Origin of the sequence: Streptomyces sp. NPDC006733 (assembly GCF_040636125.1) — a bacterium.
Lineage (GTDB): Bacteria > Actinomycetota > Actinomycetes > Streptomycetales > Streptomycetaceae > Actinacidiphila.
This window is the reverse complement of the sequence record NZ_JBEYJD010000017.1, coordinates 55,240-110,094: the sequence shown is the minus strand read 5'-3', so window position 1 is coordinate 110,094 and position 54,855 is coordinate 55,240. Positions and strand designations below refer to the sequence as shown.

Here is a 54,855-nt window from a genome sequence, read left to right as displayed (position 1 = left end):
CGAAGGCCGCGGCCACGGCCTGCCGGCGATGCGCGCCCGGCTGCGCCAGTTCGGCGGCACCCTGACCGTAGAGAGCGGCGCGGGCGAAGGCACCGTCGTCACCGCCACCGTCCCCCTGGAGAGCCCGTGACCGTCCCCACCGACACCTCCCCCGCCCCCGCCTCCGGCCCCGCCCCGGTGCGGCTGCTGGTCTGCGACGACCACGCCGTCGTCCGCGCCGGGCTGCTGGCGCTGCTCGCCAGCGCGGGCGACATCGAGGTGATCGCGGAGGCCGGAACGGGCGAGGAGGCGGTCGTCCTGGCGGCCCGGCTGCGCCCGCAGGTCGTCCTGATGGATCTGCAGCTGGGGGACGGGATCGACGGCGTCGAGGCCACCCGGCGGATCACCACGGCGGTCGAGGCCCCCGACGCGGCCCCGCACGTCCTGGTGCTGACCACCTACGACACCGACGCCGACATCACCCGCGCCATCGAGGCGGGCGCGACCGGCTACCTGCTCAAGGCCGAGCGGCCCGAGGAACTGTTCGCGGCCATCCACGCGGCGGCGCAGGGCCGCACCACGCTCTCGCCGCCGGTCGCCAGCCGCGTCATGGCCCGGATGCGCGCCCCGCGCCCCCACCTCACCGAACGGGAGCTGGACATCCTGGCCCAGCTCGCGCAGGGCCTGGGCAATCGCGACATCGCCCGCGCGCTCTTCATCAGCGAGGCGACCGTCAAGACGCACCTGGGCCGGATCTACGACAAGCTCGGCGTCGACACCCGGGCCGGAGCGGTGTCGGTCGCGAAGGAGCAGCGGCTGCTGCGCTGAGAGCCGCCGGCCGGAGCGCGCGGCCGGGAGCGGGCGGGCGGGAGGCGGGCGGCCGGGAGGCGGGCGGGAGCGGGCGGCCGGGAGCCGAGACCGGGAGCCGGGGGTCAGCCGGTAGCCGCACGATGCCGGACGCGATCGAACCGCGTGCGACGATCGGCGGTGTGATCGACCTCGGCTACGCCCTCTCCCGCCGCTTCCCCGACCCCCCGCAGACGGACTACCGCACCGCGACCGTCCGATCCCTGCGCCACGACCTGTTCTGCGGCGACGTGTACCTCGCGAAGGGCGAGCGCGAACTGTCCACAGCCTGGGGATGGGTTCCGGTGCTCGACTTCGCGTGGGCGATGTGCGACATCGTCGAGCGGCTGGACCAGGACCCGCGCGGCAGCCGTGCCTCGCAGACGCAGTACGCCGAGTTCGACTTCACCGAGTCCACCGACCGGCTGCGCTTCGCCCGCCGCTTCGGCTACGTGGAGGTCTTCGCCGACTGGGCCGAGGACGAGCCGCCGCTCTCCCTGCACCACGCCACGTTCCGCCGCGAGGCACGCGACTTCCTGCACGACCTGATCGCGGACCTGACCGACATGCACGACGGCCTCGGCGACAACCCGGCCGTCTGGGACCTGCGGGCCCGCTTCCCACGGGTGTGAGCGGGCGGGGCGGGCAGGGCACGCAAGGCACGCAGAGCAGGTAACCCGTTCGGAGCAACCCCGGGTGCGCCGCCTCTGCCCAGGGGTTCTCCTTCAGTCATGGACGACTACTCGATGCTCGACGTGTTCTGGACCATGCTCATGCTGTTCTTCTGGGTGCTCTGGTTCTTCCTGCTGTTCCGGATCATCGGCGACCTGTTCCGCGACCACGAGCTCAGCGGCTGGGCCAAGGCCGGCTGGATGATCCTGGTCATCGTGCTGCCGTTCCTGGGCTCGCTGGCCTACGTCATCGTGCGCGGCAGCGGCATGAGCCGGCGCGAGGCCAAGGTCGCGGAGGCCCAGCAGGACGCCTTCAAGCAGTACGTGCGCGAAGCGGCGGCCCCGGCGGGCGGCGCGAACACCGCGGACAACAGCGTGGACCAGCTCCACAAGCTGTCCGAGCTGAAGAGCCGCGGTGACCTCACCGAAGCGGAGTACCAGCAGGCCAAGGAGCGGATCCTGGCCCGGACCTGACGCGGGCCTCCCGGACGCTCCCGGACGCTCGCTCCCGGACGGCATGAACGCCTTGACTTGAACCTAGGTTCACGTCAAAGGATGAGCGGTGCGTCGCCACCCGGCGGCGCACCGCCGGAGATCCGGGAGAAACGCCATGCGCGCCGTCCGCCTGCACGCCTTCGGCCCCGCCGAGAACCTGACGTACGAGGAGACCGACACCCCGGTGCCGGGCCCCGGCCAGGTGCGGATCGCCGTCGGCGCGGCAGGGGTCCACCTGATCGACACCGTCTTCCGCCAGGGCGACCCGAAGAGCCCGTACCCGCTGCCCGAGCTGCCGACGATCCCGGGCCGCGAGGTCGCCGGCACCGTCGACGCGCTCGGCGAGGGCACCGACGCGCGCTGGCTCGGCCGCCGCGTGGCCGCCCACCTCGGCATGGTGCCCGGCGGCTACGCCGAGACCGCCGTCACCGCCGCGGACAAGCTGCACGAGCTGCCCGAGAACCTGGACTTCGCCCAGGCCATCGCCATGATCGGCACCGGCCGCACCACCCTCGGCATCCTGCGCTTCGCCGAGCTGACCGACCAGGACACGGTGGTCGTCACCGCCGCGGCCGGCGGCATCGGCACGCTGCTCGTCCAGCACGCCAAGAACCTCGGCGCGACCGTCGTCGGGGCGGCCGGCGGCCCGGCGAAGGCCGGGCGGGTCCGCGACCTGGGCGCGGACGTGGCCGTCGACTACAACGCCGACGGCTGGGCCGACGAGGTGCGCACCGCCCTCGGCGGCCGCCCCGCGACCGTCGTCTTCGACGCGGTCAGCGGCCCGCTCGGCCGCGCCGCCGTCGACCTGCTCGGCAAAGGCGGCAAGCACCTCGTCTACGGCTGGTCGGCGGGCGGCCCCCTGGAGCTCGGCGAGGAGGAGCTGACCGCGCGCGGGATCACCTCGCAGACCGTCATCGGCCCGGCGATGATGAAGGCGATCGGCGGCCCCGAGGGCCTGCGCGCACTGGAGGAGGCGGCGCTCGCGGAGGCCGCGGCGGGCCGCCTCGTACCGGCGGTGCAGCCCTTCCCCCTGGCCGAGGCAGCCGCGGCGCACCGGGCGCTGGAGACCCGCGCCACGATGGGGAAGGTCGTCCTCCTGCCGTAGCCGCCGGGGCCCTGCTCGACGCATCGCCGCAGCGTACGGGGACCGTCCGGGGGGTGCCGGGGAACTTGGGAGGGTCCCTGGGGAGTTCCCTGGACGAGATCGAAGAGATACACCGAACGTCAATGCGTCGAGGAGACACCACCATGGCCCTGTGGAACCGCTTCAAGGAATCCGCGCAGACCATGCAGACCCAGCTCAACGCCAAGAAGAACGACCTCAAGAGCGGGGCGTTCCGCGACGCGAGCATGGCGATGTGCGCACTGGTCGCCGCCGCCGACGGTCAGATCGACCCGTCCGAGCGCCAGCGCGTGGCGTCCCTCATCGCGGGCAACGACGTTCTGCAGAACTTCCCGGCCGACGACCTGCAGCGCCGCTTCAACGACTACCTGGGCAAGCTGACCGCCGACTTCGACTTCGGCAAGGTCAGCATCCTGCAGGAGATCGGCAAGGTCCAGAAGAAGCCGACCGAGGCCCGCGCCGTCATCCAGATCGGCATCGTCATCGGCGGCGCCGACGGCGACTTCGACAAGACGGAGCAGGGCGTCGTCCGCGAGGCGTGCTTCGCGGTGGGCATCGACCCCAAGGAGTTCGACCTCTGAGCCGACCTCTGAGCCGATCGCCGAGTCGATCGGCTGGGTCGACCGGCTGAGTCGGCCGATGAGTGCCGACCGATGTGTGTCGACCGATGTGTGTCGACCGTTCAGGCCGGCTTCCAGCCGGTGACGCGGACGGTCAGGCCGCCGCCGGGGTTCGCCTCGGCGGCGGCCTCGGCCCCGTGCGCGCGGGCGATCGAGGCGACGATGGACAGGCCGAGCCCCGCCCCCTCCCCCGGCCCGTGCCGCCTGGCCTGCACCCGGCGGAAGGGCTCGAAGAGCTCGGGCACGGCCTCGGGCGGCACGTCGGGCCCGGTGTTGGACACCTCCAGACCGTCCGCGCCCACCCGGATCCGGACCTGCCCGCCCGGGTGGTTGTAGCGGATCGCGTTGCTCACCAGGTTGTGCACCAGATGCCCGAGCAGCACGGCCTCGCCCTGCACGGTCAGCGGGCGCAGCTCGGCGTGGACGGTGACAGCGTGCGCGTCCGCCTGGTCCGCGAGCGCCTTCGCCACGCTCTCCGCGGTCGCGTCGAGGGCGATCGGGCCGACCCGCTCCAGCCCCTGGTCGCCGGCCGAGAGCAGCAGCAGCCCGTCGATCAGCTGCTCGCTGTCGTCGGCGACGTCGATGAGCTTGCGCCGCAGCCGCGCGAGACGCTCCGCGTCCAGGTCCGGGTCCGCGAGCCCGATCTCGGCCGCGGCCCGCTGCACGGCCAGTGGCGTCCGCAGCTCGTGCGCCGCGTTGGCGACGAACCGCTGCTGGGCGGCGACCAGCCGCTCTATCCGGTCGAGCATGGAGTCGAACGTGTCGGCGAGCTGCTTCAGCTCGCCCGGCGGCGCCTTGAGCTTGATGCGCTCGTGCAGGTTCTCGCCGGACAGCCGCTGGGCGGTGGACGTGATGACGCCCACCGGGCGCAGCACCCGCCCCGCCATCCACCAGGCCAGCGCCACCGACAGCACGGCGAAGGCGGCGAGCGAGATGAGCGAGACGGTCAGCAGCTTGCTGAGCGCGGCGCTCTCCGCCGCCGTCGTGATCACCTTCGTCGCCGCACGCACGTTGGAGGGGTCGAACGTCGCACCCTGCGTCGGCAGCGCGGGCTGGGCTCTGGCGAAGTCCTGGCCGGGCACGGCGTACGGGGGCCGCACCCCTTTGATGGGGACGGCGGTGGTGACGGCGAGGCTGATGGTGGAGTAGAGGCCGCTCCGCACCAGCGAGTACACCAGCGTGACCAGCACGCCGCCGGCCAGCACCAGCAGCCCGCCGTACAGCGTCGTCAACCGGGCCCGTTCGCTGCTCAGCCGCCACAGCCGCAGCCGCAGCCGGGTCATGACCGCTCCTCTTCCTTGGTCCCCCGCGGTTCCGCGATCCGGTAGCCGACGCCCGGCACCGTCTCCACCACCGGCGGTTCGCCGAGCTTGGTGCGCAGCTTGCTGAGCGTCACCCGCACCGCGTTCGTCCGGTAGCTGGTGTCCTCCTCCCACACCTGCTCGATCAGGTCCTCGCCGCTGACGACCGCTCCGTCCGCGCGCATCAGCGTCTCCAGCACCGCGAACTCCTTCCGGGACAGGCTCAGATACCGGCCGTCGCGGCTGGCCTGGCGGCGGGCGCCGTCCAGGACGAGGCCGGCACGTTCGATCACCGGGGGCAGCGCGGGGTGCGCGCGGCGGCCCAGCGCCAGGACGCGCGCGAGCAGCTCGTCGTACGCGAACGGCTTGGTGAGGTAGTCGTCGGCGCCCAGGCCGAGCCCCGCCACCCGGTCGCGGACCGTGCCGGAGGCCGTGAGCATCAGGACCCGGGTGAGCAGCCGCTGTTCGACGACCCGGCGGCAGACCTCGTCGCCGTGGATCCCGGGCAGGTCGCGGTCGAGGACGAGCACGTCATAGGCGCCGACCTGGAGCTTGCGCAGCCCTTCCGCGCCGTCGGAGGCCACGTCGACCGCGATGGCGGCACGGCGCAGCCCGTCGGCCACCATTTCGGCCAGGAATTCCTCGTCCTCCACCACCAGAACACGCATGCGTCCCTGTTTACCCGATGCGGACCTTTCGCCGTTGTAAAGGCCGGCGGAGAGGGAAACGAGACCGCGGCGGCTGCGAATCTCTTTCCGTCACCGTCCGGAAGAGCCGCAAAGTGAGAATCCCATGAGAAACCGTAACCGCGTTTCCGCCGGCGCCGCAGCACTCGCCGCCCTCGCCCTCTTCGCCTCCGCCTGTTCCGGTTCCGACGCGGATTCCGGCGCCAAATCGTCGGGCGGGAAGAGCTCGGCCGACACCGCCTCCGACAAGGCGGTCAAGTTCCGCAAGTGCCTGCGCGACCACGGCTTGGACGTGCCGGAACCGAAGCCCGGCGAGGACTCGCGGGGTATGACGATCGGCAGCAACGGCAGCCAGGAGTCCGTGCAGAAGGCGATGGACGCCTGCAAGCAGTTCAGCTCCAACCCGTCGGGAGAGATATCCCAGGCGGACAAGGACAAGGCTCTCAAGTTCGCCCAGTGCATGCGCAAGAACGGCGTCGACATGCCCGATCCGAACTTCGGCGGGGGTGGCGGTCCGCAGAAGGCGATGCCCATGCCGCAAGGGGATGCGAAGGAGAAGTTCGACAAGGCCAACAAGCTCTGCTCGGTCGACTGACGAATGCCGGAACCCGCGTCGGAACCTACGTCGGAACCCACGTCAGAACCTACACAGAACGAGCGGATGGACGGGAAGAGTCGATGAAACGCAAGAGAATCGTGTCGGCCGCTGTGGCGGTGGTCGTGGTCGCCGTCGGGGGCGCGGTGGCGGTCACCCTGCCGGCGTCCTCCGGCAAGGGGGCGGCCCGGCAGAGCTCCGGCCTCCTGCCGGCGACCGCGCCGATCCAGCGCGGGGACCTGAGCGACAGCACCCAGAAGCAGGGCACGCTCGGGTACGCGAAGGAACGCAAGATCAACGCGGGCACCATGGGCACCCTCACGTGGGTCGCGGGCGCCGGCTCCTCCGTCGCCCGCGACGGCAGGCTCTACGAGGTCGACGGCAGGCCCGTACGTCTGATGTACGGCACGACGCCCATGTACCGGCCGCTCAAGACCGGCGACAAGGGCGACGACGTCCGGCAGTTGAAGGAGAACCTGCGCGCGCTCGGCTTCGGCCCGGAGCCGGCGGCCGACGGCACGTTCACCACCGGCACCGCCGATGCCGTCAAGCGCTGGCAGAAGGCGCACGACCTGCCCCGGACCGGCACGGTCGGCCCCGACCGGATCGCCTTCTCCGCCGGCCCGGTACGGATCAAGTCGGCGGACTCGGCCGTCGGCGACCAGGCCGGGCCGGGCAAGCCGGTGCTGACCACGACCAGCTCCGAACGGATCGTGGAGTTCAAGCTGGCGGTCGCCGACGGGCAGCTGGCGCGGACCGGCAGCAGGGTCACCGTCGACCTGCCGGGCGGCGGGAGCGCGCCGGGCCGGGTCTCCTCCGTCGGCAAGACCGTGGAGGAGGGCGAGGACCCGCAGGACAGGACGCCGAAGATCACCGTCACGGTCACCTTCGACGACCCGTCCAAGGTCGGCGGCCTCGACCGGTCCCCGGTGACGGTCAACCTGACCGGCCGGACCCGCAAGGGCGTGCTGTCCGTCCCCGTCAACGCCCTGCTGGCACTGCCCAGCGGCGGCTTCGGCGTGCAGGTCGTGGAGAACGGCAGGGCGCGCGACGTCGCCGTCGAGCTGGGCATGTTCGGCCAGGGGCGCGTCGAGGTCAGCGGCGGCGGGCTGCGCGAGGGCATGAAGGTCGGGGTGCCGTCGCTGTGACCTCGATCCCTTCCACCATCCCCCCTGCTTCGGCCGCTGCTTCGGCCGCCGTCGTGGAACTCGTCGGCGTGGGAAAGGAGTACCCGGGCGGCGTCGCCGCGCTGCGTGGCGTGGACCTGACGATCAACGCCGGCGAACTGCTCGCCATCGTCGGCCCGTCCGGCTCCGGCAAGTCCACCCTCCTGCACATCGTCGGCACCCTGGACCGGCCGTCCTCCGGCTCGGTCGCCATCGCGGGCCACGACGTCGCCGCGCTGTCCGACCGCCGGCTGTCCGCGCTCCGCGCGCAGCACGTCGGATTCGTCTTCCAGGCGTTCCACCTCGTGCCCGGCATCAGTGCGCGGGACAACGTGGCGGAAGGACTCCTCTACTCCGGGCTGCCGCGCGCGGAACGCCGCCGCCGGGCCGCCGCCGCGCTGGAGCGCGTCGGCCTCGCCGACCGGATGGACCACAAACCGCACCAGCTGTCCGGCGGCCAGAAGCAGCGCGTCGCCATCGCGCGCGCCGTCGTCGGCGAACCGGACCTGCTGCTCGCCGACGAGCCCACGGGCGCCCTGGACTCGGCGTCGGGCGAGGCGGTCATGGAGCTGCTGCACGACCTCAACAAGGAAGGCGCGACCATCGCCGTGATCACCCACGACAGCGAGATCGCCGACCGGCTGCCCCGCCAGGTACGGATCCGCGACGGGCGGGTCGTGGCGGACACCCGGCCGGCCGTTCGTACGGAGGCGGGTCGCGGAGCGGATGCGGGTCCCGGAGTGGATGCCGGTCCCGGAGTGGTCGCCGGTCCCGGAGTGGTCGCCCTATGAGGCGCACCGCCCTGACCCCCTCCCGGCTCAGCGCCCGCGACGTGTTCCACGTCGGATCCGCCGGGCTGCTCGGCCGCCCGCTGCGCGTCGTCCTGTCGGCCCTGGGCATCGCGCTCGGCATCGCGACGATGATCGCGGTGGTCGGCATCTCGTCCTCCAGCAAGGCGCAGCTCATGCGCGAACTGGACCGGCTGGGCACCAACATGCTCGTCGTCACCCCCGGCGACGCGCTCTTCAGCGGCCAGGACGCCCGGCTGCCGAAGGAGGCCCCCGGCATGATCGGCCGGATCGACGGCGTCGAGCAGGTGGGCGCCACCGGCGACGTCAAGCAGTCGGTACGCCGCTCCGAGAAGATCTCCGAGGACGACACCGGCGGCATCACCGTCAAGGCGACCACCGAGGAACTGCTGCGCACCCTGCGCGGTTCGGTGCGCAGCGGGAGCTGGCTCAACGGGGCCACCGGCCGGTACCCGTCCGTCGTGCTCGGCAGCGTCGCCGCCGACCGCCTCGGCATCACCGCCCCCGGGCAGCAGGTGTTCATCGGCGGCCGGTACTTCACGGTCACCGGCATCCTGGACCCGCTGCCGCTCGCCCCCGAGATCGAACGCTCCGCGCTCGTCGGCTGGGACGCGGCGGAACGGCTGCTGGGCTTCGACGGCCATCCGACATCGGTCTACGAACGCTCCACCGACGCGGCGGTCGCCGCCGTACGCGACCTGGTCCCGCGCACGGCCAACCCGCGGAACCCGCAGGTCGTGAAGGTCACCGACCCCTCGGCCGCACTACAGGCGAAGGCCGCCACGGACGGCGCGTTCACCAACCTGCTGCTCGGCCTCGGCGGGGTCGCGCTGCTGGTCGGCGGCGTCGGCGTCGCCAACACCATGATCATCTCGGTACTGGAACGCCGCTACGAGATCGGCCTGCGTCGCTCCCTGGGCGCGACCAGGGGCCAGATCCGCATCCAGTTCGTCACCGAGTCCCTCATGCTCTCCGGACTCGGCGGCCTGGCCGGCATCGCCCTCGGCTCCCTCACCACGTTCCTCTACGCCACCACCGGCGGCCTGCCGTGGGTGGTACCGCCCTGGGCCGTCAGCGGCGGCTTCGCCGCCACCCTGATCATCGGCACCGTCGCCGGCCTCTACCCGGCAGTCCGCGCGGCCCGCCTCTCCCCCACCCTGGCCCTGCACGCCGCCTGACCCGAAAGGAACCCCGCCGTGCCCCCGAACCCGGCGTTCGCCGTCCGCATCCGCACCTGCGGCACGGTGTCGACCGTCGAACTCCACGGCGAGATCGACCTCATGGCGGCGCCGCACATCAACCGGCGGCTGGACGGCCTCCACCGCCGGGGGCACGGCGGGCACCTCCCGGACCTCGTCATCGACCTGGGCGCCGTCACGTTCATGGACTGCCGCGGCCTCTCCGCACTGCTCCACGCGCGCGCCCTCACCACCGCCCACCAGGGCCGCCTGCACCTCACGAACATCCCCCCACAGGTCAGCAAGCTCCTCCGCCTCACCAACCTGACCAAGGCCTTTCCTCTCCAGGACGCCCGCGCCGGCGGCGTGTCAGGCCCCTGCCGCTGACGCGGTTCGCAGCGAGGCCGTCGACCTGGCGGTCCGGGACGAAACGGCCTGCAGGACGGTGGACTCCGAGTACCTGGCGTGGGCCGGCCTCCCATCAGGTCCGGGCGGCCGGCACGCCGATCAGGAGCGCGGTCAGCTATTGAGGTCCAGCACCCGCCCCAAGACCCAGAGAATCAGCCGGATCGTCCCGTGTCCCCAATCGGAGGCCGACCGCTGGCCGGCGTCCAGGACCATGCGGTAGGCGCTGGTGAGCAGGTCCGCATAGCACTTCTGGATCCGATGGTCCTGATGCCACGCGGCGCGCTGGCGCTGGGGCCGGCTCCCCTGGGGGGCGCGGCTGACGGGACGGCCGTTCCGCCGACCGCTGGAACAGCGTGACGGGGGCTTGCGCGGCTTCGGCGGATTCGTGGGCCGCCGCTTACCCTTGGCCATAGAGGCCTCCTTGCATGTCGTGTACGTCTGCGTTGGGGGTCCTTCGGAGGAGTCCCGACCGGTTCGGTTTCGAACGCCTTGGACCGGTCGGGCTCTTTCGCAATCCGTGGAGGACCACGGTTGCAACTCTGGCGGGGCGGTATTCTGCGAATGCGGACGAACAACGGACCCGCTTTCTTCTTGTGCGTCGACAGCAGCACGGAATTCGACAGCGCGGCGCGGCATCAGGCGCGCGTCCTGGCCTGCAGAACAGCGCACCCGTTGATTCGAATCCAAGCGCCCTACTCCCCCAGGGCCCTTCTCGAGAAATGATCCTATGGGGATTCATGTCCCGGAGCGCAAGGCAACCAGGGTAACGTCGACCAGGAGATCGGGTCGTTCCGTCGCCAAACCCTCCAAAAGGGTTCGAGCGGCTCCTTCACGACCCCGGCTCACAAGTCCCACCAAATTCCTACATAAATCCACAATGAAAGAAGGTGTCTCAGGAGAGTTCAGGGGATGACACTCCGCAATCCGAAGTACGGCGGCAGCCGAGTCCGACGAAGCCTCCTCCGGTGTCGGCGGCGGGTTGCCGACCGCCAGCAGAGGAGATTCGTTGCGCCGGTCCCCCCGATTGCGCCGCAGATCGGGCTCGCTGTTGCGCCGGTCCCCCTCCGCGCCCGACGAAACCGCCGTGCCGGTCTCGCGACGAGGGCAGTCCGCGATGTTGCACAGAGCTCGTCGCCGCAGGTCAAGGAGGCATTCAAGCTCCCTTTGAGGGACTCCCCCCACCCTGTTGATCACCGAATCAGCAGTCCCGCCCACTGCGACCTGAGACTGGATGGCAGCGGCATAGAAGCGAATGAGACTCGATTTATCCGGAACACGCCGACCGTGGATCCAATGCGAGACAGCTGCCTCGGATACTCCTATGCGTCCGGCAACCGACGCCATGGGCAGTGGCCAGAACAGGCCGTACAGCGCTTTCAGGACGGTAGCCAGTTCCGCCCTCGCCAGGGCGGAGTCCTGACCGTGAGGCGGATTCGCATCCGCGAATTTGTCGACATTTCCTTCTGGTGGCACAGCCCACCTCAGCCTTCGGTCGGAGACGAACGCGGCCGCAGATACAGCGGTGCGCCAAAGGCTATCGGATCCCGCCCCTCCCAGGAAGGCCTCCGCAACACCAGTTCCCTACACGCCTGTAAAGAAGCCATGGGTCAGCGCTTCCGGCCAGACGGGCAGCGAACACGCGGAAATCAGTACGAAGGGGTGCATTCCGGGCCTTGCGCCGCCGTGTATGCCTCGTGGTATAAATAAGGGCCAGCGGCCTCGCTTCAAGGCGGCGGCCGAATTTGCCCATATTCCTATCCAAGACCGCTGTCCAGAACTGTGGTGATGCGAATGTCAGGCCTCCCCCCGTGGGATGATCCCGCCCTTGGGACGATGAAGCGCGTAGCCCTCTGGCTTGTCACCGTCGTCCGCGAAGGCGAGGTGTTCACCAAGGAAGAGCTGCGGCAGGCCTTTCCGGGCGTCTCGCAGGTCGATCGGCGCATGCGCGACCTCCGGGACTTCGGCTGGGTCATCCATACCAACCGGGAAGCGGACAATCTGGACCCGCATGAGCAGCGGTTCGTCCAGCAGGGCATCGCCGTCTGGGAGCCGGGCAAGGCCACACGCCCTCGGGGGACGATCGCCATCGGAGCCGGCAAGCGGCGCGAAATCATCTCCGGCGACGGCAACATGTGCCGCTCGTGCGGCATCACCCCCGGCGCCTACTACGAGGGCACCCACGAGCCGGCGCAGCTGGACATCGCCCGTCGGCCTGTACACCGCCCCGGCGGCGAAACAGTCGTCGAGCTGGTCACGGAGTGCCAGCGGTGCCGCCTCGGCGCACGGGATCTGGTGGCCGACCTGGACGCGGTGCTCCGCTCCGTGAAGGCGCTGCCGGCCGACGAACGCCGGACGCTCGCCGGGTGGGCCGATGCGGACGAGCGCGATTTCCGGAGCATTGAACGCGTCTGGAGCAGCTACCGGTCGCTGCCCGAGGAATCCCGCGCGGAAGTACGCGCGGCGCTCGGGCTCTGAGAAGTTCACTGACCAGCACAGACGACGAGGGAGAGCAGTGACCGAGGACTACGGGCGTCCCGCCCGCGCCGATGAGAACCGCGCGACGGTGGAGCGTCGGCTCAAAGAGCTGGCGGACGCCGGCGGGGCCCGCGAGACGCTGACGATCGAGTGGCGCGGCCGGCCGGGCCACTTCGATGTCATCGAGATGCAGGCGGGCGATCTCTACTACAACCCGGCCACCCACCGCATCCGGGCCCAGCGCAGCCACGACACCCGGCGCGACGCGCTGCTGGACGCCGACCCTTGGAGCGTCGAGAGCCAGGAATACCTGGACTTCCTCCTCAAAGCCCTGCCGGCGGACCCCTCCAAGCCCGATCCCGAGTTCGCCAAGCTGGCGGAGAGCCTCAAGGACTACGGGCAGAACGACCCCGGCCTCATCACCCGCGACGGCGTCCTCGTCAACGGCAACACCCGGCGCGCGGCGCTCCTGCAGGAGTTCGGGCCGACCCGCGCCATACGCGTCGCAGTCCTCCCCGCGTCCTGCAACTGGTCCGACATCGCCGCCGTCGAGCTCTCACTCCAGCTGCGCAAGGACCACCGCAGGGACTACTCCTACATCAACCGGCTCCTCGCCATCGAGGAAATGGCGGCCCAGGGCACCGGCCTGTCGGCCATCGCGACGGCCTTCCGCAGCACGGGCGAGATGATCAAGCGGGACCAGTGGGTGCTCAGCCTGATCCGGACGATGATCAAGAGGAGTGCGGCAGGAGGCCGTGCCCTGCCGCTCATCGCCTTCGAAGACCAGGCAGAGAAGCTGCGGGAGCTCCACCGCAAGTACGCCAAGGAGACGGCCAGCAATCCCGACAAGGCCGAGCTGATGATGGAGACTCGGCTCGCAGCTATCACGCTGGACTTCGCCAAGACGGACGTGCGGCTTATCGAGTCCGACTTCCAGGACCGCTACCTGGCAAGCGCGCTGCCCGAAGGCCTCCGGCCTCCGGCGGCTGCGACAGGCGCGGTGAAGATCCCCGGACTCGCTCGGACGGTGAAGGGGCCATCCGACAACCTGGCCTCCGCCCGCGCGATGACGGACGCGCTCTTGCAGGCCCGCGCCATCAGTTCGGCCGACCAGTCGCTGAGCAGCCCCGAGGGCGTCCAGGCGCAGCGCACCCTTACGGCCTATAAGGACGCTTTCGAGGACTCTCTCAGCTACGCCGGCAAGGACGCCCGCGTCCGCAAGCGCAAGCAGGCTGCTCCTGCCCGGCTCGCCGACGCCTGCCAGGACATCGACCAGTGCGTGACCGACCTCGTCATGTCCCGGGGGTCGCGCAGCCTCGATGAGGACGCCTTCGATGATGCGGTGGCCAAGCTACGGAAGAGCCTGGGTAAGCTCGCGGTCGAGGTCAAGCGCACCGTCGCCGAGCCAGGAGATGAGACATCCTGGCTGGTCGGCCTGCTCAAAGAAGGGCTGTGAGTGCCGGAAACCGCTACCCCCAGCCTCGTCCTCGGGTTCGACATCGGCCGAACCCGGGCACTGCTGCGCACGGTGCCGGAGTACAGGGCCGAGCTCGCGCAGCTGCTCTCGCGGTTCCCCGGCGGCAGGATGACCGAGCTGCTCGCTGCCGCCGTCCCGGTTGACGAGTTCGTCGCAGGCCTCGAATCGCTGGCCTCCTGGCCGGACCCTGAGGGGGTCGTCTGGGAGGAGGCCTTCCAGGCACTGGTCGAGGAGATGCTCGACACCGCCGAGACCGCGGAGAAGTTCCTCGCCGGAGGTACCGAAGGCGAAACCGTCACGCCGGACGATCTCGACAGCGCACTGGGCGACGGCTGGTACGGCGATCTGACCAGCTTCCAGCGGCGTGACGCCGCCCGCCTCCTGTCGCTCCGGCACGGAGCCAACTTCAGTGTGCCGGGCGCAGGCAAGACCCGGGTGGCACTGGCTGTGTTCTCCGCGCTCCGCGAGCGCGGAGAGGTTTCCCGGCTGCTCGTCGTGAGCCCCAAGTCAGCATATGAGGCGTGGCAGTACGAGAGCGGCATCTGTTTCAGGCGTCCGCTGGACGTCCAGGTTCTCGGCAGCCGGATGCCAGACTCCGCCGACGTCCTCCTGGTGAACTACGAGCGCCTCGGCCGGCTGCAGTTCGGCCTCGCGGAGTGGCTCACCGCAGCTCCCACCATGCTGCTGCTGGACGAAGCCCACCGGATGAAGCTCGGGGGCGCCGGAGTCTACGGTGCGGTCTGCCTGGCACTCGGCCCCCTCAGCCGTCGGCGCCTCATCCTCACCGGTACCCCGGCCCCCAACGGTGCGAAGGACCTGGAGAACCTGCTGTCGTTCGTCTGGCCCGGCCACGGCCGCCGGGTGGTGACCCAGGCGGTCGGCGGCGGCGACCTCGCACAGGCGAGCAAGGTCCTCCGGCCGCTCTACACGCGGACGACCAAGCAGGAGCTCGGCCTCCCCCCGGTCGACCTCCGGCTGCGCAAACTGCCTATGCCGCCGCTGCACCGCGAGATCTACGACGCGATGGTGGGACGGTTCACCGCCCGCGCGGAGGCGGGCCGCTCAGACTTCCATGCCTTGGGCAGAGCCGTACTGCGCCTGCTGATGGCCGCCACCAGCCCGGCGCTCCTCGTCGAAGGCGCTACCCGCTACGAGCCCCTCTCGCTCCAAGTGCCGCCGCTCACCGTTACGGAGGGCGACCCCCTCCTCGCGCTCATGCGGAAGCTGCCGAGCTACGAGGTACCGCCCAAGTACCAGGAAGCCCTGTCGATCGTGGCCGCCAATGCGGCCGAGGGGCGCAAGACCTTGGTATGGGCCAGTTTCATCCGGAGTATCACCACGCTGGAGCGCCTCTTCGAGCCGTTCCATCCGGCTGTCGTCCACGGCGGGACCCCGGACAGGGACGAGCAGTTGCGGCGGTTCCGCGAGGACCCGGACTGCTCCGTCCTCATCTCCAATCCGGCCACCCTCGGTGAGGGCATCAGCCTGCACCAGGTCTGTCACGACGCGGTGTACATCGACCGCGACTTCCAGGCCGGCCGCTTCCTCCAGAGCCTCGACCGCATCCACCGCCTCGGCCTCTCCCCCGACACCGTGACCCGCATCACCGTCCTGGCGTCGGAGGGGACAGCGGACGAGGTCGTCGCCGTGCGCCTGGGAGAGAAACTGGACTTCATGGGCAGGATCCTGGACGACCCCTCAGTCCAGATGCTCAGCGACCTCGAGGAGGAGCCCGCCTTCGCCGCGGGTATGGACGCGGCCGACCTCAAGGCCCTCCTCCTCCACACGCAGGGGGCAGGAGCCGCGGACGGCTGATCCCCGGCGTGCGCCGCCGGCCTCCGGCTCCGGCACCCGCTCGCGCGGCAGCAGGGGGATAGGGTCACGTCCTGTGGATGAAGGCGTTGAAGCGGTTGAGGCAACCCTGGCGGGCCAGCAGGCGGCACACGACGCAGACCTTGAGGCCGTAGCGGCTGCGCTCCTGCGGCAGGACCTGGACGGGGAGCGCTTTGCCGGCGCGATCCGCAGGAGCATCGATATGCTCCTCGACGGACAGCACACGGGCCGTTTCAGCTGGGACCAGCTCTACAAGACGGAGAAGGCCCACGCGGGGACCCTGATCGAGATCAACCTGCAGCGCGAATTCGGCTTCGATGACGGCCTGAGCATGGACTACCGCATCGTCGGCATCGAGGTGGACTGCAAGTTCTCCCAGACCCGGGGCGCCTGGATGATCCCGCCAGAGGCCCGCGGCCACCTGCTCCTGGTCGTCTGGGCCAGCGACGCGGCATCGCTCTGGTGTGCCGGGCTGGTGCGGGCAGATCCCGGGATGCTGAACACCGGCGGTAACCGCGACGCGAAGACAACCCTGTCCAAAGCAGGCCGGGCCGCCATCCGCTGGCTCTTCTACGACGCTCCGCTCAAGGCGAACCTGCTGCTCCGGCTCTCGCAGGGGGACGTGGCCGCGATCGTCGCCCACAAGTCCGGCCAGCGCCGGGTCGACGAGCTGTTCTTGCGCGCTCAGGGCGAGCTCGTCAGCCGAACCGTGGTCGCCACAGTGGCCCGGCAGGAGGACTACATGAAGCGGGTCCGCTACAACGGCGGCTCGCGCTCGCGGCTCCAGCCGCGCGGCATCGTCATCCTCGGCCATTACAAGAGCCATACGGACATAGCGCACCGGCTCGGGCTGCCCGTTCCCCAGACCGGGGACTCGGTGAGCGCTCGGCTTGCCCGACGGCAGCCGCACCATGGCGACGCGCCCTACATCGAACTGGGCGGAGAGCAGTGGACCCTCGCCCTGCCGGAGGATCCCGAAGTGGCCGTCCCGAAGCTGCCCGAGACATGAGCGGGAAAGAGAAGGGCGCCAGCACACCCGGGGAGTGGGCCGCGCCCGCAGGATCGTGGGCCTCCTCCGCCGCCAACCGCCGCAGCATGCTGGGGAACCGGGCGCGCGACACTGCCCCGGAGCTGGCGCTCCGCTCACTGGTCCATGCGGCCGGCCTGCGCTACCGCGTCGCAGCCAAGCCCCTGCCCGGTATGCGGCGGACGGCCGACATGGTCTTCCGGCCGGTACGGGTGGCGGTGTTTGTCGACGGCTGCTTCTGGCACGGATGCGAGCAGCACTTCGTGCCGCCGAAGACGAACCCCGAGTACTGGCGGGAGAAGATCGGCGGCAACATGCGCCGCGACCGGGAGACGGATGCCCGCCTGGCCGACGCGGGGTGGCTGGTCCTGCGCTTCTGGGAGCACCAGCCGACCGGCGAGTGTGCTGAGGCGGTGGTCGCGGCGGTAAGGGAGCGCAGGGCGGCACGGGTGCGGGCACCGGGAAGCCCAGCCGGCACAGTCCCGGACCGGGCCGGCACACCTCCTGGCCCCGACCCGGCGGGCGCTTAGCTGATCTTCGCCTTGTTCACCGCGAACAGCTCGTGCCGCTCGTGGCCTTCCTGCCCGACGAAGGCCTTGAACTCACCGAGGGTGTAGGCGTAAGCACCGCCCGACCTCGTCTCCCGCTCGATCAAGAAGTCCCGCTCCAGGTGTGCCAGGTGGCGCTCGACCTCAGGCTCGGTCAATTCCACTCCGCCCTTCTGAAGCCTGGTGATGATCTGGCTCATGCCGACCGGACGGGTGGCGCTCCGCAGCAGCTTGTACACGGGGTCGTGGATCACCTCGGTGGTCTCCACCAGCTCGACCCGCTTGCCCTGCTTCGTGAGGGCCAGGCGGATGGAGCGGCCGACCTCTTCGGCGACGGGCGGCGGGAAGGCGTTTCCGATCTGCCGGTACTGGGTGGTCTTTCCTCCGGTGAAAGTCCACTCACCCTTCTTCCACCCCTGGATGAGGGAGACCATCTCGCACGTCAGCTTGGGGCCCGGCTTCCCGTCGGGGACAACCCAGCCTGCCTCAGGCGGTGCATTGCCCACACCCATGGCGTCCACGCCCAGCTTCGCCCAGGCGGCCTTGGCCCTGGTGGGCCCGAGGTCCGCGCCGCCGTGCTTCTTGGAACCTCCGACGACCGTGGGGGCGATGGCGCTGGCGCCCTTCGCCCAGTCGTCCGCGCCTTCCCAGCCGTTGGAGCCCATCAGGCCGACAAGGGTCTCGCCCACGGTAGGGGCAGGGGTGTCGAGCGGCTCCGGCCAGGAGAAGTACTCGGCGTACTCGTGCTGTAGTGCGACGAGGACGAACCGCGGCCGCAGCTGCGGGACTCCGAAGCTCGAAGCCTGGAGGAGCCGCCAGGACGCTACATATCCCTGCTTCCGCAGCTCGTCCAGCACGTGCTGGCGATAGGCCGCGAAGCGGTTGGCGCTGAGGCCGCGCACGTTCTCCAGCAGGAGGGCCCTCGGCTGGACGGTCTTCACCAGGCTGACGGCCCAGGCGAAGAGGTCGCGCTCGTCGGTGGCTCCGAGCTGCTTGCCCGCGATGGTGAAGGGCGGGCAGGGCACTCCGCCGGCCAGCAGGTCGACCTTGCCCCTATAGGCCTCTGGGCGCCAGACGTCCGGGCTGGCCACGTCGCCTTGCACGACCTTCCAGTCCGGCCGGTTGCTGCGGAGCGTGGTGCACGCGTTGGGGTCGAGTTCCACCGCCAGGTCGTGCTCGAAGCCCGCCCGCTCCAAGCCCAGCGCCTGCCCCCCTGCCCCAGCGCAGATCTCGACCACATGAAGCTCTGACATTCGCCCTCCATCACGTGCACACCACAGGGTCGACAGGCTGTGACCCGTCCCGCTCACTCTGCAGGTCCGATTCCATTCGAACACGCTAGCGACCAGATTTTCCGCGGACGAACATTCCAGCTTCTCTTCGGACCGTCCATCGCCGCGGCCGGCTGCATCCGGCCACGGCCGCAGGCACCGGGACGCAAGTGTAATTGCAGGCAGGGGTGCGACCGGGGAGGAAGCTCCTACCGGGGCTGCGCCGGAGCGGGAGAACGCGCGCGCCACACGCATCCGCCGCCCTCACCCCGGCGTAAACGCATTAGGCCCCGGACGCGTCGTCCGGGGCCGGTCGTGAGGCTGAGGCGCGGAGCCCCCTGTCGGATTCGAACCGACGACCTTCGCTTTACAAGAGCGGTGCTCTGGCCAGCTGAGCTAAGGGGGCCTGGCTCCGGTGGGCGGGGCCAGGAGAAGTGTACTCAAGGCGGGGGGTGCCGGTGGTAGGGAAAAGTCGGGGACCTGGGGCTACTGACAAAGGGGCAGGCTGCGGGTAGCGTCACGGTCAGTTCGCGATAGGCGGACTAGACCAATCCTTCCTTTACTCGGATCGTCCGGCACGTTCCTGCCGGTGAGGGGCGCATCAGTTATGGCTACTGTCACGTTCGACAAGGCAACCCGCATCTACCCGGGCTCGGAGAAGCCCGCGGTGGACGGCCTCGAGATCGAGGTCGGCGACGGCGAGTTCCTGGTTCTGGTCGGTCCGTCCGGCTGCGGCAAGTCGACCTCCCTGCGCATGCTCGCGGGTCTCGAGGACGTCAACGGCGGAGCGATCCGCATCGGTGAGCGCGACGTCACGCACCTGCCGCCGAAGGACCGGGACATCGCGATGGTGTTCCAGAACTACGCGCTCTACCCGCACATGACCGTCGCGGACAACATGGGCTTCGCGCTCAAGATCGCCGGCGTGAACAAGGCGGAGATCCGCAAGCGCGTCGAGGAAGCCGCCAAGATCCTGGACCTGACCGACTACCTGGCGCGCAAGCCGAAGGCGCTCTCCGGTGGTCAGCGCCAGCGTGTGGCGATGGGCCGCGCGATCGTGCGTGAGCCGCAGGTGTTCCTCATGGACGAGCCGCTGTCGAACCTCGACGCCAAGCTCCGCGTCCAGACCCGTACGCAGATCGCCAGCCTGCAGCGCCGGCTGGGCGTCACGACGGTCTACGTCACCCACGACCAGGTCGAGGCCATGACGATGGGCGACCGCGTGGCCGTCCTCAAGGACGGGCTGCTGCAGCAGGTCGACAGCCCCCGCAACATGTACGACCGCCCGGCGAACCTCTTCGTCGCCGGCTTCATCGGCTCGCCGGCCATGAACCTCGTCGAGGTCCCGATCACGGACGGCGGCGTGAAGTTCGGCAACTCGATCGTCGCCGTCGAGCGCGAGGCCATCGCGGCCGCGTCCGAGAAGGGCGACCGCACGGTCACCGTCGGCGTCCGCCCGGAGCACTTCGACATCGTGAACGGCGAGGCCAAGTCGCTGTCGAAGGACGAGCCGGCCGGTCTGGCCGTCACCGTCAACGTCGTCGAGGAGCTGGGCGCGGACGGCTTCGTCTACGGCAGCGCCGAGGTCGGCGGCGAGCACAAGGACCTGGTCATCCGGGTCGGCGGCCGCGAGATCCCGGAGAAGGGCTCCGTGCTGCACGTCGTGCCGCGCGGTGGCGAGGCCCACGTGTTCTCGACCTCCACGGGCGCGCGCCTCAGCGACTGACGCCGCCAGGCATACAAGCAGTTCGGAACGGCCGTCCGCGCAACCTGCGGGCGGCCGTTCCGCGTTGCCCGGCGCCGTTGTCGATAATTACCTGCACGAAGCGGACCTTTCGACTCTGTTCGTCAACCGGCCGCACCCGTATCAGCGATCTCCCTCACCCGGCAGGGTGACGGAATGTCCCCGATTCATCACCCATCGCTACGATCGCGAGCGTGAACCAGGTAGCTCGCCGCATCGGCAAGACATTCGCGCTCGTACTCCCGGTCGTCCTCGTGCTGTCCGGGACCCTCGCCGTCACCCGCGTCCCGTGGGCGACCTCGGCCTCCGAGGCCCAGGTGCTCACGGCGTCACACGACAAACCGGACGTCGTCCCGTCCTCGAAGGAGCCGCAGGAGGTGCTGCGCACCCGCCTGCTGGACGAACTCCAGCACAAGTCCGCGGGCGTCGTCCTGACCGACCTGCAGGCGGAGATGGCCCACCGGCCGTCGCTGGCCAAGTACTGCACGTCGATCGCCCGGTCGCTCGGCCGCGCAGCCGTCGCCAAATACGGTCCGGTCCGCGCCCAGTCCTTCTCGCGTCCGGTGTGCGACACCTCGTTCGCGACCGGCGTCGCCTCCGTCTTCTGACCATGACGGGCGTCCCCCGCAGCCCGGGGACGCCGTCACCAGGGGGCCAGGCGGGTCCCGTAGGGTGCCCGGCATGACGAACGGCGCTCCCCTCGTAACCCAGGCCGTCCTCCTCGCGGGAGGGCAGGGGTCGCGCCTGCGGCCCTACACCGACGACCGTCCCAAGCCGATGGTCGAGATCCCGGGCACCGGGACACCGATCATCGGCCACCAGCTCGACTGGCTGGCCGCCGAGGGCGTCACCGACGCCGTCGTCTCGTGCGGCCACCTCGCCGAGGTGCTCCAGGAGTGGCTGGACGCGGCCCGGTTGCCGCTGAACGTCACCACCGTCGTGGAGAAGGAACCGCTGGGTCGCGGCGGCGGGCTGAAGTACGCCGCCGCGTCGCTCCCGCGCCCCGACGAGCCCTGGTACGCCACCAACGGCGACATCTGGACGCGCTTCTCGCTGCGCGAGATGGCCGCCTTCCACCACGAGCGCGCCGCGGTCGCCACGCTGGCGCTGGCCCGCCCCCGGATCCCGTGGGGCGCCGTGGAGACCAACGAGTTCGGGCACATCCTGGACTTCATCGAGTCGCCGCCCTCGCCGTTCCTGATCAACGCGGGCGTGTACGTCTTCGACCCCGGGTTCACCGCGCTGCTGCCGGCCCTCGGCGACCACGAACGCACCACGTTCCCCCGGCTCGCGCGCGAACGCCGCCTCGCCGGCTTCCCGATCCCGCAGGGCGCCTACTGGCGGGCCATCGACACCGCGAAGGACCTCACCGAGGCCGCGAAGGAGCTTGCCGCCCTCCAGCGGTGAGTCGTGGGCTGCGCCCAGGCATCCCCGGCCGTCCTGGCCCGGCCTGCCCCGCCCATTCGAGCCCATCCGAGCCCATCCGGGCCCGTCCCGGCTTCCCCGGGCTGCCGTCAGCCGCTCGCACGCCCTCCGCGCGGCCCCTGGACGGCCCCGTGGGCCCCTGAGCCGTCCGGCATGCCCTTCCGAGCCGCTCCCCGGGCGCCCGGGCGCCTCTCGCCCCCGTGCAGGGCCGCCGCACCCGGACACGGCGGTGGCCCGCACCCCCGAAGGGTGCGGGCCACCGCCGTGCTCGTGTCGTCCTGCCGGGCGTCCGTCAGGCCGCGCCGCCCGCGCCTCCGGCGTCGCCGGACGGGCCCGACCGGCCGAGCAGCAGCCCGGCGGGGGATCCGCTGCCCAGCAGGCCGCCGATCGGGTCGCGCGCGGTGCCGCTGCTGGTCGACGGCGACGTCGTGCTCGGGCGGTGGGTCTGGTGCGGGGCGCTGGGCTGCGTCGGCTTCGACGACGACTCGCGCGGCTTGCCGCTGCTGCTGCCGCTGCCCGTACCGGCGGCACCCTTGCGGGTGCTGCTAGGCGACGCCGAGGGCGACTTCGACGGCTTCTTCTTGCCGCTCGCGGACTTGGACGGCTTCGGGGTCGGCTTGGGCTTGCCCGGCGTGGCCGTCCCCGAGACCTCGGGCAGCGGGGTGCCCGGCAGGTTGTTGACGGGGATGCGCTCCGGGGCCGGGGTGTCCGTGTGCGTGCTGGACGACCGCACCGCGGCACCCAGCACCGATCCGCACAGCATCGTCAGGCCGACGAAGATCGTGGCCAGCACCACACCGCGGCGCAGCACCCGCTTGCGCAGGTCCCACAGTTCGGCACGCGGACCGAGCCGCCGCCACGCCTCGCCCGCGAGCCGGCCGTCCACGGAGTAGACGGGGGCGCCCGCGATGATCAGCGGGCTCCAGGCGGCGAGGTAGATGAAGTCCGGCGCGTCGTAGACCGGGACCGTGCGCCAGGTCACCGTCACCAGCAGCGCCACGGAGAGCGCGGCCGCGACGGACGCGGCGACCCGCTGCCACAGCCCGCAGATCGTCAGCACGCCGACGATCACCTGGAGGAAGGCGATGGTCAGCCCGGCGCCCACGGGGTGCGTGAGCGCGAGGTCGCGCAGCGGCGCCGCGGCGGCCCACGGGTGGAGCGACGTCAGCCACTTCACCATCGAGCCGCGCTCGCCGCCGTCGAAGTACACGGGGTCGCAGAGCTTGCTCATGCCGGCGTAGACCGAGATGAGGCCGAGGAAGACGCGCAGCGGGAGCAGCACGACGCCGAGGTTCATCCGGTGCCCGGGGTACCAGGCGTGCCGGATCGGTTCGGCGGTGCGGCCGCGCCGCAGGCCCGCCTTCTCGCCGGCCCCGGCCGCGAGGCCCTGGCCGCGGGCTCCGTCGCGCCCGTCACCGGACTCGTCGTCGTAGCCGTCGTCGTCGAAGGCGCCGCGGGCCGGACGGACGCCGCGCAGCAGGTCCCGTTCCGGCATGCGCGGGCCGACGACGCCGGGCGTCGGCGCCTCGTCGACGTCGATCCGGGGCAGCAGCTGCGTCGAGCCGCCGGGGGTGTCGGGGCCGGAGCGTCCGGAGCCGGACTCCGCGCCCGCGTGGCGGACCGCCTGCAGGAGCCGGCCTGCGGCCGGGTCGCCGGGCTCGGTCCGGCCGGACCACACCACTGGTGCGGCCCGGCGCTTGACGGCACTGGGAATGACGGGGATGCGCGCGGTCTCGTCGAGGCTCAGGGCACGGGCCGAGGTCGCGCCGAGCCGGACGCGGAAACTCGCGTGGTTGACGATGACCTGGGCCGGGTCGCTCGGAACCTTGAGCATGCTCAGGGCAGGCTCGTCGAACCCGGGCGTCCCACCCCCCGTAGGAGTGCGGGGTGTTCTGGTGTCCACACTCCACTAACCGAGTGACGGACGGTTAGGACACTGCCGACGGCACGTTGGATGTCCGAGACCCGTCAAGATCAACGGGATCGGGGCCCTGGCCGGGGAGGATGCGGGTCCGTGGGGAGAAAGATCGGGACCCGGACCGAAGTGATCGGTCCGGGTCCACGAGGTCCTACGCGTCCGCGCCGGACGTCAGCCTTCCGGCGGCGGCCGTCGGGCAGCACGCGTCGGCCGTCGGCGTCACGCGCGGCGGCGGGCCGCCTCGTACAGGACGATGCCGGCGGCGACGCCCGCGTTGAGGGACTCCGCGCCACCCGGCATCGGGATGCGCACCAGGTAGTCGCAGGTCTCGCCGACCAGGCGGGACAGGCCCTTGCCCTCGGAACCGGCGACGATCACGACGGGGCCGGCGAGCGCGTCCAGCTCGTGCAGGTCCACCGTGCCGTCGGCGGCCAGGCCGACCACGACCAGACCGGCCTTCTGGTAGGACTCCAGGGTCCGCGTCAGGTTGGTCGCGCGGGCGACCTGGACGCGGGCGGCGGCGCCCGACGAGGTCTTCCACGCGCCGGCCGTCATGCCCGCGGCGCGGCGCTCCGGGACGACGACGCCGTGACCGGCGAACGCGGCCATGGAGCGGACGATCGCACCGAGGTTGCGCGAGTCGGTGATGCCGTCCAGCGCCATGATCAGCGGCGCTTCGTGGCTGTTCGCGGCGGTCTCCAGCAGGTCTTCCGGGTGCGCGTACTCGTACGCCGGGATCTGCAGGACCATGCCCTGGTGGTTCAGGCCGTTCGTCATGCGGTCCAGCTCGGGGCGCGCGGCCTCCATCAGCGGCACGCCACGGTCGGTCGCGAGCTTGATCGCCTCGCGCACCCGGTCGTCGGTGTCGATGTACTGCTGGACGTAGACCGCGGTCGCCGGGATCTCGGCGCGCAGCGCCTCGACCACCGAGTTGCGGCCGACGACCAGCTCGGCCGTGGACTTGGCGCCACGGCCGGACGGGCGGCGCGACTGCGACGACACGGTCCGCTTGGCGACGGCCTTCGCCACCCGGTTCTTCTTGTGGCCCTTGCGGTCCGCGGCGGGCGGGGTCGGGCCCTTGCCCTCCAGAGCCTTACGCCGGTGACCGCCGGTGCCGACCTTCATGCCCTTCTTGTTGGAGGTACGGCGGTTCCTGCGCTGGCTGTTCCCGGCCATGGGGCACTCTCACTTCTTCGCTGCTGAAAATGTACTGACGTATAGGGGGCTGGGCTGATCGGGCTGCTGTTCGGGCGAGCCGGTACGGTGACGCGCTCAGCGCGTGCCGAGCGACCACCGGGGTCCGGACGCGGTGTCCTCGATGTCCAGCCCCGACTGCTGGAGCTGGTCGCGGATGGCGTCGGCGGTCGCGTAGTCCTTACGCTCCCGGGCCGCCTGCCGCTGCTCCAGCACCAGCCGGACGAGTGAGTCCACGACGCCGTGCAGGTCGTCACCGTGCCCGCCGCCGGCCCACTGCTCGTCGAGCGGGTCCAGTCCCAGTACACCGAGCATCGCACGGACCTCGGCCAGACGCGCGACCGCGGTTTCCTTGTCGTCCGCCGTGAGGGCCGAATTCCCCTGCCGGACGGAGGTGTGGACGATGGCCAGCGCCTGCGGGACGCCCAGGTCGTCGTCCATCGCCTCGGCGAAGGAGATCGGCACCTCGGCGGCCGGCGCGACCGGGCCGCACTTCTCGACGACCCGCTGCGCGAAGCCCTCGATGCGCGCGAAGGCGGACTCCGCCTCGCGCAGTGCTTCCTCGCTGTACTCGATCATCGAGCGGTAGTGCGGGGTGCCGAGGTAGTAGCGCAGCACGATGGGGCGCCAGCGCTGGACCATCTCGGAGACGAGCACCGAGTTGCCGAGCGACTTGCTCATCTTCTCGCCGCTCATGGTGACCCAGGCGTTGTGCACCCAGTAGGCGGCGAACTCGTCGCCGAACGCCTTGGCCTGCGCGATCTCGTTCTCGTGGTGCGGGAAGATCAGGTCGATGCCGCCGCCGTGGATGTCGAAGGCGCTGCCCAGGTACTTGTGGGCCATCGCCGAGCACTCCAGGTGCCAGCCGGGACGGCCGCGGCCCCAGGGGGTCTCCCAGGACGGCTCGCCGGGCTTGACCGACTTCCACATGGCGAAGTCGCGCTGGTCGCGCTTGCCGGTCTCGCCCTCGCCGCTGGGCTGGCGCAGGTTGTCGAGCTCCTGGTTGGACAGCGACAGGTACTCGGGGAACGAGCGCACGTCGAAGTAGACGTTGCCGTCGGCGACGTAGGCGTGGCCCCGGTCGATGAGCTCGCGCATCATCTCGACCATCTCGGGGACGTGGCCGGTCGCCCGCGGCTCGTAGGTGGGCGGGAGGCAGCCCAGCACGTCGTAGCCGCTGTTGAAGGCCCGCTCGTTCTCGTACCCGATCGCCCACCACGGGCGGCCCTGCTCGGCCGACTTCGTGATGATCTTGTCGTCGATGTCGGTGACGTTGCGGATGAAGGTGACGTCGTAGCCGCGGTAGGCGAACCACCGCTGCATGATGTCGAAATTCAGACCCGATCGGATGTGGCCGATGTGCGGGGCCGCCTGCACGGTGGCACCGCAGAGGTAGATCGAGACACAGCCCTGCGTGAGCGGGACGAAGTCACGGATCTGCCGAGCGCTGGTGTCGTACAGGCGAATAGTCACGCCAATAAGGGTAGTGGGCGAAACGCCGTGCCAAGTGCGCTCCGCGCGGGTTGCAGGGGGGAGCGGGCCGGACGATCTTCCGGGCGTGGCTCCGGCCTGCGGGGGTGACCCCCTCAAGCCCTGGTCGGACCCCTGAAAGCCGTCGCGGACCGGGGCCGGACGAGGCCCGGATCGGGCCGGGAACAGGCCCGAGGAGGGAGCCGGCCGGATCCGACGGGCCCGCTACCGGCGCCCAGGCACGCGTTCAGCCAGTCGCGCGCGGGCTCGCCGGGAGGACCAGCGCGGTCGCGATGGCCGCCAGGCCTTCCGCCCGGCCGGTGAGGCCCAGGCCGTCGGTGGTCGTACCGGAGACGGAGACGCGGGCGCCGATCGCCGCGGAGAGCACCTTCTGGGCCTCGTCGCGGCGCTTGCCGATCTTCGGGCGGACGCCGATCACCTGGATCGCCACGTTGCCGATCTCGAAGCCGGCCTCGCGGACGATGCGGGCCGCCTCGGCGAGCAGCGTGACGCCGGACGCCCCGGCCCACTCGGGCCGGCCCGTGCCGAAGTGCGCGCCGAGGTCGCCGACCCCGGCCGCGGAGAAGAGGGCGTCGCAGGCGGCGTGCGCCGCGACGTCGGCGTCCGAGTCGCCGGCCAGGCCGTCGCCGGCGTCCGGCCAGTGCAGGCCCGCGCACCACAGCTCGCGGCCGGCCTCGAAGGCGTGCACGTCCGTTCCGATGCCGACGAGCGGCAGCAGCGGGCCCGGGGCCCCGGTGGTCTCAGAGGTCATCGGTGGCCCTCCTGCGGGCGAGTACGGCCTCGGCGAGCACCAGGTCCAGCGGCCTGGTCACCTTGAAAGCCTCTTCGTGGCCGGGGACGACCACGACCTGGACGCCGGTCCGCTCGACCATGCCCGCGTCGTCGGTGGCGCCCTCGCCGTCGCCCGGCACCGTCGCGTGCGCCGTCGCCAGCACGTCCCGCCGGAAGCCCTGCGGGGTCTGCACGGCGCGCAGCAGGGCGCGCTCGGGCGTGCCGGTGACGGCGTCGGTGGCGGGGTCGATCTGCTTGACGGTGTCGGCGAGCGGCAGGCCGGGGACGACGGCGGGTGCCCCGTCCCGGACGGCGGCGACGACCGCGTCGACGATCGTGACGGGCACCAGCGGGCGGGCGGCGTCGTGGACGAGGACGATGTCGACGTCCTCGGGGAGCGCGGCCAGTCCGAGCCGGACCGACTCCTGGCGGGTCTCGCCGCCGGCGACGATCAGCAGTTCCTTGTCCGCGGGCAGCCCGTGGCCGTCGAGCAGGGCCGCGACCTCGGCCACGCCGTCGGACGGCGCGACCACGACGACCAGCGAGACGGCCTGCGAGCGGGTCATGGCGCGCACGGCGTGCACCAGCATCGGGATGCCGCCGAGGGAGCGCAGCGCCTTGGGGGCGCCGGGGCCGAGCCGGAGGCCTCGTCCGGCGGCGGGAATGACAGCTGCGGTACTCAGAGGTTTGTGTCCTTGGCCGAGGTGGGTATCGGCTCAACGTGCGACGCTGCGGGCCCCTTCCGTGAGAGAGTCCGCAGGGTCGTACACGCCGAGACGTCGGAGCAGAACAGAAGCACAGCACACCACAGGCGCGGCAAGGAAGCAGCGCCGGAGGACCGGATACCGGAAGTCCGGACAGAAGCCCGGACAGGTGTCAGGATCAGGACGCAAGCATGCCGCAGCACCCGGCCGGGACCGGGTACCGCGGCAGAACTCGCGTCAGGACGCGAGGACCTCGTCGAGCAGAGCCTCGGCCTTGTCCTCGTTGGTGTTCTCAGCGAGCGCGAGCTCGCTGACCAGGATCTGCCGCGCCTTGGCGAGCATGCGCTTCTCGCCGGCGGACAGCCCGCGCTCACGCTCACGACGCCACAGGTCGCGGACCACCTCTGCGACCTTGATGACATCGCCGGAGGCGAGCTTCTCCAGGTTTGCCTTGTAGCGGCGGGACCAGTTGGTCGGCTCTTCGGTGTACGGCGCGCGAAGCACCTCGAAGACCCGGTCCAGACCCTCCTGACCGACCACGTCGCGCACGCCGACGAACTCCGCATTGTCCGCGGGTACGCGTACCGTCAAGTCGCCCTGGGCGACCTTGAGCACCAAGTAGGTCTTGTCCACGCCTTTGATCTGGCGAATTTCGATAGCCTCGATCAGCGCGGCCCCGTGATGGGGATAGACCACGGTGTCGCCAACCTTGAACGTCATGTGACAGGTACCCCTTCCGTGGCTATCCAGGGTAACACGTGAACGGCCTCTTCTGAATGGCGTTTTCGCAGGTCAGGGCATATCTCGGGGCTTGACAACCCCTACCGGAACGTGCTGGAGGTGCGTACCGAGCAGGGGTATCCGCAGGTCGGAGCCGGTATGCGACAGGGGTGAAACGCCCCCGTTACACCTAACGGCGCTCCGGCGGAAGGGGGGTTACGTCCCTATTTGTCATCTCCGAAGAGTGGATCTTCGCTACTCCGTTCGGACCTCGTTCACACGATGATCGAATTTTTCGAAGTCGCGCGACGGGCGCGATCGGTGCACGATAAATGGATCTTGCACGCCGCACCCGGAATCCCCTGGGGGAATGCGGGAATGCAATCCCGGCCACCCGGTCGGGTGAGACTGGGGGCGGACCGCCCCGCCGAGGGGCGGCCCGGTGCGGAGCCGGGACGAAGGCTGAGTAATGTAAGGCCGCTGGAAGATCTTCCCTACCTGTACTAGGAGATGCCGCCGCCGTGAGCAGCAGCCTTCGACGCGGTGTCCTCGCCGCCGCCCTCGCGCTCTCGATTGCCCCGCTCGCCGCCTGCGGCGCCGGCAACGACGCGCAGACGCACGAGGTCCGCCCCGACAATGCCGCGATCACCGTCGGCGACATCCAGGTGCAGAACGCCGTGATCCTGACGCAGAAGGCCGGCTCCGGCCCCGCGTCGGTCTCGGCCCGCATCTTCAACAACGGGAACGGCGACCAGACCCTGCAGTCGCTGAAGGTCGGCGACGCCCTGACGGCGGCCCTGGCCGGTGCCTCGGGCGCCAAGACCGTCGTCGTCCCGGCGCACGGCACGGTGCTGCTGGGCGGTGCGGGCAACGCCTCAGCGACGCTCCCGAGCAGCGGCGAGGCGTTCAAGGACGGCGACTTCCAGCGCGTCACGCTGACGTTCAGCTCGACGGGCGAGGTCGCCCTCGACGCGAGCGTGCTGCCCGCCGCCGGCTACTACAAGCAGTACGGCGCCACCCCGTCGCCGGCCGGCGAGCCCTCGGACAAGGCCACGCCGACGGCCACCGGCACGCCCGAGAACGGCGCGTCGGCCACGCCGACCGGCACCGGCACCCCCAAGCCGACGGGCTCCGGCACCCCGAACGGGTCCGGCACGCCCTCGCCCAAGAAGAGCTGACCCGGGCGACCGGGCGGCACCAGGCGCACGACGACGGGCCCGGCAGCGCGTGCTGCCGGGCCCGTCGTGGCGTTCTCCCGGGGGGCTGGTGCCCCCGGCGCGGCTACGGCTCGAACTTGTAGCCCAGGCCGCGGACCGTGACCAGGTAGCGCGGCGCGCCCGGGTCCGGCTCGATCTTGGCGCGCAGCCGCTTGACGTGCACGTCCAGCGTCTTGGTGTCGCCCACGTAGTCGGCTCCCCAGACCCGGTCGATGAGCTGCATGCGGGTCAGCACGCGGCCGGCGTTGCGCAGCAGCATCTCCAGCAGGTCGAACTCCTTGAGCGGGAGGTCGACCTTGGCGCCGGAGACGGTGACCACGTGGCGGTCGACGTCCATCCGCACCGGCCCGGCCTCCAGGGCGGCCGGGGAGAGCTCCTCGGGCTCGCCGCGGCGGCGCAGGACGGCCCGGATGCGGGCCACCAGCTCGCGGGAGGAGAAGGGCTTCGTGACGTAGTCGTCAGCGCCTATCTCCAGCCCGACGACCTTGTCGATCTCGCTGTCCTTGGCTGTCACCATGATGACCGGGACATTGGACTTCAGCCTGAGCTGGCGGCAGACCTCGGTGCCGGGCAGGCCCGGCAGCATGAGGTCGAGCAGTACCAGGTCGGCGCCGTTGCGTTCGAACTCGTCCAGCGCGTCGGGCCCGGTCGCGGCGATGGCGACCTCGAAGCCCTCCTTGCGGAGCATGTACGACAGCGCGTCGCTGAAGGACTCTTCGTCCTCTACGACGAGTACACGGGTCACGGAAGGACCTCCGGGGCAGGGATGTGATCGGAATAGTTCTCGTAGAACTGCTGGTCTCCGGCGGCCCCGCCGGCGGGGGATGCGTCGTCCTCCGCGTCGGTGCCCAGGAGCGCGTGTTCGCGCGCCATACCGGCTTCGGGCAGCCGCAGGGTGAAGGTGGAGCCCTGGCCTTCGGCGCTCCAGACGGTGACCTCCCCGCCGTGCGAGGCGGCCACGTGCTTGACGATCGACAGGCCGAGGCCCGTACCGCCGGTGGCGCGGGAGCGCGCCGGGTCGACGCGGTAGAACCGTTCGAAGATCCGGTCCCGGTCCTTCTCGGAGATGCCGATGCCGGCGTCGGTCACCGAGATCTCGATGAGGTCGCCGCCCGGTGCGGGGATCCGGCGGCCGGCTATCCCCACGCGGGTGCGGGCCGGGCTGTAGTTGACGGCGTTCTCGACGAGGTTGCCGAGAGCTGCCGCGAGCTGGCCGCGGTTGCCCCAGATGTGCAGGTCGGGGGCGGATCCGGTGGCCATGGTGATCTGTTTGGCGTTCGCCTGGTGGCGGCAGCGGTCGATGGCCTCGGCGACGAGATCGTCGACGTCGACCGGTTCCGCGTCGTCCAGCGGGTCGTCGTTCTGGACCCGGGAGAGATCGATGATCTCCTGGACGAGGCTGGTGAGGCGGGTCGCCTCGATCTGCATCCGCCCGGCGAAGCGGATGACGGCCTCGGGGTCGTCGGACGCGTCCATCACGGCTTCGGAGAGCAGGGACAGCGCGCCGACCGGGGTCTTGAGCTCATGGCTGACGTTCGCGACGAAGTCACGGCGTACGGCCTCGATCTTGCGGGCCTCGGTCAGGTCCTCCACGAGGAGGAGGACCAGCCGGGAGCCGAGCGGAGCGACCCTGGCGGAGACCGCCAGGCCCTCGCCGCGGCCGGCACCTCTCTTCGGCAGATCCAGTTCGACCTGGCGTATCTCGCCGTCCCGCCGGGTCTCACGGGCCATCTGCAGCATCTGGTCGACGGCCAGGCGGCCGCCGCGGACCAGCCCGAGGGCGTACGCCGCCGAGCTGGCCTTGACCACCGTGTCGCCCTCGTCGAGGACGACGGCCGAGGAACGCAGTACGGAGAGGACGGTGTCCACTCCGGGCGGCAGAACGCCGGCGCCGTCGGGTCGCAGGGCCGTGCGGGTGGGGCGGGCTTGCTCCCGCTCACTCCAGCGGAACGCGAGCACAGCGATCACACCGGTACACAGACCGGCAATCGCACTGGCTGCGGCAACTGCCGCGTTCACGTCCATACCCCCAGGTTAGGCGGCTTCGAGGGGTGCTCCACAGCCTTGAGAGCTACCTCTCGAACGCCCGTTGCCAAGAGTTCACCTTGACGTAGGCGCTGATTCACTCGGGAGGCGAGAGCGGTACGCGTACGGCCATCAGCGTGGGAGCGTGGAGGAGACGCCTCTGTTGGGACGGAAGGACAGCGATGCGGGACGCATACCACGAGGAGCTCGACTCGATCGGTGAAGGCCTGGTCGAGATGGCCCGGCTCGTCGGATCCGCCATCGGCCGGGCCACCACCGCGCTGCTGGACGCGGATCTGAACATCGCCGAGAGCGTGATCGCGGCGGACGAGAAGGTCGACGGCCTGCAGCGCGACCTGGAGGCGCGGGCGATCACCCTGCTGGCCCGCCAGCAGCCGGTCGCCACCGACCTGCGGATCGTCGTCACCAGCCTGCGGATGAGCGCGGACATCGAGCGGTCGGGCGACCTCGCCCGGCACATCGCGAAGGTGGCCCGGCTGCGCTTCCCCGAGTCGGCGGTACCGCGCGACCTGCACAGCACCATCCTGGAGATGGGCCAGCTCGCCCAGCGCCTGATGGCGAAGGCCGCCGAGGTCATCGTCACCAAGGACGTCGACGACGCCCTGCAGCTGGAGGCGGACGACGACCGCATGGACGAGCTGCACCGCACGCTCTTCCAGCACCTGCTGGACGACCGCTGGAAGCACGGCATCGAGACGGCGGTCGACGTGACCCTGTGCGGCCGCTACTACGAGCGGTTCGCCGACCACGCCGTGTCCGTCGCCAAGCGCGTCGTGTACCTGGTCACGGGCGAGCACGCCGACGAGCTGACGCCGGCCCCGACGCAGGTCGACGGGGTCTGACGGCTCCGCGGGGTCCGGGCGGGCGTGCGGGCGACGGACCCCGCGCCGTTCCGTGCCTCCGCGCGCCGTTGATGCGCCCGGCCCGGGGTGCGTTCAATGGGTGGCGATGCGCCCGCACGTGGCGGCTTCGACTGCGTGCGGTGGCCCAGCCGAGGAGGGTACTCATGCAGGATTCCCCCACCCCGTCGACCACCAGGGAACAGCCGTCACACGACCGACCCCCGCAGCTCGCGCCCGCGCGGCTGCCCATGCTCGGAGCGTGCGGCTGCGGATCGAGCTGCGGGTGCGGATGCCAGTCCGGCGGCGCCTGCCAGTGCGGAGGCTGCACCTCCTGACCTGGCGAAGGGCCCCACCCGAACAGGGGTGGGGCCCTTCGCCGTACAGGCAGAAGTGCGGACTACTACTTCTTCTTCCCTTGATTCTTGACGGCCTCGATGGCGGCCTTCGCGGCCTCCGGGTCGAGGTACGTGCCGCCCGGGTTCAGGGGGCGGAAGTCGGCGTCCAGCTCGTAGGAGAGCGGGATGCCGGTCGGGATGTTCAGACCGGAGATGTCGGCGTCGGAGATGCCGTCCAGGTGCTTGACCAGGCCCCGCAGGCTGTTGCCGTGCGCGGCGACCAGGACCGTGCGGCCGGCCAGCAGGTCCGGGACGATGCCGTCGTACCAGTACGGCAGCATGCGCTCGACGACGTCCTTGAGGCACTCGGTGCGGGGACGGATCTCGCTGGGGATCGAGGCGTAGCGCGGGTCGTCGCTCTGCGAGAACTCCGTGCCGTCCTCGAGGGGCGGCGGCGGCGTGTCGTAGGAGCGGCGCCAGAGCATGAACTGCTCCTCGCCGAACTCCGCGAGGGTCTGCGCCTTGTCCTTGCCCTGGAGGGCACCGTAGTGCCGCTCGTTGAGCCGCCAGGAGCGGTGCACCGGGATCCAGTGGCGGTCGGCGGCCTCGAGCGAGAGCTGCGCGGTGCGGATCGCGCGCTTCTGCAGCGAGGTGTGCACGACGTCGGGGAGCAGGCCGGCGGCCTTCAGGAGCTCGCCGCCCCGGACCGCCTCCTTCTCGCCCTTCTCGTTCAGATTGACGTCCACCCAGCCGGTGAACAGGTTCTTCGCGTTCCATTCGCTCTCGCCGTGGCGGAGGAGGATCAGCTTGTACGCAGCAGCCATGGCCCGAGCCTAATCGAAATCCCGTAGCGCCCGCCCATGTGTCCACGGTAAGCTTCGCCGGTCGTTAGCGGTCATTACATGGGGGGCTGGAGTGCCGGACGTCGGGCGGGCGGTGCGGGAGACGATGTCGGGGCTCCCGCGGCAGTTCTGGTGGCTGTGGACCAGCACCCTGGTCAACCGGCTCGGCGGCTTCGTCGTCACCTTCCTCGCGCTCTACCTGACCGTGGAGCGCGGCTTCTCCGCCTCGTACGCCGGCCTCGTCGCCTCCCTCTACGGGCTCGGCGGCTCGATCGCGGCCGTCGTCGGCGGCGTGCTCGCGGACCGCGTCGGGCGACGCGCCACCATGCTCGTCGCCCAGCTCGGCACGGCCGCCGTCACGGCGCTGCTCGGCTTCGTCACCCACCCGGTGGCGATCGCGGCGGTCGCCGGGCTCGTCGGCGTGACCAGCAACGCGTCCCGGCCGGCCCTGCAGGCGATGCTGGCCGACCTCGTGCCGGCCAAGGACCGGGTGCGGGCCTTCGCCCTCAACTACTGGGCGATCAACATCGGCTTCGGCGTCTCGGCGGGCGTTGCCGGACTCATCGCCGCGCAGGGCTACGTCTGGCTCTTCCTCGGCGACGCGCTGATGACGCTGCTCTGCGCGATCGTCGTCTTCCTCAAGGTCAAGGAGACCCTGCCGGCAGCCGACGCCTCCCCCGCCGTCGACGAGGAGCCCGCCGGGCTCGGCCAGGTGCTGCGCGACCAGCGGTTCATGGCGCTGGTGGGCCTCACCTTCCTGCTCGGGACCGTGGGGCAGCAGGGCGCCACCACGCTCTCCGTCGACATGGGCCGCTCCGGGTTCACGGCGAGCCAGTACGGGCTGGTCATCGGCCTCAACGGACTGCTGGTGGTGCTGCTGCAGATCCCCGTCACGCGCATGATGACCGGCCGCAGCCCGGCCTCGCTGCTCGCCGTCGGCGCCCTGCTGATGGGCTGGGGCTTCGGCCTGACGGCGTTCGCCGGCACGGTCGGCTTCTACGCGCTCACCGTCACGGTGTGGACGCTCGGCGAGATCGTGCACGCGCCCGCCTCGATGGCGATCGTCGCCGACCTCGCGCCGGCCCGGGCGCGCGGCCGCTACCAGGGCATGTACTCGCTCTCCTGGTCGGCCGCCTCCTTCGTCGGGCCGCTCGCGGGCGGCTTCGCGCTCGACCGCTGGGGCGGCGAGGCGGCGTGGGGCGCGTGCGCGGTCGTCGGCACGGTCGCCGCCGTCGGGTACTGGGCGCTGCTGCGGACGCGGGGGCCGGTGAAGGCCGCGGAGTCGGAGGCGGTCGAGGCGCTGGAGGCGGTCGCGAGGGAAGAGGTGCCGATGCCGGCCTCGGGGCCGGCACCGGCATCCGCCGCTGCCGTCAGGAGCAGCCGTTGAGGCGGCGCTGGGCCTCGTAGAGGTTCGGCGGGGTGACCGCCGGGGTCCCGTACGACTCCAGGCGCGAGTGGAGCGGGCCGGTGAAGTCCGGCACGTCGATCTGGCCGAACGCGGTGACCTCGGAGAGGCCGACCGTGGCGCTGTACGGGGCCACGTCGTCGATCTTGACGCAGCCCGCCCGGCCGTTGGGGACGGTGACGTTCCAGTGGGTGAAGCGGGCGCCGTAGAGCGGCCCGGCGCTGGCGTCGCCGCCGTGCTGGCCGTCGTTGACGACGGTGATCTCGGTGCGGACGTTGGCGAACGGCAGCCCGCGGTGGGTGTCGAAGGTGCCCATGTCCATCCGGCCGCGTGACCAGACGTTGTAGCTGGACAGGCCCTCGACGTTGATGCCGTGCAGCTGGGTGCCGGCCGGGGCGGGCAGCACGGTCCGCTGGTCGATCGCGAAGTCCTCGATCAGGTTGTCGTGGGAGCCCTCGCGGCAGCAGTACGGGTGGTGGCTGCCGCGTCCCGAGACGCGGGTGCGGCGCAGGGTGGAGCCCTTGGCGGCGACGAGCAGGAACCCGTTGTCGACGTTGACGGCGCGCACGTCGTCCACCCAGCAGTCCCAGGCGCACTGCAGGACCAGGCCGTTGTAGCCGGTGTCCAGCAGGTGCTGGGCCTGCGGGGTCTCCACCATCTCGATGGTCAGGCCCTCGACGCCGGAGTTCACCACGGGGTCGATCAGCGTCGTCAGCTTCGGGGCCCAGGCCAGGCGCGTGTCGAGCGGCAGCGGCCGGTCGAGGGTGACGCGGTGGCCGCGGACGGAGGTGACGCGGGCCGGCCACTCGTAGGGGACGTACGAGAGCACCTTGGTCTTGTCGGACCAGTTGTAGACCGCGGCGCCGTCCACGTCGCCCGCCATGTGGTCGAGCAGGGTGTGCCCGGCGTCGTCCGCGAGCTGCAGCAGGACGCGGTCGCCGCGCCGCAGGTGCGAGGCGTCGTCGACGGTGACGGTGAAGTCGCCCTGCCTGGCGACGGCCGTGATGGCGGCGAGGGTCCGCCACTCGTCGCGCTTGTTGCCGGTCCAGCCCTCGAACGGCCAGGCCTTGGCCCTGATCGCGTCGGTGAGGGTGCGGTAGCGCTCGCGCGGGCAGACCCAGACCAGGCCGCCGGCCCAGGACCAGGACGACTTGGTGCCGCCGTAGCGGCTGCCGTAGGCGCCGATGATCTCGGTGAGCGAGCGCGTCGCGAAGAGCTTGGTCCTGCCGCTGCCCTCGCCGCGCAGGGTGACGTCGCTGTAGCCGAGCTGGATGACGTCGTCGATCCGGTAGGTGCCGCGCGGCAGCAGGACCGTGCCGCCGCCGCGCTTCCCGACCTCGGCGATGGCCCGGTTGATGGCGGGCGCGGCATCCGCCGAGCCGTCCGCCTTGGCGCCGTAGTGCAGGACGTTGGCGCGGACGGGACGGCGGGGGAAGGTCCGCTCGCCGCCGTTGTACCCCGCGCGGGCGATGTTCGGGATCTGCGGGTGGGTGTAGGGCGCGGCCTTGAACTCCGCCCAGAGGGGGGAGGGCGTGCCCGCCGACCCAGGCTCGGCCGCCGCCGCGAGGGCGGTGCGGCCGCCGAGCGCGGTGGCGGCCACCGCCGCCGTGGTGACCTGGATGGCTCCGGTGAGCAGTCTCCTGCGACTGATCGTCATGACCCCGCCTTTCACGTATCTGAACACTATTCAGATGTGCGACGGCATGAGGGTGCCATGGGCCGACGGGGGACGGGAAGGGGTCGGACCGCAGAAGTCTGCGACAGGCGTTATGGGGTGACGGTACGAGGTGGGGAGGGGCGGGGGCCGATCAGTCGCCCCTTGCCGCCGACTTGTCGGCACCGGTCAGATGTGTGAACGCATCCAGATTGCGCGTCGACTCCCCGCGCGAGACGCGCCAGGCGTACTCCTTGCGGATCGAGGCCGCGAACCCGAGCTCCAGCAGCGTGTTGAACGAGCCGTCCGCGTTCTCCAGGACCGCGCCGAGCAGCCGGTCGATCTCGTCGACCGTCACCGCGGCGAGCGGGACGCGGCCGGTCAGGTACACGTCCCCGAGCCGGTCGATCGCGTAGGCCACCCCGTAGAGCCGGAGGTTGCGCTCCAGCAGCCAGCGGTAGACCGCTTCCTCGTTCTCGTCGGGGTGGCGGACGACGAACGCGTTGAGGGAGAGCGTGTGCCGGCCGACGATCAGCGAGCAGGTGGTGGACAGCTTGCGGGTGCCGGGGATCTTGGCGACGTACGTGCCGGGCTGCGGGCTCTCCCACTCGAGACCGGCTTCCTCCAGCGCCCGCTCGACGGTGTCGCGGGCGGCCAGCTCGGCCGTCAGGACGTCCGGGCCGGACTCCTCCGCGGCTTCCGCGGCGCCCTCGGCGTCCGGTACCCCGGCCTGTCCCGTTCCTGCTGTCTGTCCGTGCTCAGCCATGAACCGATCGTAGGTGACGGCGGTGTTCCTGCATCGCGGCGGTGTAGACGTCGGCGGTCGACGCCGCCGCCCTCCCCCAGCCGAAGCCCTGGGCGTGCCGGGCGGCGGCCTCCCCCAGCTGGTCGCCGAGGTGCGGCAGCTCGATGAAGCGGCGCAGCGCCCGTGCGTAGTCGGCCGGGTCGTGGCCCGGGATCAGGAACCCCGTCTCGCCGTCCTTCACGGCCACCGGCAGACCGCCGACGGCGGCGGCGATCACCGGCGTGCCGCAGGCCTGCGCCTCGATCGCGACCAGGCCGAAGGACTCGCTGTACGAGGGCATCACCAGCACGGTCGCGGCCCGGTACCAGTCCGCGAGCCGCTGCTGGTCGACCGGCGGCTGGAACCGTACGACGTCGCTGACCCCGAGCCGCGCGGCCAGCTTGTGCAGCCGCTCCGGCTTGCTGAGGCCGCTGCCGCTGGGGCCGCCGACCACCGGGACGACGAGCCGCTCGCGCAGCGACGGGTCCTCGGCCAGCAGCACCGCGACGGCGCGCAGCAGCACGTCCGGGGCCTTGAGCGGTTGGATGCGGCCCGCGAAGAGCGGGATCAGGGCGTCCTGCGGCAGGCCGAGGCGGGCCCGCGCGGCGGCTCGGCCGTCGGCCGGCCGAAAGCGGTCCAGGTTCACGCCGGGGTGGACGACGGCCACCTTGGCGGGCTGCGCGCCGTAGTGGCGGACGAGCTCGTCCGCCTCCTCGTCGGTGTTCGCGACCAGCCGGTCGGCGGCCTCCACGATCTGGGTCTCGCCGATGACGCGGGCGGCCGGCTCGGGGGTGTCGCCCTGGGCGAGCGCGGCGTTCTTGACCTTCGCCATGGTGTGCATGGCGTGCACGAGGGGGACGCCCCAGCGCTCCGCCGCGAGCCAGCCGACGTGGCCGGAGAGCCAGTAGTGGGAGTGCACGAGGTCGTAGTGGCCGGGTCGGTGGCCCGCCTCGGCCTGCATGACCCCGTGGGTGAAGGCGCAGAGCTGCGCGGGCAGCTCCTCCTTGGCCAGCCCCTCGTAGGGGCCCGCGTCGATGTGCCGGACGAGGACGCCGGGGGCCAGCTCGACGGTGGGCGGCAGGGCGCCGGTCGTGGCGCGGGTGAAGATCTCGACCTCTATGTTGATCTCGGCGAGGCGCTTCGCGAGCTCCACGATGTAGACGTTCATCCCGCCGGCGTCGCCGGTGCCGGGCTGGTCGAGGGGCGAGGTGTGCACGCTGAGCATCGCCACCCGGCGCGGTACGCCGCGGCCGAGGACGGGCCGGCGCAGTCGGCGCGATTGCGCGTAGCCGCGCAGGGCACCGAGCCGTGCCATGTGCTGGGTCACGCCGCTCTCCATTCGGCCGGACGGATCCGTTCAACCGTGGAACGCCGGAACCGACCATTCCCATTTCCGCTTTGCCGAACTTTTTGCCGGGGGTGCGAGGGCCGGGTCCGCCGTACGGTTCCGCTGTGCGGGGCGGCTACCCCGTGGAGGCGGCGGCCACCCCGTGGGAGCAGCACCTAAAGTCGAACCATGGCACGACCCGTCGGCACCATCACCCGTGGCACCACGAACCCGAACCGGTTGCGGCGGATGGACCGGTGGATCGCGCACGTGCTCGGGCCCGAGCTGCGGCGGACGGCCGATCCGGTGGCCGTGGACCTGGGGTACGGGGCGGCGCCCTGGACGGCCGTCGAGCTGCTGGGGCGGCTGCGCACCGTCCGGCCGGACGCCGAGGTGGTCGGTCTGGAGATCGACCCGGCGCGGGTCGCCGCGGCCGGGCCGTACCGGCGGGACGGGCTGACGTTCGCGCACGGCGGGTTCGAGGTGTCGCTGCCGGGGGCCGCCGGCGGGCGGCCGGCCCGGCGGCCCGTCCTGATCCGGGCGGCGAACGTGCTGCGGCAGTACGGCGAGGGCGACGTGCCGGCCGTCTGGGACCGGCTGCGGGACCGGCTGGCGCCGGGCGGGCTCCTCGTGGAGGGCACCTGCGACGAGATCGGCCGCCGGCACGTGTGGGTGGCGATCGGACCCGAGGGGCCGCGCACGGTCACGTTCGCGACCCGGCTCGGATCGCTGGACCGGCCGTCCGACCTCGCGGAGCGGCTGCCGAAGGCGCTGATCCACCGGAACGTCCCCGGCGAGCCGGTGCACGCGTTCCTGACGGAGTTCGACCGGGCGTGGGCGACGGCGGCGCCGTTCGCGTCCCTCGGCGCGCGGCAGCGCTGGATCCGCAGCGTGCGCCTCCTGGCGGACGGCGGCTGGCCGCTCACCGACCGCGCGGACCGCTGGCGGCAGGGCGAGGTCACGGTGCGCTGGGAGGCACTGGCCCCGCGCGGGTCCTGAGCCACCGGACCCCCGGACCACCGGAGCCGGATCCCACGGACCTCCGCGGTCCACCGCCCGCACCCGGAGCCCTGTCCGCCACCCGCACCCCGAGCCCTCGAAGCACCCCGAGCCCCCGCGCCCCCGGAGCCCCAGCCGCCAATTCACCGCTGCCCCTGTCGCATTGCGGCACGTCGTGGCACCATCCCCTCCCATGTGACGATCCGTCAGATACAAGGTGGTGACGGGATGGCGGCGAAACCATCGCGCGGCGCGGCCGCCGTGTGCACGGCCCTGCTCTGCGCGGCAGCGACGCTGGCGGTGCCCGGGGCCGCGCACGCCGAGCCGCCGAGGACGCTCGCCCAGGTGCAGGCCGAGGTCAACACCCTCTACCACCAGGCGGAAGCGGCCACGGAGGCGTTCAACGCGGCCGAGGAGCAGGTGCTGGCGCAGCAGCGGAACCTGGTGGCGCTCGCCGTCTCGCTGGACACCGCCCAGACGCGCCTGGCCACGCTGAGGGACCAGGCGGGAGCGATGGCGCGGGCGCAGTACCGCAGCGGCGGGATGACGGACGAGATGCAACTCGCGCTCTCCTCCGACCCCGAGACGTTCCTGTCCGACGCGAGCCTGGCGCAGCGCGGGGCGCGGGCCCAGAACGCCACGATCCGCGACCTCACCTCCACCCAGGCGGCGTTGGACGGCTACGCGCACGCGGCCACCGTCGAGTGGGAGGCGCTGGTCGCGACCCGGAAGAAGTCGGCGGACGCCAGGAGCCTGGTCGAGTCGCGGCTCGCGCGGGCGAAGGCGCTGCTCGCCTCGTTGCGGGAGCAGGAGCGGCTGCGCCTGCAACGGCTGGAGGACGAGACCGCGTACCAGGCGCAGTTGGCGTGGACCCGGAGCGACGCGGGCCGGCGGCTGGCCCGGCCGCCCGTGGCGGCGGGCGACGCGAGCGCGCAGGGCAGGCGGGCGGTGGCGTTCGCGGCGGCGCAGATCGGCCGGCCCTACGTGTGGGGCGCGGACGGGCCGTCCTCGTACGACTGCTCGGGGCTGACCCAGCGGGCGTGGGCGGCGGCGGGCCGGAACATCCCGCGGACGTCGCAGGAGCAGTGGCGGCTGCTGCCGCACGTGCCGGTCGACCGGATGCGCCCGGGCGACCTGGTCATCTACTTCGACGACGCCAGCCACGTGGGGATCTACGTCGGGGACGGCGCCATCGTGCACGCTCCCCGGCCCGGCCGGAACGTCACCATGGCCGGGGCCGGCTCCATGAGGATCCTCGGCGCGGTCCGCCCCGGGTGACCGGCCGCGGCCCACGGCGTTGCACAGGGTGATCGTCATGCGCGGGGGCCGGGTGCCGGCCGGGTGATGTATGTCATGTCCGGATCCGCGTATCGGAGCTGAAATCCCCCTCTGACCGCCGCATATGACACAGGCGGTTTACCTCGTGGCCTCCCGCCACACCGCGCGCTGCCGCTAGGGTCGCCTGTCAATGACCCTCGGGGGGAGGGAAGGAACAGTCCGATGACCGCAACAGGGGTACCGCACGCCGGTGAGGCGGACGGCTCCGCCGTCCTGCCCGTGCCCCGCCAGCGCCAGGATCCGTCAGCGCCCGCGCTGACGCTGCTGGTCATCGGCGACGATCCGGCGGGCACCTTCACCGCGCCCGAGCTGCACGACGGCGGCGGGTACCGGGTGCGCCTGCGCCGGGCGCGCAACCTCACCGAGGCCGAGCGGCTGCTCACCGACGACGTGCACTGCGTCCTGCTGGTGCTGGACGGCGACGGGCTGGAGAGCCTGCGCCGGCTGCTGCTGATCGCGCCCACCACGGCCGTCCTCGTGCTGACCGGCGAGAACGCGGGTGAGACGGGCGACGCCGGTGAGGCGGTGCGGATCGGCGCGCAGGACCACCTCACCCGCGACGAGCTCGACGGCTCGCACCTGACGCGGGCGATCCGCTACGCCGTGGAGCGCAAGCGCGCCGACCTCGCGCAGCGCCAGCTGACCGAGACCCGGCTGCTCGCCCAGGAGAACTCCCGGCTGGAGCGCGGGCTGCTGCCCAAGCCCCTGCTGGACGGCGTCGACCTGCGGTTCGCGGCCAGGTACCGGCCGGGGCGCAGCCGCGCGCTGCTCGGCGGCGACTTCTACGACACCGTGCGCACGGCGGACGGCACGGTGCACGCCATGATCGGCGACGTCTGCGGCCACGGCCCGGACGCCGCCGCGCTCGGCGTCCAACTGCGGATCGCGTGGCGCGCGCTGACGTTCGCCGGGCTCAGCGGCGACCTGCTGCTGAGCACCCTGCAGAAGGTGCTGGAGAACGAGCGCGCCGACGACGAGACCTTCGCGACGCTCTGCACCGTGGACATCGCGCCGGGCTGCGTGCGCGCCGACCTGTATCTGGCCGGGCACCCGGCCCCGCTGCTGACCGGCGCCGACGGCGTGCCGCGGCTGCTGCCGTACGAGGCGGGCGGTCCCGCGCTGGGGCTGCTGGAGCAGACCGCGTGGAGCCGGATCGACGTCGAACTGGGCGCGTCCTGGAGTCTGATGCTCTACACCGACGGGCTGATAGAGGGCCGGGTCGGTACGGGCACGCAGCGGCTCGGCCAGGACGGGATGGTCGAGATGATCACCCGGCAGCTGGCCGGCGGGCTGCGCGGCGAGTGCCTGCTGGACGCGGCCGTCACCGAGGCGCGCGAGCTGAACGGCGGGGAGCTGACGGACGACGTCGCCGTCGTGCTGCTCGACCGCGTCGCCCCGGCCCGGATCACGGGCCTGCCGGCCCAGCTGCAGCGCTCCGACGGCTGAGGGCCGCTATCCAGGGCCGCTGCCCAGGTGCGGGAGGTCAGCGGCGGAACGGTCCGTACGGGCCGTCGCTGCTGCTGCCGCCGCCCCGGCGGCCGCCGCCGGTGATCTGCTTGATGGCCGGACGGACGTCGACCATATAGACGATCACCGCGACCAGGCCGAACGCCGGCAGGAAGTCGAAGATCGAGAAGAACTTCATCACCAGGGCCGCGAGGCCGAGGACGATCAGCCAGAAGGCCTTGGTCTTCTTGCCGGCCGCGCGGTAGGCGTCCTCGCGGCGGACCGCGGCATCAATGAACGCGAAGAGCGCGAAGAGGAACAGCCCCCAGGAGATCAGGGCCACCACCCCGAAGAACCCCGTGACCAACACGCCGCCCACCGCCTTGTCCGTCTGCCCGGGCTCGGCCGGATGCCCGATAAACCGTCGCCGCCACCGTACCGGTCCTGCTCGCACAACGGACCGGGCACGCTGAGCGTGCCCGGTCCGTCCGGTGCGTGGCGCGTACTACTCGGCCGGCTTGGCGGCCGGCTTCTTCGCCGGGGTCTTCTTCGCGACGGGCTTCTTGGCCGGTGCGGACGCCGAGGCGTCCGCCGTCGGAGCCGAGGTGGACTCGGCCGCCGGACGCGGGTCGGGCTCGACCGCCACGGCGATCTCCTCGATCTCGTCGGCCACCTCGCCGCGCCAGGTCGCCACGGCGCCCTTGCCGCGCTCGGCCAGCGTGCCGTAGGTCTCCTGGACCTTCACCGCGGCCTCGGCGGCCCGGCCGACGCCCTGGAGCGCGAAGTCCTGGACGGACTCGCCGATCTTCTTCAGGTCCAGCTCGACGGAGCCGAGGGCCTCGGTCACCTTCGTCTGGGCGTCCTTGGCCTGCGCGGCGACGCGGTCCTGGATCACCTTCGGGTCGGTGTTGCGGATCTTCTCGATGCGCTCGGGAGCCTCGGCGCGGATCTTCTCGATCAGCGCGGGCACCCGCTGCAGCTTCTCGGCGGCGAGGTCGGCGGTACCGGCCACCGCGTAGAGCGGCGTCGGGTCCTTGAGCGTCTTCACGATGTCATCGGTGATCGCCATGAGGGTCCTCCCGGACGGGGGTTGTTGACGCGTGGTCATGCGCACGGTGTCTGCGTACGGTGTGCCGGGCGCGCTGCGAACGCGCCGGTAGAGCGGGTCGAAACGGTGACGCGGGTCGAGCGGTCAGGCGGGTCGAACGGTCTTCGGCCGCACCGGGTCCGCCGGCGCCGGGTCCGCCGGCACCTGCTCCTCCACCACGGCGTTCTCCTTGCGGAACGACTCGTAGATCTGGATCAGCACCTGCTTCTGCCGCTCGTTGATCGTCGGATCGGCCAGGATCGCCGCGTGGACCTCCAGCTCGTCCCGGTCGCGCTCCTCGAGCATTCCGGCCTGGACGTACAGGGTCTCCGCGGAGATCCGCAGCGCCTTCGCGAGCTGCTGCAGGATCTCGGCGCTGGGCTTGCGCAGCCCGCGCTCGATCTGGCTGAGGTAGGGGTTGGAAACCCCGGCGGCGTCCGCGAGCTGCCGCAGCGACAGCTGCGCGTTGCGCCGCTGCTCCCGCAGGTACTCGCCGACGTTGCCGACGTTCAGTGAAGCCATGCCTCGATGCTGCACCATCGCTGCTAACTATTGCAAGCACATCGCTTGCAAAAGGCGCGATTACGGGGTGTGAGAGCCGTCACGGCGCCGGTCGCACTCCGCCACGCGCTGCTCCAGCAGCGTGCGCTCGCGGGCGTTGCGGGTGAGGGCGGCGGCGCGGGCGAACTCCTGGCCGGCTTCCTCGTACCGGCCGAGCCGGGCCAGGAGGTCGCCGCGGACGGTCGGCAGCAGGTGGTAGCCGGCCAGGGACGGCTCGTCGGTCAGCGTGTCGACGAGCTCCAGGCCGGCGGCCGGCCCGTCGGCCATGGCGAGCGCGACGGCGCGGTTCAGCTCCACGACGGGGGACGGGGTGCGCGCGGCGAGCTGTTCGTAGAGCCCGGCGATGGTCCGCCAGTCGGTCTCGCCCGCGGTGCGGGCGCGGGCGTGGCCCGCGGCGATCGCCCCTTGCAGGACGTACGGTCCCGGCGGGCCGCCGAGCGCGGCGGCCCGCTCCAGCGCGGCGAACCCGCGGCGGATGAGCAGCAGGTCCCAGCGCGAGCGGTCCTGGTCGAGCAGCAGGACCGGCTCGCCCGCAGGACCCGTCCTGGCGGCGGAGCGTGACGACTGGATCTCCATCAGCGCGACGAGGCCGTGCACCTCGGGCTCCTTCGGCATCAGCGCGGCCAGGACGCGGCCCAGCCGCAGCGCCTCGGCGCAGAGCGCGGGGCGCATCAGGTCGTCGCCGGCCGTCGCCGCGTACCCCTCGTTGAAGACCAGGTAGATGACCTCCAGGACGGACGCCAGCCGGCCGGCCAGCTCCGGCCCGGCCGGCACCTCGTAGGGGACGTCCGCGTCGGCCAGCGCCTTCTTGGCCCGCACGATCCGCTGGGCGACCGTCGACTCCGGGACGAGGAACGCGCGGGCGATCTCCTCGGTCCGCAGACCGCCCAGCAGCCGCAGCGTGAGCGCGACGCGCGCCTCCGTGGAGAGCACCGGGTGGCAGGCGGTGAAGACCAGCCGCAGCAGGTCGTCCTCGATGTCGCCGTCGAACACGGCCTCGACGTCGGCCGGCGGGCCGTGCCCCGCGTTCTCCAGCTCGTGGCCGAGCACGTCGAGCTTGCGGGCGAGGCGCTCCTTGCGGCGCAGGAGGTCGATCGCGCGGTGCTTCGCGGTGGCCATGAGCCAGGCGCCCGGGTTGTCCGGGACGCCCGACCCGGGCCACTGCTCCAGCGCCGCGACGAGGGCGTCCTGCGCCAGCTCCTCGGCGAGGCCGATGTCGCGCACGAGCCGCACGAGCCCGGCGATCAGCCGTGCCGATTCGATCCTCCACACCGCCTCGATCGCGCGGTGGGCGTCGGGGCGGGGGCTCGGTGCCGTCATGGCGACCCATCAGAGCATCCCCGTCCGCGGGGCGGCAACCCGCGACAAGCCGCGACAGCCCCCGGCGGCCCGCGGCGGCCCGCTGTGGCTCGCGACCGGAGGAGCGGCGGGCCGCCGCGGACGGGTCAGCCGTTCGCCGTCCCGATCAGTCGTTCATCCCCTCGATCTGGCGGACCTCCGACTCGATCTCCCAGCCGTCGCCGTGCAGCCGCAGGAAGCGGGAGGCCCACTCCAGCGCCTCCTCCTTGGTCTTCACGTCCAGCATCGCGTAGCCGCCGATGACTTCCTTCGCCTCGGTGAAGGGCCCGTCGGTCACGGTCAGCCTGCCGCCGGACAGCTTGATGCGGGTGCCCTCCGAGGTCGGCCGCAGACCGGCGGTGTCGAGGAGCACGCCGGCCTTCGTCATCTCCTCCAGGAGCTTGCCCATGTCCTCCATCAGCTGCTCGCTCGGGACGAGGTCCGTGTTCTCGTCGACCCGCAGCATCATCATGTAGCGCATCGTGGTGGCTCCTTCTCGTGCTTCTCCGTCGTCGAACCCTGCTTCTATCTGATGCGTCGAACGGGGACTCCCCGGATCGACACGTCCGGGAAAGTTTTTTCGCGCCCTGGTCCCGCCCTGTTCCCGCCCTGTCGCAGCCCTCCCCGATCCGGACCTGAACGATGGTTCAGGTCGGCCGCTACTGTGGCCGCCATGACCCAACTCCCGTGGAACGCCAAGGAAGCCACCGTCGGGGAACTGTCCGACCGCAGCGGCGTCCCGCCGTCCGCGCTGCGCTTCTACGAGCGCGAGGGGCTCATCCGCAGCCGTCGCACGTCCGGGAACCAGCGCCGCTACAGCCGCGACACGCTGCGCCGGGTCGCCTTCATCCGGATCTCGCAGCGGGTCGGCATCCCGCTGGCGCGGATCCGCGAGGTGCTGGGGCTGCTGCCGGAGGGGCGGACGCCGAACCGGGCGGACTGGGCGCTGGTCTCGGAGCGCTGGCGCGACGATCTGAACAGCAGGATCACCCAGCTGGAGCAGTTGCGCGACCGCCTCACCGACTGCATCGGCTGCGGCTGCCTGTCGATCGACTCGTGCCACCTGGCCAACCCGCACGACGCCCTCGGCGAGCAGGGGCCGGGGCCGCGCAGATTGCTGAGTCCCTCTTCGGCCTTGCGGACAGAGGCTGACCGCAAGGGTTCCTAGAGTCGAGGCATCGAGACCGAACGAGAGGTGGTCGTCATGCCGACACTGGTGCAGCCGGGGAAGACCGGCGAGCAGAGCGAGCGGGATGCCCTGCTGTCCTTCCTGGAGGCGCAGCGCGGTGCCCTGCGCCGGGCCGTCCTCGGGCTGACCGACGAGCAGGCCGCGTCCCGGCCGAGCGTGAGCGAGCTGTCACTGAGCGGCCTGGTCAAGCACGCGGCGAGCTGCGAGGAGAACTGGATCCAGACGACGCTGATGGGGCGGCCGGCGGCCCGCGAACGGGACGAGTCCAACTGGCACGAGGACTTCCAACTGGTCGGCGACGAGACCGTGGCCGGGGTGCTGGAGGAGTACGCGGCCGTGGCCCGGCGGACCGAGGAGACGATCCTCGGCCTGCCGGACCTGGAGGTGAGCGCACCGCTGCCGGAGGCGCCGTGGTTCCCGGCCGGCATGCGGGTCAACGCCCGCTGGGTGCTGCTGCACCTCATCGAGGAGGCGGCCCGGCACGCCGGGCACGCGGACATCATCCGCGAGTCGCTGGACGGCAAGACGTCGTACGTGCTGATCGCCGAGGAGACCGGCAAGGCGTTCTGACGGCGGTCAGCACGTACGCGTCCAGCGTGACGGGGCTCAGCGCGCGGGCGGGGCTCAGCGCGCGGCGGTCAGCTCCGCCGCGACCAGCTCCGCCACCTGGACGGCGTTGAGCGCCGCGCCCTTGCGGAGGTTGTCGCTGGAGCAGAAGAGGGCGAGGCCGTTGTCCACGGTCTCGTCCCGGCGGATCCGGCCGACGAAGGTCGGGTCCTGGCCGGCCGCCTGCAGCGGGGTGGGGATCTCGGAGCGCTCGACGCCGGGGGCGGCGGCCAGCAGCTCGTAGGCGCGCTCGACGCTGAGCGGACGCTCGAAGCGCACGTTGACCTGCAGCGAGTGCCCGGTGAAGACCGGCACGCGCACGCAGGTGCCCGAGACCTTCAGCTCCGGGATCTCCAGGATCTTGCGGCTCTCGTTGCGGAGCTTCTGCTCCTCGTCGGTCTCGAAGCTGCCGTCGTCGACGATCGAGCCGGCCAGCGGCAGCACGTTGAACGCGATCGGGCGGGCGTAGACGCCCGGCTCCGGCAGCTCGACGTCCTGGCCGCCGAAGGCGAGCGTGGCGGCCCGGTCGGCGAGCTTGCCGATCTGGCCGTCGAGCTCGGCGACGCCGGCCACGCCGGAGCCGGAGACGGCCTGGTACGTGGTGGCGATCAGCGCCGTCAGCCCGGCCTCGTCGTGCAGCGGGCGCAGGACGGGCATGACGGCCATCGTCGTGCAGTTCGGGTTGGCGATGATGCCCTTGGGGCGGTCCGCGATCGCGTGCGGGTTCACCTCGGAGACCACCAGCGGGACCTCGGGGTCCAGCCGCCAGGCGGACGAGTTGTCGATGACGACCGCGCCGGCCGCGGCGACCTTGGGCGCCAGCGCCCTGGACGCGGCCCCGCCCGCCGAGAACAGGACGATGTCCAGCCCGGAGTAGTCGGCCGTGGCGGCGTCCTCGATGACGATCTCGCCGTCCTGCCACGGCAGGGTGCTCCCGGCCGAACGGGCCGAGGCGAACAGCCTCAGCTCCTTCACCGGGAAGGCGCGCTCGGCGAGCACCTTGCGCATGACTCCGCCCACCTGGCCGGTCGCTCCGACGATTCCGATCCTCATGACGCCTCTCCGATCAATGCGTGCGTACGGTCCCGAGTATCCCCTGCCGCGTCGTGTACCCGGAGGGCCGTCTCAAGCGATGGGCGGCCGGCCGGCAGCAGCGGCAGGCGGACGCCGGGTCCGGGGATGCGGCCGTGGGCGTGCATCACGGCCTTGATCACCGTGGGGTTCGGCTCGCTGAACAGCGCCGCCGCGAGGGCCGCCAGCCGGTGTCCCAGCGCCCGGTCGCCGGTCGCGGCCAGGGCGACCCAGCGGTCGGTCAGCAGGTGCGCGGAGGCGAGCATGCCGCCCGCCGCGCCGAGGGCGAGCAGCGCGGGGGCGAAGACGTCGTCGCCCGCCATGACGGCGAAGCCGGGCGGCTCCGCGCCGAGCAGCGCCACCGTGTCCTCGTCGATCGCGCCGACCGCGTGCTTCACGCCGACGACGCCGGGGACGGCGGCGAGCCGCAGCAGCGCGTCGATGCCGAGCGTCTGCCCCGAGCGGTACGGGATGTTGTAGATGATCAGCGGCAGCGGGCTCTCCGCGGCCAGCGCCTCGAAGTGCGCGACGACCCCGGCCTCGGAGGGCCGGGTGAAGTACGGCACGGGGACGAGCGCGGCGTCCGCTCCGGTCCCCGCGAGCGCGCTCAGCTCCTGCCCCGACCGCCGGGTGTCGTTCGACCCGGCGCCCAGCGTCAGCCAGGCCCCGCGCTCCCGGCACACCCGGCCGACGACCGCGGTGACGTCGGCCCGCTCCGCCGCGTCGAGGGTCGCGGCCTCGGCGGTGGTGCCGAGCGCGGTGAGTCCGCTCGCGCCCGCGTCGAGGATCTCGTGCGCGAGGGCCTCCAGGGCGGCGGTGGCCACCGTTCCGTCCGGGTCGAAGGGAGTGATCAAGGGCACGTGGATGCCGCCGAGCGGCCGGTCCGTCTCCATGCCGCCGAGCGTGCCGCACACCGACAGTCAAGGTCCAGTTAATTGTTCTTCGCGGACCGCTAAGCAACGCTGCACCATTGAAATATCGGGTCGACGCCGCGACCCCGCCCTGGCAGCCTCGCCGCCATGGACGACGACACCTATGAGATCTCGACGGACCCCGCCCGGCTGGATGCCGCCCGCATCCACCACTGGCTCTCCACCGACGCCTACTGGGCGCTCGGCAGGAGCCGCGAGAAGCAGGACAGCGCCATCGCGAACTCGCTCAACTTCGGCCTCTACGACACCGCTTCCGGCGCCCAGCTGGCCTACGCCCGGGTCATCACGGACCACACCACCTTCGCCTGGCTCTGCGACGTCTACGTCGACCCCGCCACCCGCGGCAAGGGCCTGGGCGTCGCCCTGGTGACCGCCGTGCGCGACCACCTCGCCCCGTCGGGGCTGCGCCGCATCCTCCTCGCCACCGCCGACGCCCACGGCGTCTACGCCAGGATCGGCTTCGAGCCGCTCAGCGACCCGGCCAAGTGGATGGCCCTCGGCCTCCAGTGACGGGGGCGGCGTGCCGCCGGTGCCAGGCCTCGAAAGCGGCCTCCACGACCACCCGCGACACCACCTTCTCCAGCCCCAGCGGCTCCTGCGCGGCCCGCAGCGTCCGCCAGACGGTGGCGGCGACCTGCCGCAGCTGCGCGTGGTCGAGAGCGGCGTCCAGTCCGGTCGCCCCGCGGATGACGTCCGTGAAGACGGATTGGATACGTTTGTAGGCCCGGTAGTGCGGCAGGTCCTCGTCCGCTCCCCGGGCCGCCGCCTCGCCCACCGCCCGCTTCCAGCGCAGGGTGACCTCGCGCTCCTGCGGCAGCGGGTAGCGCATGAGGTGCAGATGGGTCGCCAGGTCGTAGAGCGGATCGCCGACCAGCGCCAGCTCCCAGTCGATGGTCCACAGGCCGCCGTCGGCGTCGACGATGAAGTTCTGCCGGTGCAGGTCGCCGTGGAGCAACCGGTAGGGGCGCCGGGTCAGTTGCGGCAGCTCCCGCCCGAACCTGCCCAGCACGCCCTCCGGCACGTCGAGGTCGGCCAGCAGCTGGGCGAACCGCTTGCGGTGCGGGGCGTAGACGTGCTTGCGGGTGAAGTGCACCACGCCCCGCAGGAACGCCGTGGAACTCCCGTCGCCGCGCAGCAGCGCGCACCTGCACGGCCGCTGCGGCGTCGCCGGCAGCTCCGCGACGTCGAAGGCCGCGAGATGGCGGAAGAGCTCCTCGATCTGGTCGAGGAACCCGGGACCGACCATGGTGCTGCCGCCCTGGCCGCGCAGGCTGCCCAGCGTGCGGCCTTCGATGAACGAGATCGCGGAGGCGTGCCCGTCGATCTTCGTGACGAGCGGGATGCGCGGAATCCGCCCCTGGAGGACGGGCAGCAGCTGGTCCTCGGACCGGAAGACCCGCAGGTCGAACCAGAAGACACCGGGACGCGGCTCCCGGAGTTTCATCCGGCGGGCACCCAGGCCGAGCGGGGAGCCGGGGTCGAGTCTGACCGCGTAGGTCACGTTGTGGTAGCCCTGGAAAGGGCCCTCGACCCGCTCGACTCCTTCCAGGGATTCGACCTTCGCCACTGTCGTCGTGGTCACCGGATTCTCCGACTGTGAACTCGTATCGCTGACGTGCACTCCCCGTCCCACAGCCTCGCGTGGCGTTGAGAATAGTGCCCGTTCCGCCGGATCGAGCGACCCTAACGGTTACGTTTACCGATCTTCTTCGAAGAGGTGCGCGAGCGAGTCGGTGATGTGTTCGGCCCCGGCCACCTCCAGCTCCAGCCGCTTCGTCTCATCCCTCGCGTAGCCCAGGAACGTGACACCGGCCGCTAGAGCCGCGCTGCAGTCGTCGGCGGAGTCTCCGATCATCAGCCCGTCCCGGGGGCGCGTCCCCGTGGAGCGCAACGCCTCCTGGAGGCAGTGCGGATGGGGCTTGAGCAGCCCGGGATCGGCCGGCCGGCCGTGGACGTGCCGGCCGAAGAACGGGGCCAGCCCCATCCGGTCCAGGTACACGTACGCGGCCTCCGCCGAGTTGTTGGTCGCGACGGCGACCCTGCTCCCGCGCGCGACGAGCCAGACGACCAGCTCGTAGGCGTACTCGGTGGGCGCGGCCGACCACGCGGCGCACACCTCCTCGGCGGTGAGCAGGCGATTCAGCTCAGCCACCCGGTGGCCCGATTCCGTCCCCCGGTACGCCGCGGCGGTGTCCCGCAGCACCTGGAGGGGGTTGTCCGGATCTTTGAGGGCGGGCGCAAGCCCCCAGTCGGCCAACTGGCGGCGCAGCACCCGGGCCACTTCCTGCGCGGTGCGGTGGGCGAAGAGTCCCGCCAGCGGACCGTCGAAGTCGAAGAGCACGCACTGTGCGGCGACGATGAGTTCACGGCGGGTCCGTCGGCCGGCGGCTGGGCGCGGGCGGAAGGTCACTCGAAAAGTCTCAACGGCTCGGCGATGGTTGACCAGACGGAATCGAACCAATCCCGTGACCGGCGCACGAACTCGGCGCTGTACGGGTCGGGCACGACACCGCCCGCGGAGTAGTGGAAGAGCGTGGCCCCGAGCCCCAGGAAGTCGTAGATGTCCATGTCCTCCCCGCGGTAGGACACCGTGCGCTGGACGACCTTGTAGTAGCCGAACAGCGCCTCCGTCCCGTTGAGCAGGTAGAGCTTGTTCACCGGCGTGACCGCCATGGATCTGACCTCGACGGAGACCTGCGTCACCAGCCCCAGGTCGGCCAGCCGGCCGACGGAGCTCTGCAGACCGAGCGCGTGGCTCTGCGCCAGCCGCCGCAGCCGCTCCCGCGGACGCACGTCCTCCGGGTCGCCGACCAGCCGCGGCACGGCCAGCTGGGCGCCGGGGAAGGGCAGCAGCAGCCGGACGGTCACCGACTGCGGGGGTTCGAGCTCGCCCGCCTGGATGAGCCGGAGCGGGCCCTGCATCGCCGAGTTGAGCGTCTCCGCGGTGAGCGAGAAGGAGTCCAGGGTGACGCGGGGTGCGCGGAAGGCGGCTTCGAGGTGCTCGGCCAGCTCGACCCCCGCCGGTCCGGGCCCCGTGTGCGACCGGCCCTCGTGCTCCGGCCGGGAGGCGCCCGAGGCCCGCAGGACGTACGACCCGCGGCCCCGCTGGGAGTCGATGTAGGCGTCCTTCCGCAACTCGTCCAGCGCCCGCTGCACGGTGGCCCGGGACACCTTGAAGCGCCTGCTCAGCGCCTCCTGGGTCGGGATCTGGTCGCCGGCGGCCAGCTCGCCGCGGTCCATCTCGGCGCGCAGTTCCCGCGCGATGCGCCGAAAGGGCGGCACCGCGCCGTTGTGCTCCGGGCTGCTCGGACTCATACGTTCCAGGCTACAACTCTCCATCAACTTCTGGGAGTTGACTGACTAAGACTGATGCAAGTTTGTGGATCTCCTTCAACCGGGAAAACTTGTAGGTAGCAGCTCAGGCGACTTCGGGGAGATTTGTCAGAGGAGTTGTCGAAGTTGACGCAACGGGGGTCAGCGTCATCAACCGTCCAACGACGTACGGGACATACCGCCGCCACCCGCCTTCCGCACCACCCAGCGCCACGAAGGAGGGACCTGCCATGCCTGTTCTCGGATTCCTGTTCGAGCAGTTCGTCCAATGGAGGTACGGCGCAGCGTGGGCGATCGTCTTCGGGCTGATCGCCCTCGATCGGAAGGACCGGGGCACCACCTACACCTGCATCGCCCTCACCGGGATCGCCATCCTGATGGCGCAGTAGGGGCGGCGGACACGGGGAACCGGGGGATCAGAAGCCGTCCGGGCACCAGGGGCGGCGGGGGGTACGGAAGAGGGTGTCCGCGCGGGCCGCGGCGCCGGGGCGGGCCTCGGTGACACGGCCCAGGACGGCCAGCCGCCGGACGGACTCGTCGCCGAGGTACAGCGTCGCCAGCTCGGCGATGTCGAGCGAGAGGTCGGCGTCGTCCCGGGTCGGGGTGCAGGAGGCCCTGCCGTCCGCGTCCGTCTCCAGGCGGAAGCGGCCGCCGGCCAGGCCGGCGGCGTCGTGCAGGTCCAGGACGAGGGAGCCCGCGCCGGTGTAGGTGCGGGCCTCCAGGGCGCGCACGGTGTCGAGCACCCGCAGCCAGACGAAGTCGGCGTGCGTCTCGACCCTGGCGGCGCGCGGATCGCCGAGGAGCAGGGGCATGACGTCGTCGGGGGCGCGGAAGCCGGACTTCAGTTCGGTGATCCAGTCGATGGAGAACAGGTAGCGCCACAGCGCGAGTTCCGCGGCCGGGGAGACCGCGATCAGCCGGTTCGTCTCCAGCGTCATCCTCGGGAACTTGTTCGCCCACCGGTGTTCCGTGACGGAGTACGTGGCCAGGCCGTCGACCTGGCCGGAGGCGTTCCGGTACACCGCGTAGAAGGGTTCCTTCCAGGGGCTGGACGGGAAGGTCAGCTGCCCGGTCTCCATGTCCCACCAGCGGTCGTCGCGGCTGATCGCGCCCGGCGTCAGCCGCCGGAACCGCTCGTGCAGTTCGGGCCCGGACTTGCGGACCTCCTCGGTCGTCATCAGGTCCACCCGGCCCTCGGCGGGCCCCGCCCAGCGGCGGTCCAGGGCGGCCCGGGGGACGTCCACGTCCCACTCGTTGATCCACGTCGCCGGGCCGAACCCGTAACGGCCGTAGATCGGGTACTCGGCGGCGACCAGGATCGCCACCGCCTCACCGCGCTCCTTGGCGGCCGCCAGGTCGTGCGCCATCATGCGCGTCGCCAGCCCGCGCCTGCGGTGCGTCGCGGTGACCGAGACGTTGGTGACGGCGGCCGCGGCGACCCGCTCGCCGCCCGGCACGGTGAGCTCACGCGGCATGCTGCGGAAGGTGGCGACGCAGCGGCCCTCGTCGAACACGCCCTGGGTACGGCCCAGATCGACCCCCGGCCTGCGGGCCGCGAGCTCCTCCGGGCTGATCGTCGGCGGCATCAGGAACGCGTTGTTCAGCGCGCGGAGCCATTCCGGCAGATCGGCTTCGTCGAGGGTGCGGAGGTCGAGGCTCATCCCCCGAACGTAGGCGCCCGCCGAACGGGACGCACCCGGATTTACGGCGGGCCGCGGCGGGGACGCGCCGGGGCCCCGCCGGCCGTTCCTCCGCGCTCAGCCCTCGGCGAGCAGGTCGTCCACGCTGGCTTCCCCGTCACGGTAGCGACGGGTGATCTCCGCGCTGCACCCGTCGACCGTCCGCTGGAGGGACTGCCGGCGCCGGGAGACCTGCTGCTCGTGGCGGACCAGCCGCCCCATCCCCTCGTGCAGGTCCTGGTCGGTGCGGGCGTCGAGGTCCGACAGCTCGACCTCGGAGAGCATCTCCTCGGCGAGCCGCCGCACCCGCTCGGTGAGCGGCATGCCCAGCGTCACGTGCCGGGCGGAC

The 54,855-nt window shown here is 71.6% G+C and carries 56 protein-coding genes and 1 tRNA gene (2 of these 57 cut by a window edge); 29 read left to right on the top strand and 28 right to left on the bottom strand.

Annotated elements, in window-relative coordinates; translation table 11 throughout:
• The 6 genes from ABZ721_RS17315 to ABZ721_RS17290 form a co-directional block, all read left to right on the top strand.
• A protein-coding gene (locus ABZ721_RS17315) for a sensor histidine kinase (protein WP_358789507.1) crosses the window boundary here: on the top strand, window positions 1–130 show its final stretch. It extends 1,007 nt beyond the left edge of the window; the window shows 130 of its 1,137 coding nt (coding positions 1,008–1,137); the start codon falls outside the window, past its left edge; it ends in the stop codon at window positions 128–130.
• On the top strand, window positions 127–807 hold the full coding sequence (locus ABZ721_RS17310; protein WP_358789455.1) for a response regulator transcription factor: 681 nt from the start codon (window positions 127–129) through the stop codon (window positions 805–807). Before ABZ721_RS17315 ends, ABZ721_RS17310 begins: the two co-directional genes overlap by 4 nt.
• A 161-nt stretch (window positions 808–968) precedes the next feature.
• On the top strand, window positions 969–1,457 hold the full coding sequence (locus ABZ721_RS17305) for a hypothetical protein (RefSeq protein ID WP_358789506.1): 489 nt from the start codon (window positions 969–971) through the stop codon (window positions 1,455–1,457).
• 99 nt (window positions 1,458–1,556) lie between these two features.
• Window positions 1,557–1,970: an SHOCT domain-containing protein gene (locus ABZ721_RS17300; protein WP_358789454.1), complete on the top strand. Its 414-nt coding sequence runs from the start codon at window positions 1,557–1,559 to the stop codon at window positions 1,968–1,970.
• 136 nt (window positions 1,971–2,106) lie between these two features.
• The gene (locus tag ABZ721_RS17295; RefSeq protein ID WP_358789453.1) at window positions 2,107–3,096 is read left to right on the top strand and encodes a zinc-binding dehydrogenase; all 990 of its coding nucleotides are present in this window, start codon (window positions 2,107–2,109) and stop codon (window positions 3,094–3,096) included.
• Window positions 3,097–3,239: 143 nt separating this feature from the next.
• Window positions 3,240–3,695, top strand: a complete 456-nt coding sequence (locus tag ABZ721_RS17290) for a TerB family tellurite resistance protein (protein WP_358789452.1) — start codon at window positions 3,240–3,242, stop codon at window positions 3,693–3,695.
• A 101-nt stretch (window positions 3,696–3,796) separates the two neighbouring features.
• On the opposite strand, the gene ABZ721_RS17285 is transcribed toward ABZ721_RS17290, so the two are convergent.
• Window positions 3,797–5,017: an ATP-binding protein gene (locus ABZ721_RS17285; RefSeq protein WP_358789451.1), complete on the bottom strand. Its 1,221-nt coding sequence runs from the start codon at window positions 5,015–5,017 to the stop codon at window positions 3,797–3,799.
• Window positions 5,014–5,703 carry a response regulator transcription factor gene (locus tag ABZ721_RS17280; protein ID WP_358789450.1) on the bottom strand — a complete coding sequence of 230 codons (690 nt, stop codon included), beginning with the start codon at window positions 5,701–5,703 and terminating at the stop codon, window positions 5,014–5,016. Before ABZ721_RS17280 ends, ABZ721_RS17285 begins: the two co-directional genes overlap by 4 nt.
• A 124-nt stretch (window positions 5,704–5,827) precedes the next feature.
• Between ABZ721_RS17280 and ABZ721_RS17275 the strand changes: the two genes are divergently transcribed.
• From ABZ721_RS17275 to ABZ721_RS17230, 10 genes are all read left to right on the top strand, one after another.
• Window positions 5,828–6,316: a hypothetical protein gene (locus tag ABZ721_RS17275; RefSeq protein WP_358789449.1), complete on the top strand. Its 489-nt coding sequence runs from the start codon at window positions 5,828–5,830 to the stop codon at window positions 6,314–6,316.
• Between the two features lie 83 nt (window positions 6,317–6,399).
• Complete coding sequence (locus ABZ721_RS17270) at window positions 6,400–7,464, top strand: peptidoglycan-binding protein (RefSeq protein ID WP_358789448.1); 1,065 nt, start codon at window positions 6,400–6,402, stop codon at window positions 7,462–7,464.
• A 53-nt stretch (window positions 7,465–7,517) separates the two neighbouring features.
• The gene (locus tag ABZ721_RS17265) at window positions 7,518–8,273 is read left to right on the top strand and encodes an ABC transporter ATP-binding protein (protein WP_358789505.1); all 756 of its coding nucleotides are present in this window, start codon (window positions 7,518–7,520) and stop codon (window positions 8,271–8,273) included.
• Window positions 8,270–9,469 carry an ABC transporter permease gene (locus ABZ721_RS17260; protein ID WP_358789447.1) on the top strand — a complete coding sequence of 400 codons (1,200 nt, stop codon included), beginning with the start codon at window positions 8,270–8,272 and terminating at the stop codon, window positions 9,467–9,469. Before ABZ721_RS17265 ends, ABZ721_RS17260 begins: the two co-directional genes overlap by 4 nt.
• A gap of 18 nt (window positions 9,470–9,487) precedes the next feature.
• On the top strand, window positions 9,488–9,856 hold the full coding sequence (locus ABZ721_RS17255) for an STAS domain-containing protein (protein ID WP_358789446.1): 369 nt from the start codon (window positions 9,488–9,490) through the stop codon (window positions 9,854–9,856).
• 1,854 nt (window positions 9,857–11,710) lie between these two features.
• Window positions 11,711–12,352, top strand: coding sequence for a hypothetical protein (locus ABZ721_RS17250; RefSeq protein ID WP_358789445.1), 642 nt, complete (start codon window positions 11,711–11,713; stop codon window positions 12,350–12,352).
• Window positions 12,353–12,389: 37 nt separating this feature from the next.
• Window positions 12,390–13,808 (top strand): transcriptional regulator, encoded by a 1,419-nt coding sequence (locus ABZ721_RS17245; protein ID WP_358789444.1) that lies wholly within the window; start codon window positions 12,390–12,392, stop codon window positions 13,806–13,808.
• Window positions 13,809–15,644: a DEAD/DEAH box helicase gene (locus tag ABZ721_RS17240; protein WP_358789443.1), complete on the top strand. Its 1,836-nt coding sequence runs from the start codon at window positions 13,809–13,811 to the stop codon at window positions 15,642–15,644.
• A 73-nt stretch (window positions 15,645–15,717) separates the two neighbouring features.
• Window positions 15,718–16,671 (top strand): NaeI family type II restriction endonuclease, encoded by a 954-nt coding sequence (locus tag ABZ721_RS17235; protein WP_358789442.1) that lies wholly within the window; start codon window positions 15,718–15,720, stop codon window positions 16,669–16,671.
• Window positions 16,668–17,219, top strand: a complete 552-nt coding sequence (locus ABZ721_RS17230) for a very short patch repair endonuclease (RefSeq protein ID WP_358789441.1) — start codon at window positions 16,668–16,670, stop codon at window positions 17,217–17,219. The genes ABZ721_RS17235 and ABZ721_RS17230 overlap by 4 nt, the downstream gene beginning before the upstream one ends.
• Here ABZ721_RS17230 and dcm read toward each other — a convergent pair.
• Together dcm and ABZ721_RS17220 are read right to left on the bottom strand one after the other, a co-directional pair.
• The gene (gene dcm, locus ABZ721_RS17225; RefSeq protein WP_358789440.1) at window positions 17,216–18,490 is read right to left on the bottom strand and encodes a DNA (cytosine-5-)-methyltransferase; all 1,275 of its coding nucleotides are present in this window, start codon (window positions 18,488–18,490) and stop codon (window positions 17,216–17,218) included. The two genes, ABZ721_RS17230 and dcm, sit on opposite strands and share 4 nt — an antisense overlap.
• A 350-nt stretch (window positions 18,491–18,840) precedes the next feature.
• Window positions 18,841–18,914, bottom strand: a tRNA-Thr gene (locus tag ABZ721_RS17220).
• Between the two features lie 201 nt (window positions 18,915–19,115).
• Between ABZ721_RS17220 and ugpC the strand changes: the two genes are divergently transcribed.
• The 3 genes from ugpC to ABZ721_RS17205 all read left to right on the top strand — a co-directional run bounded on the left by ugpC (window position 19,116) and on the right by ABZ721_RS17205 (window position 21,659).
• A complete protein-coding gene (gene ugpC, locus ABZ721_RS17215; RefSeq protein WP_358789439.1) occupies window positions 19,116–20,234 on the top strand; it encodes a sn-glycerol-3-phosphate ABC transporter ATP-binding protein UgpC in 1,119 nt (372 codons plus the stop codon).
• A gap of 212 nt (window positions 20,235–20,446) precedes the next feature.
• Window positions 20,447–20,860, top strand: a complete 414-nt coding sequence (locus ABZ721_RS17210; RefSeq protein ID WP_358789438.1) for a hypothetical protein — start codon at window positions 20,447–20,449, stop codon at window positions 20,858–20,860.
• A 73-nt stretch (window positions 20,861–20,933) separates the two neighbouring features.
• Window positions 20,934–21,659: a nucleotidyltransferase family protein gene (locus ABZ721_RS17205; protein WP_358789437.1), complete on the top strand. Its 726-nt coding sequence runs from the start codon at window positions 20,934–20,936 to the stop codon at window positions 21,657–21,659.
• 310 nt (window positions 21,660–21,969) lie between these two features.
• On the opposite strand, the gene ABZ721_RS17200 is transcribed toward ABZ721_RS17205, so the two are convergent.
• The 6 genes from ABZ721_RS17200 to ABZ721_RS17175 form a co-directional block, all read right to left on the bottom strand.
• Window positions 21,970–23,511 carry a DoxX family membrane protein gene (locus tag ABZ721_RS17200; protein ID WP_358789436.1) on the bottom strand — a complete coding sequence of 514 codons (1,542 nt, stop codon included), beginning with the start codon at window positions 23,509–23,511 and terminating at the stop codon, window positions 21,970–21,972.
• Window positions 23,512–23,814: 303 nt separating this feature from the next.
• A complete protein-coding gene (gene rlmB, locus ABZ721_RS17195) occupies window positions 23,815–24,771 on the bottom strand; it encodes a 23S rRNA (guanosine(2251)-2'-O)-methyltransferase RlmB (protein ID WP_358789435.1) in 957 nt (318 codons plus the stop codon).
• Window positions 24,772–24,867: 96 nt separating this feature from the next.
• The gene (gene cysS, locus ABZ721_RS17190) at window positions 24,868–26,262 is read right to left on the bottom strand and encodes a cysteine--tRNA ligase (protein ID WP_358789434.1); all 1,395 of its coding nucleotides are present in this window, start codon (window positions 26,260–26,262) and stop codon (window positions 24,868–24,870) included.
• Window positions 26,263–26,506: 244 nt separating this feature from the next.
• Window positions 26,507–27,031, bottom strand: a complete 525-nt coding sequence (ispF, locus tag ABZ721_RS17185) for a 2-C-methyl-D-erythritol 2,4-cyclodiphosphate synthase (RefSeq protein WP_358789433.1) — start codon at window positions 27,029–27,031, stop codon at window positions 26,507–26,509.
• A complete protein-coding gene (ispD, locus tag ABZ721_RS17180; protein ID WP_358789504.1) occupies window positions 27,021–27,734 on the bottom strand; it encodes a 2-C-methyl-D-erythritol 4-phosphate cytidylyltransferase in 714 nt (237 codons plus the stop codon). Before ispD ends, ispF begins: the two co-directional genes overlap by 11 nt.
• Window positions 27,735–27,992: 258 nt before the next feature.
• Window positions 27,993–28,475, bottom strand: a complete 483-nt coding sequence (locus ABZ721_RS17175) for a CarD family transcriptional regulator (protein WP_033174074.1) — start codon at window positions 28,473–28,475, stop codon at window positions 27,993–27,995.
• Between the two features lie 521 nt (window positions 28,476–28,996).
• Here ABZ721_RS17175 and ABZ721_RS17170 point away from each other — a divergent pair.
• On the top strand, window positions 28,997–29,653 hold the full coding sequence (locus ABZ721_RS17170; RefSeq protein WP_358789432.1) for a DUF461 domain-containing protein: 657 nt from the start codon (window positions 28,997–28,999) through the stop codon (window positions 29,651–29,653).
• 103 nt (window positions 29,654–29,756) lie between these two features.
• On the opposite strand, the gene ABZ721_RS17165 is transcribed toward ABZ721_RS17170, so the two are convergent.
• Both ABZ721_RS17165 and ABZ721_RS17160 read right to left on the bottom strand, forming a co-directional pair.
• A complete protein-coding gene (locus tag ABZ721_RS17165) occupies window positions 29,757–30,437 on the bottom strand; it encodes a response regulator transcription factor (protein ID WP_277439412.1) in 681 nt (226 codons plus the stop codon).
• The gene (locus tag ABZ721_RS17160) at window positions 30,434–31,717 is read right to left on the bottom strand and encodes an ATP-binding protein (RefSeq protein WP_358789431.1); all 1,284 of its coding nucleotides are present in this window, start codon (window positions 31,715–31,717) and stop codon (window positions 30,434–30,436) included. Before ABZ721_RS17160 ends, ABZ721_RS17165 begins: the two co-directional genes overlap by 4 nt.
• Before the next feature lie 182 nt (window positions 31,718–31,899).
• Here ABZ721_RS17160 and phoU point away from each other — a divergent pair, with 182 nt between their 5' ends.
• Window positions 31,900–32,580 carry a phosphate signaling complex protein PhoU gene (gene phoU / locus ABZ721_RS17155; protein WP_358789430.1) on the top strand — a complete coding sequence of 227 codons (681 nt, stop codon included), beginning with the start codon at window positions 31,900–31,902 and terminating at the stop codon, window positions 32,578–32,580.
• A 400-nt stretch (window positions 32,581–32,980) separates the two neighbouring features.
• Here the strand turns inward: phoU and ABZ721_RS17150 are convergent, their stop codons facing one another.
• A complete protein-coding gene (locus ABZ721_RS17150) occupies window positions 32,981–33,739 on the bottom strand; it encodes a phosphoglyceromutase (protein WP_358789429.1) in 759 nt (252 codons plus the stop codon).
• A 124-nt stretch (window positions 33,740–33,863) separates the two neighbouring features.
• On the opposite strand from ABZ721_RS17150, the gene ABZ721_RS17145 reads away from it, so the two are divergent.
• Entirely contained in the window at window positions 33,864–35,144 is a 1,281-nt protein-coding gene (locus ABZ721_RS17145; RefSeq protein WP_358789503.1) for an MFS transporter, read from the top strand.
• Here ABZ721_RS17145 and ABZ721_RS17140 read toward each other — a convergent pair.
• The 3 genes from ABZ721_RS17140 to mshA form a co-directional block, all read right to left on the bottom strand.
• Window positions 35,128–36,819 carry a glycosyl hydrolase family 28-related protein gene (locus ABZ721_RS17140; protein WP_358789428.1) on the bottom strand — a complete coding sequence of 564 codons (1,692 nt, stop codon included), beginning with the start codon at window positions 36,817–36,819 and terminating at the stop codon, window positions 35,128–35,130. The genes ABZ721_RS17145 and ABZ721_RS17140 overlap by 17 nt on opposite strands.
• A gap of 151 nt (window positions 36,820–36,970) precedes the next feature.
• Entirely contained in the window at window positions 36,971–37,582 is a 612-nt protein-coding gene (locus tag ABZ721_RS17135) for a YbjN domain-containing protein (RefSeq protein WP_358789427.1), read from the bottom strand.
• Complete coding sequence (gene mshA / locus ABZ721_RS17130) at window positions 37,575–38,927, bottom strand: D-inositol-3-phosphate glycosyltransferase (RefSeq protein WP_358789426.1); 1,353 nt, start codon at window positions 38,925–38,927, stop codon at window positions 37,575–37,577. Before mshA ends, ABZ721_RS17135 begins: the two co-directional genes overlap by 8 nt.
• A 189-nt stretch (window positions 38,928–39,116) precedes the next feature.
• Here mshA and ABZ721_RS17125 point away from each other — a divergent pair, with 189 nt between their 5' ends.
• The 3 genes from ABZ721_RS17125 to ABZ721_RS17115 all read left to right on the top strand — a co-directional run bounded on the left by ABZ721_RS17125 (window position 39,117) and on the right by ABZ721_RS17115 (window position 42,710).
• Window positions 39,117–39,926 carry a class I SAM-dependent methyltransferase gene (locus ABZ721_RS17125; protein ID WP_358789425.1) on the top strand — a complete coding sequence of 270 codons (810 nt, stop codon included), beginning with the start codon at window positions 39,117–39,119 and terminating at the stop codon, window positions 39,924–39,926.
• Window positions 39,927–40,154: 228 nt separating this feature from the next.
• Window positions 40,155–41,204 (top strand): NlpC/P60 family protein, encoded by a 1,050-nt coding sequence (locus ABZ721_RS17120; protein ID WP_358789424.1) that lies wholly within the window; start codon window positions 40,155–40,157, stop codon window positions 41,202–41,204.
• Between the two features lie 222 nt (window positions 41,205–41,426).
• Window positions 41,427–42,710, top strand: a complete 1,284-nt coding sequence (locus tag ABZ721_RS17115; RefSeq protein ID WP_358789423.1) for a SpoIIE family protein phosphatase — start codon at window positions 41,427–41,429, stop codon at window positions 42,708–42,710.
• A gap of 37 nt (window positions 42,711–42,747) precedes the next feature.
• Here ABZ721_RS17115 and ABZ721_RS17110 read toward each other — a convergent pair whose 3' ends face one another.
• The 5 genes from ABZ721_RS17110 to ABZ721_RS17090 form a co-directional block, all read right to left on the bottom strand.
• Window positions 42,748–43,080, bottom strand: a complete 333-nt coding sequence (locus ABZ721_RS17110) for a DUF2516 family protein (RefSeq protein WP_358789422.1) — start codon at window positions 43,078–43,080, stop codon at window positions 42,748–42,750.
• A 135-nt stretch (window positions 43,081–43,215) separates the two neighbouring features.
• Window positions 43,216–43,779 carry a hypothetical protein gene (locus ABZ721_RS17105; RefSeq protein WP_358789421.1) on the bottom strand — a complete coding sequence of 188 codons (564 nt, stop codon included), beginning with the start codon at window positions 43,777–43,779 and terminating at the stop codon, window positions 43,216–43,218.
• Window positions 43,780–43,902: 123 nt separating this feature from the next.
• Entirely contained in the window at window positions 43,903–44,319 is a 417-nt protein-coding gene (locus tag ABZ721_RS17100) for a helix-turn-helix transcriptional regulator (protein WP_358789420.1), read from the bottom strand.
• A gap of 60 nt (window positions 44,320–44,379) precedes the next feature.
• Window positions 44,380–45,678, bottom strand: a complete 1,299-nt coding sequence (locus ABZ721_RS17095; RefSeq protein WP_358789419.1) for an RNA polymerase sigma factor — start codon at window positions 45,676–45,678, stop codon at window positions 44,380–44,382.
• Between the two features lie 145 nt (window positions 45,679–45,823).
• The gene (locus ABZ721_RS17090) at window positions 45,824–46,177 is read right to left on the bottom strand and encodes a YciI family protein (protein ID WP_358789418.1); all 354 of its coding nucleotides are present in this window, start codon (window positions 46,175–46,177) and stop codon (window positions 45,824–45,826) included.
• 192 nt (window positions 46,178–46,369) lie between these two features.
• Between ABZ721_RS17090 and soxR the strand changes: the two genes are divergently transcribed.
• Together soxR and ABZ721_RS17080 are read left to right on the top strand one after the other, a co-directional pair.
• A complete protein-coding gene (gene soxR / locus ABZ721_RS17085; protein WP_358789417.1) occupies window positions 46,370–46,864 on the top strand; it encodes a redox-sensitive transcriptional activator SoxR in 495 nt (164 codons plus the stop codon).
• A 36-nt stretch (window positions 46,865–46,900) separates the two neighbouring features.
• Complete coding sequence (locus ABZ721_RS17080; RefSeq protein WP_358789416.1) at window positions 46,901–47,455, top strand: DinB family protein; 555 nt, start codon at window positions 46,901–46,903, stop codon at window positions 47,453–47,455.
• A 54-nt stretch (window positions 47,456–47,509) separates the two neighbouring features.
• Here ABZ721_RS17080 and ABZ721_RS17075 read toward each other — a convergent pair whose 3' ends face one another.
• Window positions 47,510–48,544, bottom strand: coding sequence for an aspartate-semialdehyde dehydrogenase (locus tag ABZ721_RS17075; protein ID WP_358789415.1), 1,035 nt, complete (start codon window positions 48,542–48,544; stop codon window positions 47,510–47,512).
• Window positions 48,541–49,455, bottom strand: coding sequence for a dihydrodipicolinate synthase family protein (locus ABZ721_RS17070; protein WP_358789414.1), 915 nt, complete (start codon window positions 49,453–49,455; stop codon window positions 48,541–48,543). Before ABZ721_RS17070 ends, ABZ721_RS17075 begins: the two co-directional genes overlap by 4 nt.
• Window positions 49,456–49,581: 126 nt before the next feature.
• Between ABZ721_RS17070 and ABZ721_RS17065 the strand changes: the two genes are divergently transcribed.
• A complete protein-coding gene (locus ABZ721_RS17065) occupies window positions 49,582–50,004 on the top strand; it encodes a GNAT family N-acetyltransferase (RefSeq protein WP_358789413.1) in 423 nt (140 codons plus the stop codon).
• Here the strand turns inward: ABZ721_RS17065 and ABZ721_RS17060 are convergent.
• The 3 genes from ABZ721_RS17060 to ABZ721_RS17050 form a co-directional block, all read right to left on the bottom strand.
• The gene (locus tag ABZ721_RS17060) at window positions 49,964–51,076 is read right to left on the bottom strand and encodes an aminoglycoside phosphotransferase family protein (RefSeq protein WP_358789412.1); all 1,113 of its coding nucleotides are present in this window, start codon (window positions 51,074–51,076) and stop codon (window positions 49,964–49,966) included. The genes ABZ721_RS17065 and ABZ721_RS17060 overlap by 41 nt on opposite strands.
• Before the next feature lie 114 nt (window positions 51,077–51,190).
• Window positions 51,191–51,904, bottom strand: coding sequence for an HAD family hydrolase (locus ABZ721_RS17055; RefSeq protein ID WP_358789411.1), 714 nt, complete (start codon window positions 51,902–51,904; stop codon window positions 51,191–51,193).
• Entirely contained in the window at window positions 51,901–52,809 is a 909-nt protein-coding gene (locus tag ABZ721_RS17050) for a GntR family transcriptional regulator (protein ID WP_358789410.1), read from the bottom strand. The genes ABZ721_RS17055 and ABZ721_RS17050 overlap by 4 nt, the downstream gene beginning before the upstream one ends.
• A 248-nt stretch (window positions 52,810–53,057) precedes the next feature.
• Here ABZ721_RS17050 and ABZ721_RS17045 point away from each other — a divergent pair, with 248 nt between their 5' ends.
• Complete coding sequence (locus ABZ721_RS17045) at window positions 53,058–53,216, top strand: hypothetical protein (RefSeq protein WP_358789409.1); 159 nt, start codon at window positions 53,058–53,060, stop codon at window positions 53,214–53,216.
• A gap of 27 nt (window positions 53,217–53,243) precedes the next feature.
• On the opposite strand, the gene ABZ721_RS17040 is transcribed toward ABZ721_RS17045, so the two are convergent.
• A complete protein-coding gene (locus tag ABZ721_RS17040; protein ID WP_358789408.1) occupies window positions 53,244–54,488 on the bottom strand; it encodes a GNAT family N-acetyltransferase in 1,245 nt (414 codons plus the stop codon).
• Between the two features lie 96 nt (window positions 54,489–54,584).
• Window positions 54,585–54,855: the end of an ABC transporter substrate-binding protein gene (locus ABZ721_RS17035; RefSeq protein WP_358789502.1), read on the bottom strand. 281 nt of this gene lie beyond the right edge of the window; only the last 271 of its 552 coding nucleotides appear in the window; the start codon falls outside the window, past its right edge — the gene reads right to left on this strand; its stop codon occupies window positions 54,585–54,587.

What these genes read in the sequence shown, in the direction of transcription:
- ABZ721_RS17300 (WP_358789454.1), top strand. Translation starts at nt 1,557, where the DNA reads ATGGACGACTACTCGATGCTCGACGTGTTCTGGACCATGCTCATGCTG.
- ABZ721_RS17295 (WP_358789453.1), top strand. Translation starts at nt 2,107, where the DNA reads ATGCGCGCCGTCCGCCTGCACGCCTTCGGCCCCGCCGAGAACCTGACG.
- ABZ721_RS17290 (WP_358789452.1), top strand. Translation starts at nt 3,240, where the DNA reads ATGGCCCTGTGGAACCGCTTCAAGGAATCCGCGCAGACCATGCAGACC.
- ABZ721_RS17285 (WP_358789451.1), bottom strand. Translation starts at nt 5,017, where the DNA reads ATGACCCGGCTGCGGCTGCGGCTGTGGCGGCTGAGCAGCGAACGGGCC.
- ABZ721_RS17280 (WP_358789450.1), bottom strand. Translation starts at nt 5,703, where the DNA reads ATGCGTGTTCTGGTGGTGGAGGACGAGGAATTCCTGGCCGAAATGGTG.
- ABZ721_RS17275 (WP_358789449.1), top strand. Translation starts at nt 5,828, where the DNA reads ATGAGAAACCGTAACCGCGTTTCCGCCGGCGCCGCAGCACTCGCCGCC.
- ABZ721_RS17270 (WP_358789448.1), top strand. Translation starts at nt 6,400, where the DNA reads ATGAAACGCAAGAGAATCGTGTCGGCCGCTGTGGCGGTGGTCGTGGTC.
- ABZ721_RS17260 (WP_358789447.1), top strand. Translation starts at nt 8,270, where the DNA reads ATGAGGCGCACCGCCCTGACCCCCTCCCGGCTCAGCGCCCGCGACGTG.
- ABZ721_RS17250 (WP_358789445.1), top strand. Translation starts at nt 11,711, where the DNA reads ATGAAGCGCGTAGCCCTCTGGCTTGTCACCGTCGTCCGCGAAGGCGAG.
- ABZ721_RS17230 (WP_358789441.1), top strand. Translation starts at nt 16,668, where the DNA reads ATGAGCGGGAAAGAGAAGGGCGCCAGCACACCCGGGGAGTGGGCCGCG.
- dcm (WP_358789440.1), bottom strand. Translation starts at nt 18,490, where the DNA reads ATGTCAGAGCTTCATGTGGTCGAGATCTGCGCTGGGGCAGGGGGGCAG.
- ugpC (WP_358789439.1), top strand. Translation starts at nt 19,116, where the DNA reads ATGGCTACTGTCACGTTCGACAAGGCAACCCGCATCTACCCGGGCTCG.
- ABZ721_RS17205 (WP_358789437.1), top strand. Translation starts at nt 20,934, where the DNA reads ATGACGAACGGCGCTCCCCTCGTAACCCAGGCCGTCCTCCTCGCGGGA.
- ABZ721_RS17200 (WP_358789436.1), bottom strand. Translation starts at nt 23,511, where the DNA reads ATGCTCAAGGTTCCGAGCGACCCGGCCCAGGTCATCGTCAACCACGCG.
- rlmB (WP_358789435.1), bottom strand. Translation starts at nt 24,771, where the DNA reads ATGGCCGGGAACAGCCAGCGCAGGAACCGCCGTACCTCCAACAAGAAG.
- ispF (WP_358789433.1), bottom strand. Translation starts at nt 27,031, where the DNA reads ATGACCTCTGAGACCACCGGGGCCCCGGGCCCGCTGCTGCCGCTCGTC.
- ABZ721_RS17175 (WP_033174074.1), bottom strand. Translation starts at nt 28,475, where the DNA reads ATGACGTTCAAGGTTGGCGACACCGTGGTCTATCCCCATCACGGGGCC.
- ABZ721_RS17160 (WP_358789431.1), bottom strand. Translation starts at nt 31,717, where the DNA reads ATGGACGTGAACGCGGCAGTTGCCGCAGCCAGTGCGATTGCCGGTCTG.
- phoU (WP_358789430.1), top strand. Translation starts at nt 31,900, where the DNA reads ATGCGGGACGCATACCACGAGGAGCTCGACTCGATCGGTGAAGGCCTG.
- ABZ721_RS17150 (WP_358789429.1), bottom strand. Translation starts at nt 33,739, where the DNA reads ATGGCTGCTGCGTACAAGCTGATCCTCCTCCGCCACGGCGAGAGCGAA.
- ABZ721_RS17145 (WP_358789503.1), top strand. Translation starts at nt 33,864, where the DNA reads ATGTCGGGGCTCCCGCGGCAGTTCTGGTGGCTGTGGACCAGCACCCTG.
- ABZ721_RS17140 (WP_358789428.1), bottom strand. Translation starts at nt 36,819, where the DNA reads ATGACGATCAGTCGCAGGAGACTGCTCACCGGAGCCATCCAGGTCACC.
- ABZ721_RS17135 (WP_358789427.1), bottom strand. Translation starts at nt 37,582, where the DNA reads ATGGCTGAGCACGGACAGACAGCAGGAACGGGACAGGCCGGGGTACCG.
- ABZ721_RS17125 (WP_358789425.1), top strand. Translation starts at nt 39,117, where the DNA reads ATGGCACGACCCGTCGGCACCATCACCCGTGGCACCACGAACCCGAAC.
- ABZ721_RS17120 (WP_358789424.1), top strand. Translation starts at nt 40,155, where the DNA reads ATGGCGGCGAAACCATCGCGCGGCGCGGCCGCCGTGTGCACGGCCCTG.
- ABZ721_RS17115 (WP_358789423.1), top strand. Translation starts at nt 41,427, where the DNA reads ATGACCGCAACAGGGGTACCGCACGCCGGTGAGGCGGACGGCTCCGCC.
- ABZ721_RS17105 (WP_358789421.1), bottom strand. Translation starts at nt 43,779, where the DNA reads ATGGCGATCACCGATGACATCGTGAAGACGCTCAAGGACCCGACGCCG.
- ABZ721_RS17100 (WP_358789420.1), bottom strand. Translation starts at nt 44,319, where the DNA reads ATGGCTTCACTGAACGTCGGCAACGTCGGCGAGTACCTGCGGGAGCAG.
- ABZ721_RS17095 (WP_358789419.1), bottom strand. Translation starts at nt 45,678, where the DNA reads ATGACGGCACCGAGCCCCCGCCCCGACGCCCACCGCGCGATCGAGGCG.
- ABZ721_RS17090 (WP_358789418.1), bottom strand. Translation starts at nt 46,177, where the DNA reads ATGCGCTACATGATGATGCTGCGGGTCGACGAGAACACGGACCTCGTC.
- soxR (WP_358789417.1), top strand. Translation starts at nt 46,370, where the DNA reads ATGACCCAACTCCCGTGGAACGCCAAGGAAGCCACCGTCGGGGAACTG.
- ABZ721_RS17080 (WP_358789416.1), top strand. Translation starts at nt 46,901, where the DNA reads ATGCCGACACTGGTGCAGCCGGGGAAGACCGGCGAGCAGAGCGAGCGG.
- ABZ721_RS17075 (WP_358789415.1), bottom strand. Translation starts at nt 48,544, where the DNA reads ATGAGGATCGGAATCGTCGGAGCGACCGGCCAGGTGGGCGGAGTCATG.
- ABZ721_RS17070 (WP_358789414.1), bottom strand. Translation starts at nt 49,455, where the DNA reads ATGGAGACGGACCGGCCGCTCGGCGGCATCCACGTGCCCTTGATCACT.
- ABZ721_RS17065 (WP_358789413.1), top strand. Translation starts at nt 49,582, where the DNA reads ATGGACGACGACACCTATGAGATCTCGACGGACCCCGCCCGGCTGGAT.
- ABZ721_RS17050 (WP_358789410.1), bottom strand. Translation starts at nt 52,809, where the DNA reads ATGAGTCCGAGCAGCCCGGAGCACAACGGCGCGGTGCCGCCCTTTCGG.
- ABZ721_RS17045 (WP_358789409.1), top strand. Translation starts at nt 53,058, where the DNA reads ATGCCTGTTCTCGGATTCCTGTTCGAGCAGTTCGTCCAATGGAGGTAC.
- ABZ721_RS17040 (WP_358789408.1), bottom strand. Translation starts at nt 54,488, where the DNA reads ATGAGCCTCGACCTCCGCACCCTCGACGAAGCCGATCTGCCGGAATGG.